Raw genomic sequence first — 48,313 nt, forward strand, 5'->3', positions numbered from 1 at the left:
CCGAGCAGCACCTCGTGGCCGGCCTCGTGCAGATGCAATGCCAAGGGCAGCATCGGGAAGGTGTGGCCGATCAGCGGCCCGCCGACGAATAGCACTCGCACCGCTGTAATTCCCTTCTCTTCATTATCGATTCACCGCTCGAGCGCGGCGGCGAGAACAGGCCAACCGGCGTCCAGTTGATCCTGCCAGTACGGCCAGCTGTGCGTTCCCGCCGGCGCGAGATCGTAGGTCGCCGGTATGCCGAGTTCTCCCAGCCGGCGTTGCAGCGCTTCGGTGCAGAGGCGAGCGCCGAATTCGATTGCGCCGCCTTCGATGATGACGTCCTGCAGATTCGGGCTCGCGGAATTCTCATGAGCGCCGGGAAGACCCGTGGCGGCATAGATGTAGAGCGATTTGCCGGTCAACTGTGAGGCGTGTGCGAGCACATCGTGGGCGAGCCACTCCGGGTCCGCGGCCGGGCCCCACATATTGTCCGGATCGGAGCCGTCGGCCGAGACGATGTAGCGCAGTTCCGCCTGCCCTGGGGAATCGGCGGAATCGAAGCATCCGCTCAGTGCGGACACGGCACGGTAGAGGTCGCCGGATCGTTCGGCGAGCATCATGGCTGCCTGCGCGCCCATGGAGACGCCGACGATCGCATTGACACCGTTGCCGTGGAATTCGGCATCCAGCAGTGGTGGCAGCTCCCTGGTCAGCAGGGTTTCCCATTCCTGACGCCCGCGCACCGGATCGTCGCGCTGCCAATCGGTGTAGAAGCTGCCCGCTCCGCCGACCGGCAGCACCACATTGACGTCCTTGTCCGCGAAGAAGTCGACCGCGCCGCCCTGTGCCGTCCAGTCGTTCTGGTCCGGCCGCGCGGAATCGATGCCTTCGAGCAGATAGACGGTGGGATGCGGGGAGCCGGCATCGGCAGGCAGGAGTAGATCGATCTGAACGATCCCGGCCATGGCGGGGGAGCGGACATAGACCTGCAGCCAGCGGCTGGTGACAGGAACGATGTGGTCGATGGTCGCGGTCTCCGTGGGCTGAGCGGAAACGCGCGGCGCGCATGCGGTCACCGAGATCAACAGGGCCAGCAGCGCAAGCCATCTCATGAGCTGTTCACACCGGAGAGTTGGAATCGCCAGACGAGCTCGCCACCGTGCCGGGCGTGGGCGCGTTTCAGGAGAGCCCGCAGTTGCGGCTCGCCTCCCAAAGCTGAAGTCTGAGTGTGATATTCGGACAGCGCCTGGAGCTTGGCAGTTTCATGTCGGGTAGTGAGCGGCAGTGCCGACATGCTCCACTGCGCGGCCTCGATCGGTAAGCAGGCCAGTGCCGTGGGGTCCGGGCCTCGCGTAAGCAGTGATATCGCGGTCATCTCGACCGCCGCACGCGAGTTCGCCCATCCGGGCGCGACCCGAAATGGGAAGGGGCGCAATCGGGAAACCGGATGTCGCCGGCGGTTTCGCTCCGACGTCGCATTGAAGTCCTCGAAGAAGAGGACTCGCGCATATTGATCGCGGATCGCGCGCAATGCGGCGACCGCCACGATCACGTGATCGACGTGATTCCCAATTCCCAAGGGGGCCAGTATGACTGTGCCGCTATTGTCCAGTGCCTCGGCGATTGCCTGCTGAACCGCCTCGGTATCGGCGCTCTGTGCGATCTCGGGTGAGGTGTGGAACAGCGAGAACGGACCATGCGGCCGTGGATCCCGAAACAGTCGCTCGTACAAGCCGAGTCGTCCTGCCCCCGCACCGAGCGCCGCCAAGGCCCGATCGTCCTCGACCACCCGCAGGGTGTAGTCCGCGAATGCCTGATGCCGGCCGCCCCGTACCTCGATGGGTCGGCTACCCGAGAAGACCGTCAAGACCTCGACCGGCTGTCCGGCCTCGACCCGCGCCGCGATCAGACCCCCGACCGACAGCACCGCATCATCGAAATGCGGTGAGACGACCACGATTCGATCCGCGGCGTCGAGCACCCGCGTCACCGCGATGGCCGCAGCTTCGGTATCCGTCATCGTCAGTACTCCTCTCTCTGAGAGAGGCGCCGAATCCACATCCTGCCGCACAGTGAGCAGTCCCACCGTACCGCGTACCCTCCCGAAAATGCCGGTACGCCATAGGAGTTGAAGTCGGCGACCGAATCAGGTCGCCTGGCGTTCCGGGCTGACACTCAGAGGTGTTGCGGTGGTGAGGCGTCGACGGTTGCGGGCGAAATGGGTGATCAGGGCGTCGGCGGAGAAGGCGCCGGCCCCCAGGACGGCGATCAGGAAGAAGGACCAGCAGAACATGGCTGCTGGTTCGCCGCCGTTCACGATGGGGAGGATGCCGTGTTTGATGTGCACGGTGAGGAAGGCGTAGGCCATCGAGCCAGAGCAGAGCAGGGCGGCGATTCGGGTGCCGAGGCCCAGGACTACGGCGGCGCCGGCCCCCAGTTCGATGATGCCTGCCCACCAGTGCGGCCAGCTGCCGAAAGCGGGGAGGTGCGCGCCGTAAGGGTGGACGGGTTTTCCGAAGAGTTCGGAGTAGCCGTGGAGGGCGAACGAGGCGCCGATCAGGATGCGGAACAGGCCGAGTACAACCGCGCCGAGGGTGGATGGCGCCGGTCCGGCCTTTGTTTCGGTGGTCAGTAGGTGCATGGCACATCTCCGAGTTCTGCGGATCCCGGGTGAGCGGAAGCCTCACCTGTCCTCTTACTACGAGGTAGCGCTGTAAATCGTTCGCTCGTGAAATTTTACGGAAATAGTCGCTTCTTCTGAACGTAACAAATACCCTCGCCATCGGATTTGCGAATTAATTCGGAATTAGTACTATCCGAGAGGTTCGCTGCGGCGGCGAGACGAGGGCTGCCGGGCTCTGTCTCGCTCAGCCTGTTCGTTGTGAGGGAGAGTCATGGCTTTCGTTGTACGGGTCGCTGCCGCGGTAGCCACGATGGGAATTTCGTCTTTTTTCGCTATGCCGGTGTCGTTTGCGCATCCGGCGCCGGTGCCGCTACCGCCGTCGCATGCGAAACCCGCTGCCACGGCTACGATGTCGTCGGTTGCAGTGGCCGAGCGCATGCTGGCCGCGATCCAGGCGGTATCGCCGGGCGCCGAGGCCGGTATCGAGGTCATGGATACCCAGAACGGGATGCTGCTCGCCGCGACCAATCAGGATCAGCAGTTCTACACCGCATCGGTGGTGAAGCTGCTGATCGCCCTGGATGTGCTCGATGATCCAGCCGCGCAATCGGATTCGACCACCACCGATGCCGTGCGGCGCATGCTGTCGGCCAGCGATGACGGTATTGCCGACCGGCTGTGGGAGTCGCACGGCGGTGCGGCGATCGTGACACGCATGTCCGATCGCATCGGCCTGTCCGGCACCTCGCCGGCCGCCGATTCCGGGCAGTGGGGCGAAACGCTCACCACCGCACGGGATGTGGTGGCTGTCTATCGCTATCTGACCTCGAGTGCGCCGGAACCGGTGCGCACGGTGGTGCTGGGCGCTCTCGGAGAAGCCAGCCAGACCGCGGCAGACGGTGTCGATCAGTACTTCGGAATTCCCAACGCGCTCTCCGATTCCCCGTGGGCCGTCAAGCAGGGCTGGATGTGGATGGCCTCCTCACTGATTCTCAACACGACCGGACTGGTCGGTTCTGACTTGCGCTACGCCGTGGTCGTCCTGAGTTCGCAACCCACGATGAGCCTGCAGACCGCCGGATCCGCCCTCACCGCCGGTGTCCAAGTGCTGCGCGACGCCTTGCCGCCACAGGTGCGGTAGCCGCCGCGCGGACGATCTTGCTGGTGGTGCGGCCAAAGCGACACGGGCAGTGCGGGTTTGCCGCAGCCGTTTCGGGCTGTGGCGGCGCGGTACGGTTGGAGGGTGACTACCGATGAGGGGGGACCTCGGGTTCGGTCGGCATCCACGCGGAGAGCGGGGGTGGCGGCCCGACTGCGGGGTGCGGTGTCTGCGGCGCACGAGGATGCGGTGCGGGCAATGACCGCAGCGCGGGGGTCCGGGCTGGCGGTGAATCGGGATCTGGTCGAGCTGATCGAGTTGCAGCGCCGGATCATTCGGATTGCCGACCAGCTCGACGACGGATCGGCGGCGGTCGAGGAGAACAGCGCACCGCCGGAGATCGAAGCCGCCGGTGACTGGCCGTGGAATTCCTTCCCCTGGGATCCGGCGCAGGCGACCGGGGTTCGCCTCCTCCGTGGCGGCGATGTCTCGCTGTCGGGCTGCGTACCGAATCTGACGGCGGTGGCGGTCGGGCTGGGCTGGGATGTACGCGCCACTGTCGGTGACGATTTCGATCTGGACGCCAGTGCCCTGGCAGTCGGCGGCGATCAACAGGTACCGACCGACCAGCACTTCGTTTTCTACAACAATCTGCGCTCACCGGACGGTGCGATAGAACACACCGGTGATCACCTGACCGGTTCGGGTGCCGGTGATGACGAGGTCATCACCGTCGACCTGGCCGACCTGCCGCCCACTGTCACCAATGTCGTTTTCTCCGTTTCGATTCACGATGCCGAGTTGCGGGGCCAGACCTTCGGGCAGGTCCGCAATGCCTACATCCGCGTGGTCGATCGCGCCACCGAGGCCGAACTGGCCCGCTACGACCTCACCGAGGACGCCGCCGGTGAGACGGCCGTGGTGTGCGGCGAGCTCTATCGTCATGGCCCGGAATGGAAGTTCCGCGCGATCGGCCGCGGCTACGTGTCCGGGCTGGCGGGAATCGCCCGCGACTACGGCATCGACGTCTGACCGCCCGGCGGACCGCCACGGCATCACCCCGAACGGTCGGTGCTTGACATTCCGGCGGCGCGAGCGCACCGTGAATTGATTAGCTATGCTAAATGTGTCGGATTACGCTCGGGAACTGGGCGACACTGGTATGCCCAGGGGTGTGATCACGATCGGGGATACGCAGGAGGGTCAACGTGGGTAGTGACACGCCGGAGGCCAAGCGCTCACAGCGCATAGCCGAATTGCTCGCCGATCAACAGATCAGTGCTGCCGTGCAGCGCGCCGAGGTGAGTGCTGCCATGCAGCAGCCCGGACAGAGCCTGGCGGAGATCATCACGACGGCTCTGGACGGATATGCCGATCGCCCTGCTCTCGGGCAGCGCGCCTATGAGATCGTCACCGACGAGGCAGGCCGGCGGACTCGGCGATGGCTACCGGAGTTCACGACGACCACCTACGGCGAGCTGTCGGCACGCATCGCGGCCGTCGCCGCCGCCTGGCAGCACGATCCGCGAAATCCCTTGCGCACCGGTGATTTCGTCTGCATTCTCGGCTTCACCAGCGCCGATTACATTGTGCTCGATCTGGTGTGCCAGACCTCGGGTCTGGTCTGTGTGCCGCTGCAGTCCAGTAGTTCGGTGGCGCAATGGAATTCGATCATCGCCGAGACCGGACCGCGGCTGCTCGCCACCAGTTCGGAGCTGCTCGCCGGCGCCGTCGACGCGGTACTGGCCGCGCAGGCGCCGCTGCAGCTGCTGGTCTTCGATCACCACAGTGATGACGACTATCACCGTGCGGCACTGGAATCCGCGCGTACGCGGCTGGCGGAGGCCAGCAGCGCCGTGCGCGTCGAGACCTTGGAAGAGCTGCTGGAGCGCGGGCGGGCATTGCCCCCTGCGGAGCCTTTTGTTCCGGGCCCGGACGAGGATCCGCTCGCGCTGCTCATCTACACCTCCGGCAGCACCGGCGCGCCGAAGGGGGCGATGTACCCCCAGCGTCTGGTGGCGACCATGTGGATCGGTGGTCCGGCCCGATCTCCTGTGCCCGCAATCAATTTCAACTACATGCCGATGAGCCATGTGGCGGGCCGAATGGCGCTGATCGGGGCGCTCGCCCGAGGCGGTACCGCCCATTTCGCGGCCGCGAGCGATCTGTCGACCCTGTTCGAAGACATTGCGCTGGTGCGGCCGACGGAGTTCTTCTTCGTACCGCGCGTGTGCGACATGGTGTTCCAGCGCTACCAGGGTGAGGTGGCCCGCCGGCTCGCCACCGGCGCGGAGCCGGAGACGACGATCCGGCAGGTGAAATCCGAACTGCGCGAGCAGTTGCTGGGCGGCCGGTTGTTCGGCGCGATCGTCGGCAGTGCGCCGATCTCCGCCGAGATGAAGACCTTCATGGAGTCCGTGCTGGAATTCGGGCTGCACGACGGTTACGGCTCGACCGAGGCCGGCGGCGGCATTCTCATGGACAATCGGATCAATCGTCCGCCGGTCATCGATTACAAGCTGGTCGATGTGCCCGATCTCGGGTACTTCCGCACCGATAAGCCGCACCCGCGCGGTGAGTTGCTGCTCAAGTCCACGGTGATGATTCCCGGGTACTACCGGCGGCCCGAGGTCACCGCCGAGATATTCGACGAGGACGGCTTCTATCGGACCGGCGATATCGTGGCCGAACTCGGGCCCGATGAGCTGGTCTACGTCGACCGTCGCAACAATGTGCTGAAGCTGTCGCAGGGTGAGTTCGTGACCGTCGCCAGGTTGGAGGCGGTGTACTCGACCAGCCCGCTGATCAAGCAGATCTACGTCTACGGCAGCAGTGAACGCGCCTACCTGCTGGCGGTGATCGTGCCGACCGAGGAGGCGCTGCGCGGCGCTCCCGCGGACTCGCTGCAATCGGCGCTGAGCGAATCGATGCAGCGGCTGGCGAAGGATGCCGAGCTTGAATCCTACGAGATTCCGCGCGCCTTCCTGATCGAGCCCGAGCCGTTCACCATGGAGAACGGAATGCTGTCGGGTATCGGAAAAGCCTTGCGGCCCAAGCTCAAGGAGCGCTACGGGGAGCGGCTCGAGCAGCTGTACGCGGACCTGGCCACCCAGCAGGCCGATGAATTGGCGGCGTTGCGGATCGATGCCGCGCAGCGCCCGGTGCTCGAGAGTGTCGGCCGCGCCGCGCGAGCGCTGCTGAGTTGTGCCGAAACCGATCTGCGGCCCGATGCGCACTTCGCTGATCTGGGCGGTGATTCGCTGTCGGCGCTGTCGTTCTCGACGCTGCTGCAGGAGATCTTCGGGGTCGAGGTGCCGGTGGGCGTCATTGTCAGCCCGGCCAACGATCTCGCCGGATTGGCGAAATATATTGAGCAGGAGCGGAATTCGGTCGTTCGCCGTCCCACGCCCGCCTCGGTGCACGGGGCGGGTCCACGGATCAGGGCCGCCGATCTGACCCTGGACAAATTCATCGATGCCGCGACACTTGCTGCCGCCACCGATATTCCGGGTGTGGTCGAGCAGCCGCGCACGGTGTTGCTGACCGGCGCCAATGGCTATCTCGGCCGCTTCCTGTGCCTGGAATGGCTGCAGCGCATGGATGATTCGGACGGCACTCTCATCTGTGTCGTCCGTGGCAGTACCGCCGAGGCGGCGCGCAAACGGCTGGATGTGGCCTTCGACACCGGTGATCCGGAACTGCTGCGCACCTACCGGGAACTGGCCGACCGGCGTCTACAGGTACTCGCTGGAGACATCGGCGATGCGAATCTCGGTCTGAGCGAGGCTGATTGGCGGCAGCTGGCCGAGACGGTCGACCTGATCGTGCATCCGGCCGCGCTCGTCAATCATGTGCTGCCGTACGACCAATTGTTCGGACCCAATGTGGTCGGCACCGCCGAGGTTATCCGGCTGGCGCTCACCACCCGATTGAAGCCGGTCACCTACCTGTCGACCGTCGGGGTGGCCGACCAGGTGGACCCGGAGTTCTTCGACGAGGACGGCGATATTCGCGAGATCAGCGCGGAACGTATTGTCGGCGACGGTTATGCGAACGGTTACGGCAATAGCAAGTGGGCGGGCGAGGTACTGCTGCGCGAGGCCAACGACCTGTGTGGATTGCCGGTCGCGGTCTTCCGTTCGGACATGATCCTGGCGCACAGCACCTTCGTGGGCCAGTTCAACCTGACGGACATGTTCAGCCGCCTGCTGCTGAGCGTGCTCGCCACCGGTATCGCCCCGAAGTCGTTCTACCGCACCGACAGTGCCGGTAATCGGCGGCGGGCCCACTACGACGGCCTGCCTGCCGACTTCACCGCCGAGGCGATCACCACGCTCGGGGCGCGTGCCACCGAAGGGTTCCGCACCTTCGATGTCTTCAATCCGCACGATGACGGGATTTCGCTCGACGAGTTCGTGGACTGGCTGATCGAGGACGGCCATCCCATCGAACGGTTCGACGACTACGACGCCTGGGTCGCTCGCTTCGAGACGGCACTGCGGGCACTGCCCGAGCAGCAGCGGCAGAATTCGGTGCTGCCGCTCCTGCACGCCTACCGGTACCCGGGGGTCCCGATTCCCGGATCGGTCCTGCCCGCCAAGCGATTCCAGGCCGCCGTGCAGGAGGCCGAAATCGGGACCGATCACGACATCCCGCACCTGGGACGGGAACTCATTCGCAAATACGTGACGGATCTCCGATTGCGCGGGCTGTTGTAAACGGCGAACGTTGGTGCCGGTACGAGCCGATATAGGCAGTCTCTGAACCGAATCAGGAATGGCAGGGTAACGCGCAATGGAGCTGGGTCAACCGAGCCGCACCGCAATGGCAACCGCGTACGCGCGCGCCTATCACCAGATCGCCGATGAGCCAAGGGTATTCACCGACCCGCTGGCCCTGCGCATTCTGGGCGTGGACGAGGCCGAACTGATCGAACGGAATACGGCGGCGCTCGAAGCCGCCGGCGGTGATCCCAGCTGGCCGCGCCGGCGGCGGAGCTTCCTGGCCGGGCGGGCACGCTTCGCCGAGGAAACGGTGCGCGCCGCCGTCGCGGCCGGCACGCGGCAGGTCGTGATTCTCGGTGCGGGCCTGGATACCTTCGCCTACCGCAATCCGTTCCCCGAATTGCGGGTGTACGAGGTCGACCATCCGGATACCCAGGAATGGAAGCGTCATCGGCTGGCGGAGTCGGGCATCGCCGTGCCCGATTCCCTCGCCTTCGTCCCCATCGATTTCGAAACGAGCACGCTGGCAGCGGGTTTGGCCGAGGCCGGGTTCCCGCGTGACGAGCCCGCGGTCTTCGTCTGGCTCGGCGTGGTCATGTATCTGACCAGCGACGCCATTGTCGGCACGCTGAAATACATCGCGCAGCAGGCGCCGCCGACCCAGGTGGTGTTCGACTACCTCGTTCCGGCAACAACTTCCGAGGAGGCGACCTACCTCAAGGTCCGCGCCGACCGAGTGGGCGCGGTCGGCGAGCCGTTCCTGAGCTACTTCACCGCGGACGAGATGGCGGCGGTGGTGGCCGACGCCGGATTCACCGGGGTCGAGAATCAGACCGCGACCGAGGTGATCGCCGGATACCTCGGGACCGCACCGCAGCCGAGCTCCGGCAACACACCCCGAATACTGCGCGCGACAAACTGACGCGATGCCATGCGGCAGTCGAACTGCCGCATGGCAATTGCGCGAGGCGTCAGACGCGGGCGCGCACGAACTTGTAGATGACCAGCAAGACGACCGCGCCGACGATCGCCCCTAGAAAAGTGTGCTGCACCGGCGCATGGACGCTGAACTTGTGCGGCGCGAAGACCAGACTCCCCAGGGTCCCGCCCACATAGCCACCGACGATGCCCAGCAGGATGGTCCCGATCCACCCGAAATTTTCCTTGCCCGGGACGAGGAGGCGGGCGATGGCACCGGCGATGAGACCGATAACGATCATGACGATAATGCCCATGTCGTACTCCTTGCCTAGCTGATGTCGCTTATTCGACGGTAGCAGGGCAAGACGGACATCAGTGCGTGTCGCATTACATCAGCGTGCCCGGAACACGAACATCTTTGCCGCTGGACCGACTCGGGGCGGAGGCGCCGGAAGTCGCCCATCCTGCCCGTTCGCTACTTGGCGGTGCGGACCTTTTCCACGGCGTCGGTGAAGAGTTTTTCGAAGGTGGCTTGGTCGGGGGTGCCGGAGAGGGCGGCGGCTCGGACGCCGACTGTCATGCCGCGCAGGGTGGCCCAGCCCTGGTAGGAGGTGCGGGTTCGGGGGGTGGTGTCCGAGATCGTGCTGGTGCTGGTGGCGCGGTAGGCCAGGGTGTCGATGCCGGAGAGGGTGTCGGGGGTGGGGAGGTGCTCCATTTTGACCACGGTGTCGATGTGCTGGCCGTTCACCGTGCTGGCGGAGGTGAGGGCGGCGCACTTTTCGTTGGCGGCGGCCATGGTTCGGGTGTCGGCGACCTTGTTCGCGACGAATTCCACGTAGACGGTCATATCTTCGGTGGTGGCGGCCGCCAGGGATGAATTGCTGATCAGGTCATTGCTGAGGGCGGCCAGATCGACCTGCGGCTGTTTGCAATCCGCGGGGGTGACGGTGGATTTGGCCATGGCGTCACCGAGATCGGAGACGCTGGTGCGGAGCTTGTCCGGCGGCAGGTCCAGCGGTTTGGTGTCCGCGGGGAATTCCGCGCCCGACAGCACCAATTGATCGCGCGTGGTGCTCGGCGCCGGATCGGCGGAGGTTGCCTTCGTATCGCTGGTGCTGCCACCGCATCCGGCGCTCAGCAGTACCGCGCACACCGCGGTCGAGATCCATGCTCCCTTGGTCATCACGCGGCACAGCATGCCAGGAAGTCGCTGGCAACTGGGGAGATACGGGATCTGTCGCCGTGGTGGCCCGAATATTCGAGCCACCACAGTGTGCGCAGGATCAGACGTGGACCGGCAATGCCGCCAGATCGTTCTGGGTGAGCACCGGCAGATTGCCGATCTCCTGTTCCGGCACAGCGAGTTTCAGGCCGGGGAAGCGGTCGAACAGTGCGGGCAGGCCGATGGAGGCCTCCAGACGGGCGAGCGCCGCGCCCGGGCAGATGTGCGGGCCGTAACCGAAGGAGATATTGCGGCTCGAGGTCGGACGGCTGACATCGAATTCGTCGGCATCCTCGCCGTGGATGGCGGTGTCGCGGCCGATCGCCCGGTAGGACATGACCACACCCTCGCCCCGCTCGATCACGGTGTCGCCCACGGTGATGTCTTCGGTGGCGAAGCGCATGAGCAGATGCGTGACCGGGCCGTCGTAGCGCAGGGTCTCCTCGATGGCCTGCTTCCACTCGATATCGCCGCCGCGCACCGTCTCCAGCTGTTCGGGGCGAGAAAGCAAGGCGCGCACCGCATTCACGATGAGGCTCACGGTGGTCTCGTGCCCGGCGGCGACCAGCGCCTTGAGATTGCCGACCACCTCCTCCTCGGTGAGCGGATCGCCGCCCGCGTCGGCCAGGATGAGCGCACTGGTGAGATCGTCACCCGGTGCGGCGGTCTTGCGGCGCACCATTTCGGTGAAATAGACGTCCAGCTCGTCGATCACGCGCAGTCGCTCGTCCTGCGGCGTCATCATCGAGAAGAACTTCTTGTACCGGTCCAGCAGCATGGCCTGATCGGCCGGCGGTACACCCATGAGCTCACTGATCACCCGCATGGGCAGCGGGTACGCGAAGACCTGCTTGAGATCCACGACCGCGCCCTCCTGCGCCGCAGCCTCCAGATCATCGAGCAGTTCGGCGGTCAGCGCTTCGATGAACGGCCGCAACGCTTCCAGGCGGCGCGCGGTCAGCGCCTGCGTGGTCTTGATGCGCAGCCGGCGGTGCTCGGCCCCGTCCACGGTGAACATGGAGCGCCCGGCATCGATCATGCCGATGAGCGGCCACTGCCGCGTCACCACACCCGAGGTCCACAGCCCCCAGGCACTGATGTCCTTGACGAGCCGGCTGTCGGTGAGCAGCTGGCGGGCCAGCGAATGATCGGTGACGGTCCACGCGGGGACGCCGAGCAGTTCGATACGGGTGAGCGGCCCGGCGGCGCGCAGGGTGGCGGTCTCGCCGGCCAGGTCGCCGACCATGGGATCGATCGCCATGGCGTGTGGACATGCTGAACTCACTGGAAACCTCCGACTGCGCGAACTGGTGTGAAAACAACTGGTAGAGAAGTCATTCCGTGCATGAACGGCGAAGGTCGCCGCACCAGGTGCTGCGCGGGCACTGCGAGATCCAGATCGGGCAGCCGGTCCAGCAGCACCTCGATACCGGTTCTGGAAATGATTTCGGCAATATGCTGCGCCGGGAACGGGCAGCGGTATTCACCGTGGCTGAAGGCGAAGTGCGCATTGTTGCCGGTGTGCACCGCATCCGAGACATGCTGGCGCACATGCGGATCGGTATTGGCAGCGGCCAGACCCAGCAGCAGCAGGTCGCCGGCGCGAATGGCCTTGTCGCCCAGGCGGGTATCGCGGGCCGCCCACCGTCCGGCGAGGATCGACGTGGGGCCCTCCTCCCACAGCACCTCGTTCATGGCCTGGCTGATACTGCGCCGGCCGCCGCCCAGCGCCGCGGCGAAGCGATCGTCTGTGAGCATGAGCCGCAACGAGTTTCCGAGCCAATCGCAGGTCGGCAGGTGACCGGCGGCGGTGATCGCCATGAGGTCGTTGACGTACTCCTCATCGGTGAACGGCGTGGGATAGGCCAGCATGCGCGAGACGAGATCGTCGCCCGGTGTGGCCCTCTTCATGGCCACCAACCGCTGCATATGCCCCATGAACTGCAGGTGCGCGCCCTGGGCGTCGGCGCCGCCGTCGGCCATCACCTTCATGCTCCACGCCAGATGCGGCCCCTCCTCGTTCGGAAGTCCCAGCAGCGCCGCCAGCGCGAGCACCGGCAGCGGTTCGGCGAATTCGGCGACCAGATCGGCGGTACCGCGACCACAGAATCCGTCGATCAGCCGATCCGCCAAATCCTCACAGATGCGCCGCAATTCGAACGGATCCACCGATTCGAGCGCGGGCTCGACCATGGCCAGATGCCTGCGGTGCTCGGCCCCGGCGGTGAAATAGATGGACGGCATGGGCTGCCCGACCATGGGCAGCAGCGGCCAGTCCTCCGGAATATTGCCCCACTGATTCCACAGGCTCACATCGCGCGGGAACAGCTCCGGACTATTGGTGACCTGATGCATCTCGCGATAACCGATGACCAGCCAGGCGGGCACGCCGCCGGGCAGTTCCACGGCCACCACGGCACCGTGTTCCCGCCGCATATCGTTGTAGAGGTGATGCGGGTCGGAGTGGAACCGGGGGCCGCCCAGCTGCACTGCTCCCGGCTGGACCGGGCAGTACCCTCGATCGGGCGAGGTCATCAGACGTTCTCCGGGGTGTAGAGGTATTCGACCAGCGTGATCAGCACTTCCTTGCACGAATCACGATGTCGGGCATCACAATCGATGAGCGGCACGTGTGGATCGAGATCCAGCGCGTCGCGTACCTCCTCGGGCCGGTAGCCCTCGCCGAAGTTGTTGCACGCCACGATGAACGGGGTGCGCTGATGCTCGAGCCGGTCGATGGCGTACCAGGAGTCGGCGATTCGGCGCTGATCCACCAGCACGATGGCGCCCAGCGCGCCGGTGAACAGCCGGTCCCACAGGAACCAGAAACGCTCCTGGCCGGGTGCGCCGAACAGGTACAGCACATGCTCGGCGTCGATGGTGATGCGGCCGAAGTCGAAGGCCACGGTGGTGGTCGATTTGCCTGGCGAACCCGCCAGATCGTCGACGCCCACGCTGACCTGGGTCATGGTGGCCTCGGTATCGAGCGGCCGAATCTCACTGACAGCGCGCACCATTGTCGTCTTGCCGACGCCGAAACCGCCGACGATGACGATCTTGAGGCCTTGGCTGGCCGAGGCGTGCAGGGGTGCGTCGGCGCGGGCCGGACGGGGGTCAAAGGTTGCGGAGTCCAACGAGCACCTTCTCCAGGGTGGTGGTGTCGGGCAGCGAATGCCATTGCGCGGCCGGGTTGTGCCGCGGATGCCGCACGGTGATCCTTCCCGCGAGCAGCAGATCCGACAGCAGAATGGTGGCGATGCCGACCGGTAATCGCAGCTCCGCCGCGATCTCCACGACGGCGGTCGGCGCCCGGCAGATCTCGAGGATGGCCGCATGCTCCGATTGCATGCCCGGCGCCGGATCACACTCGCTGACAACAAGAGTCACGAGATCGAAGGCGTCGGAGTCCGGGCTGCTGCGGCCGCCGGTCAGCGTATAGAGCCGGTCCGGATCCTCGTCTGGCCTGGTCACGACACGCTCGCTCCTCGTGGCGCCACGGCATCACGGACCGGCGCGCCAGGGGTATCGCGGGCGCGCGGGGCAGCGGCGAGATGCTCGCCCAACTGCTCCACCAGCTCGCGCATATTGTGGCCGACCAGCCCGGCATCGGCGTCCTCCGCGGCGACCACCGCGATATGCGCGCCCACCCCGGCCTCCACGATGAACAGAATGCCGCCGTAGAACTCGGTCATGGACTGGCGCACACCCCCGCGGCCGTCACCGAATTCCACGGAGGCGCCGTGCGAAAGGCTTTGAATGCCTGCGGCGATCGCGGCCAGCTGATCGGCGCTGTCGTTCCCCAGTTCCGGGGTATGGCAGATCTTCAGGCCGTCACCCGACAGCAGCAGGGCGTGCCTGGCGCGCGGGGTGCGGGTGAGCAGTTGTTCCAGCAGCCAGCCCAGCTGCGATGCGGACAGTGTCATTTATCGGTCTCCAAGGCGGACGGGGAAGGGGTTGCGGTACTTGCGTTCTCCCGCCCGTTCACCGCGCGCTGGAAAGCGCCCAGCGCGGACGGCGACACCGGTCGGGAATGCGCGGAACCCGTGGGATCGTTCAGTGCGGCCAGGCCTTCGGGATGCACGGCCGCCAGCGTTTGACCGCGCCGGCGCCTGGGTAGCCCGGAAACGGTGGATGCCGAAGCGTCCTCGGCTACTTCGGCCGCCTCGATCGGCCGGTCCGCCAAAACCGAAGTGCTGCCCGAGAACCCGGCCGTGCTCTCCGGAAACGTGAGGGCGTTGACGGCGCTCGCGGTGGTGACGCCGAAAAGCGCGGAATCGGCGTCGGCCAGAAAGGAATCGATGCGCCGCATGCCGGGGCTCGTGCGAGGTCCGGCCGAATCGCCGCCGGTGTATCCGGATGCCGTGCTCGGGCGGCCCGATTCCAGGCTGGTGAACGCGGGCGGGAGGTACGTCGAATCCGCCTGCGTGAGTGCGGGTCCCGCTGCGGGGTGAGTGGGACCTGAACTGGTGAACATCGGGGGCGTGCTGGGGCGGGCCGCATCCCCGCTGGTGAGCGCGGTGGCCGGGCGGCCCGGTTCCAGACTGGTCAGCGCACCGGGGCGCGTCGGCTCGCCTCGGATGAGGGCGGGTGCGCTGCCGGTGTGGCCGGAGGCGGTCGCGCCCGGGTTCTGGACGGGGAGCGGGATGGCGGCGACCGAGCCGGGGGTGCGGTCGAGGCGGGTAGTCAGTTCGCGGGGGACGACTACGACTACAGCGGTGCCGCCGATGGCGGAGGGGCGGTAGGAGACGGTGAGGTCGTGTTTGCGAGCCAGGTAGCCGACGACGGCCAGGCCGAGACGGGTACCGGACAGTGAGGAGAGGTCGGAGCCGGCGAGGTTGTAGCGCGAGCTGCTGCCGCGCTGGGCGGGGTTGGCGCCGGTGGATCGCGGGTTGCCGCCCTGACCGGAGACGGTGAGTTCGGCTCGGCGCAAGGCGGATTCGCTCATCACCAGGCCGCTGTCCTCGATGGTGATCACCACGCCCGCAGGGACCTCGGCGGCGTAGACGTGCACCTCGGTGGTGGGCGGGGAGAAATTGCAGGCATTGTCGAGCAGTTCGGCCAGCGCGTGCATGATGCCCTCGGCGGCGTGCCCGGCAATGGCGATCTCGGCGACGGCCCGCAGCCGTACCCGCTGATAGCCCGCCACCCGGCCCATCGCACCGCGCAGAATCGATTCCATGGCAATGGGTTTGGCCCAGCGCCGCCCGGATCGTGAACCACTGAGCACCGCGATGCTGTCGGCCAGCCGGCCCGCCTGCGCAGTGCGGTGATCCAGTTCCAGCAGATCCGCGAGGACCTTCGGATCACCGTGCCGGTGTTCCATTTCCCGCAGTTCCGCCAGCATGCTGGTGCTCATGGCCTGCATGCGCCCCGCCGCACCGGCGAAGGCCGCCATGGCCGCCGCGCGCCGGTTATCGCTCTCCTTGGTCTCGCGCGCCTGTTCGGCGCCGGCCTCGGTGATCGATTGAATACGGCGGTGGCCGTCCGCAAGTCGGGCCTCGGCCTCGGCGATCACGGCCGCGGTGCGGGCTTCCGCCTGTTCGGCGCGCAGCTCGGCGAGCTGCCGTGCCCGCCCGATCTGGGCCCGGTAGTACACCGCGGCGGTAATCGCGGCGCACAGCAGTATCGCTACAACGCTCGCGCTGATCGCCACCGCGATCCGAATATCGCCGGGTGCGGCGAAGACCGCGCCGCAGACCGCCGCCGCGGTCAATCCGGCGCAGGCCGATAGCGTCGCGAATGGCAGCCGCGCACCCCGAACAGTATTCGGCTCGCCGCCTGGGGGATTCGATGACTCCGACAAGCTCTGCACTTCCGCACTCACGTTCACCGCGGCAGACACCGCGGTGGGATCGAGCACGCCCGCAGCTTCGCACACGTGAAATGTGCCGACCGACAAGCGGATTCGGATCTAGCGGACGAGCATAGGCGGCCCGGAAGGATGGCGCTACCTGAGAGCGAGCGGCCTGGCAAAGCTCAGTCCCGATAGTTGGGACGAACTTCCAGCGGCGGCAATGCGCTGTACAGCAGGGGTTCTCGGTGGGCTGGAGGCGATGCCGCTACGGCAGGCGCCGCCGTCTCACTCTTGGTCCGCTACTTCTCAGTAGTAGTGGCGTGCCGGGTGCGGGCACTGGCTATCAGCGAGCCGATCGCGAAGGCGAAAACCGGGAGACTGCCGAGCACGGCCCAGGAGTCACCCAGCCGAACATCGGGCAGCAGCAACACAACTCCCCGGATGATGCCGACGGTCACCCCGAGCACGCCGCCCAGCATGAATACCGCCATGGGCAGGCGGAGCCGGGCGGGGAGGGCGCGAAAAGTAATGCAGGCGGCCGCGAAAATAGCAGCGCCGCCTATGGTTACGGCTCCGGCGATGATCCACTTGTGTGCGGTGAGCACCCACTCGGGCGCGTCGAACGGGTCGTAGGTGGCCAGTAGGACGACCTCGACGGCAACCAGCACGGCATAGGCCGCTTTGATCAGTCCGGAACGCCCCCATGCCTGGGCGACCGCAATGGCGAGCAGCACCCCGGCCGCGACGAGTGAGACGTCGGCGATCAGCCCGGGCAGTCGCTCCAATTGTGTTGCCGAAGTGGTGAGATCGTCGCCCCACCGGTTGATGCCGGGCGCGCGCAGCAGCGCCCATACGGCCAGCAGTGCCAATCCGAGCGTCAATGGCCGGGATACGGGATTCGCCCAGCGCGGCGTCCGTACCGCCGCCGCGGCAGCGGCGAGCAGCGCGGCCAGAATCGGAACTGCGTTGTTCACTGGAACAGCCTTGCGCCGGCTTCGCCGCGCGACGGTTTACGCCGCGGCGAGTCGTTCTCCTCTTTGTCCCGGCGCAATAACTCGGTGAGCAATTGCCGGGTGCTCGCCTGCCGGATAGCGCTACCGGACCCGGCCCGCTGTGCCTCGGCTTCGGTGATGATGCCGGCCACCACCTGCACCTCGACCGGATTGGCGCTGTAGGCGCGCGCGATCTCGATCAGCGTCTCCACCGGAGGCGTCGCCATTGTGAGATGCCGGGCGAGCGTGGCCTGCGGGATGCCCGTCACCACGGCCATCGCCCGGGTGCTGTCGCCCCCTGTCAGCTCCTCGACCCACTGCTTCAACGGCTCATGCACGGTGCCATTGTCGCATGCGGTTGCCTCGAGTTCGGGACACGTGCCAAGGGGTCAGGACACGTGCCGGGGTCGGCTAGCGACTGCCGGTGCGCACGCCGTCGCGGATTTGATAGACGCGGGAGGTGGTGATGTCACCGGCGGCCTTGGCGATGAGGAAAACTCGTGCGCCTGCGACCGTCGCTTCCTTGATCTTGTTGCGCCAGAGGTCGTCTGCCGTCTGCGCCGCCTGTTTGGCGGCCTCTCGGGCATCGGTGGCCGCGCGGACCTGTTCGAGGTACTGCTGCGTGGTCATCTCGGATTCCTTCCGCGGGTGCCGGGGTTCGCCGCAACGGTAGGCGAATCGATGAGTCGTAGTCAAGACTGCTTGCCCCGAAAATGACTCACTCTCGATGCTGGAGGCAGCAGAATCCGAGGTCAGTGGCTTGGCAAACGTCATTGTTGTGCCGAGCACACCGAACCCTTCGGCCGCGCGTATGTGGTTCGTCGTGCGTCAGATGTAGTTCGCTCTGCGCATAATGCGAATGTTCCGACTTGACCTCAACCTTTGTCGAGGTCGGAGGCTGGTGGTCGAGCGAAACAACCAGAGAGGCAAAGCGATGCGAGTGGTCGAAGCGAAGGCATTCGGTGGACCCGAGGTGCTGGCGGTGAACGAAGTGCCCGATCCGGTGGCCGGTGCGGGTGAGGTCGTGGTCGCGGTGGCCGCGGCGGACGTGATGTTCCTGGACACCCTGCTGCGCAATGGCTGGGCCAAGGACTTCTTCCCCGTCGAACCGCCGTTCATCCCCGGCGGCGCGGTCGCGGGCGTGGTGGAGTCGGTCGGGCCGGACGTCGATCCCGAGTGGATCGGGAAGCGGGTGGCCACGCCGACCGCCGCCAGCGGGATCGGCGGCGGCACGCCGACCGGCGGTTACGCCGAGAAGGCCCTCGCCGAGGTGGGCACCCTGGCGGTGGTGCCCGAGGAATTGAGCATGGAACAGGCGGTGGCCCTTGTGCACGACGGCCGCACCGTCATGGCCGTGACCGATCGGGCCGCCATTGCGCCGGGCGAGTGGGTGCTGATCACCGCCGCCGCAGGAGGTTTGGGCACACTGCTGATCCAGCTGGCGCGATCGGCGGGTGCGCGGGTCGTCGCGGCAGCGCGCGGTGAGGCGAAACTCGCACTGGCGCAACGACTCGGCGCCACCGAGGTGGTCGACTACTCGCAGCCCGGCTGGATCGATCAGGTGCGTGAACTCACCGGCGGCGTGCAGGTGGTGCTCGACGGTGCGGGCGGCGAGATCGGCGCGGCCACACTGGCAGCCACCACTGCCGGCGGCCGGATCATCGGATACGGCAATGCCGCCGGAGGATTCGCGCTGATCGATGCCGAACAGGCGGCGGCACAGGGTATTGCCGTCGTCGGGCTGTTCGACATCACCACCGGTGACGTCGATTGGAATGCGCTGCACGAGCGGGCGCACGCCGAGGTGGCCGCCGGGCGGCTCGAAGTGGTCATCGGGCAGAGCTTCCCGCTGGCCGAGGCCGCCGCCGCGCACGCCGCCATCGAGGCCCGCACTGCGTCGGGCCGCACCATCCTCACGGTCTGACGGCTCCGGCTCCGGTCGGCGTGTCGGGGCTGTTCTCCCAGCTCCCGCCCGGATCGGCGGGCAAGCTGGGAGCCGGGCGGGGCTCGACCCGGAGGTAGCTGTGGGCTATTGGACAGGGCTGATCGGCGTGGTTGCGGCGGGTATGTGCCTCTGCGTCGTGCCCACTGCGGCGGCCGAGCCGAGCGTGCCTGTACCGGCGCCCGTCCAGACTCCCTCCCGCACTGCGATCTCCGTGCGCTCGGTGGTGCCCGGATTGGCGTGGGGCACGGCCAATGAGTCGGAGAGCGTCAGCGCGCTGTCTCTCGCCAAGCTGTACCTGATCGATTACGCGCTGCGCCACGGCGACGCGTCCGCAGACGATAAAGACCTGGGGGAGCGCATGATTCGCTACTCCGATAATGCCGCCGCGGATGCCATCGCCGCGAAATATCCGCATGCCATCGATGAGATCGCCGCCGAGTACGGGCTCACCGCGACGCGCGGCACCGCCGAGTGGGGCACCTCCTCGACGAGCACCGCCGACGTGTCCGAATTCCTGGTGGCCAAACTGCGCTCGGATCCGGACAGCCCCATCCTGACCTGGATGCGAGGGCCCGGCGAGGTCGCCGCGGACGGCACCAGGCAGGACTGGGGCACCGCTCGCCTGCCCCGGGTGCAGGGCACCAAGTGGGGTTGGTCGGATACGGGGGTGCCGGAGGTGTCGTCGGCCTCGTTCGGCCCGGGCTTCGCCGTCACCGCCCATACCTACGGCACGCCCGAGCAGCAGACCGAGGATGTGCTCGGGGCGGTGAACGCGATGCTCGACGGGATGCCGGCGCCGGGGCGTGAGCTGTTGCACGCAATCCCGGGCTTGCGGCTGGATAGTTTTAGTTTCACAATCGTTGTGTGATTACAACTGTCGGGGAACTCAGCAAGCAGCGTAAGACGCTGATCTTGGTCACCTGTTGTCTCAGCCTGCTGATCTCTTCGATGGACGCGACCATCGTGAATGTCGCCATCCCCACCATTCGGGACGATCTCGGCGCCGGGCTCAACCGGCTGCAGTGGATCGTGGACGTCTACACCCTGACCCTGGCCAGCCTGCTCATGCTGTCGGGCGCGGCCGCCGACCGCTTCGGCCGTAAGCGGATCTTCCGGATCGGACTCATCACCTTCGCCGTGGGCTCACTGCTGTGCAGCCTGGCGCCCAGCATCGATTTCCTCATCGGCGCACGATTTCTGCAGGCCGTCGGCGGTTCCATGCTGAACCCGGTCGCCATGTCGATCATCACCACCGTCTTCACCGGGCGCATGGAACGTGCTCGCGCCGTGGGTGTCTGGGGCGCCGTGGTCGGCATTTCGACGGCCCTGGGCCCGCTGGTCGGCGGGGTGCTCATCGATTCGCTGGGCTGGCAGTCGGTGTTCTGGGTCAATCTGCCGATCGTCGCGGTCGCGCTCGTGCTGACCACGCTCTTCGTGCCGGAATCGAAGTCGGCCAAGTACCGCGGAATGGATTGGGCCGGACAGGCTTTGGCCATCACCATTATGTTCACGCTGGTGTTCGGCCTGATCGAGAAGAAGCCGATCATCTTCGTACTGACCGCCGCGGCGCTCATCGGCTTCATCTGGCACGAGTCCCGGCACCCCTCACCCTTTATCGATCTGCGCTTCTTCCGCAGCTTCCCGTTCACCTCCGCCACCGTCATCGCGGTTGCCGCCTTCGCGGCGCTGGGTGCTTTCCTCTTCGATGTCTCGCTGTATCTGCAAGGGATACGGGGCTTTTCGGCCGTGCACACCGGTCTGCTGTATCTGCCGATGGCGCTGGGCATGCTCGTCTTCTCGCCGCTGTCGGGCCGGCTGGTCGGCCGGTACGGCACCCGGCCCTCGCTGCTGGCGGCCGGCGTGTTCATGACCGTCGCCGCGGTCGGCCTGACCCGGCTCGCGCCGGATACCCCGGTGTGGCAGCTGATCATTATGTTCGCGCTGTTCGGCATCGGTTTCGGCATGGTCAACGCACCCATCACCACGGCCGCGGTGAGCGGTATGCCGCTCGATCGCGCCGGCGCGGCGGCCGCGGTGGCCTCCACCAGTCGTCAGGTCGGTGTGAGCCTCGGTGTGGCACTGTGTGGCGCGCTCACCGGTTCGGGGCTGTGGTGGACGATCGCCATGTTCGCCGTCACCATCCCCATGCTGGGAGTCGCCGCGAACACCTCGTGGGCATACCGGACCCGTGATCGCGTCGCTCCGCTGCTCGAACAGAAGGTCCCCGCTCATGCCGGATGACACCCCCACCCCGGACCAGGTGTGGCGACAGATCACCCATCTGGTGATGGACAGCCGCGACGCCTACCGGCGTTCCGCCATGGAGCGAACCGGCCTGCCGTTCAGCCGAATTCGGGTGCTGCGGCGTCTGGCGGCCGGTCCGATGTCCGTCAAACAGGTCGCGTACGCCGCCACTCTGGACGCGCCCGCGGCCACGGTGGCGGTGAACGATCTGGAGGAACGCGGCCTGGTCGTGCGCGAGATCGATCCGACCAATCGGCGCTGCAAACTGGTGTCGCTCACCCGAGCCGGGCAGGAGGCGGTCGCGGAGATACTCGCCACGCCCGATCCCGCGCCGCCGCCCCTCGCCACCCTCACCCCGGCCGAACTGCGCACACTCGCCGATCTGCTGCACAAGCTCGAAGAGTGACTTAACTGTGGGCCATCCGGGCCGTAGGGTGGGCCGGGTGCGCAACCGACACTGGAAATCGACGGCGGCCATCTGCGGTGCACTACTGATCGCGGCGGGGGGAACCGGGTCCGCGGCCGTGCCGACCCCGGTGCAGCATCGGCCGGCAATGGATCTGCCTGCGCTGCCGGGATTCCCGGTCGCCGGCCGGATCGTGGTCATCGATCCCGGCCACAATGGCGGTGGCGGTGCGCATCCCGATGAGATCAATGCCCAGGTTCCGGACGGGCGCGGCGGCATGAAATCCTGCAATACCACCGGCACCAATGCCAATGATGGGTACAGCGAGCACGAATTCAACTGGGATGTGGCGCAGCAGGTGCGGGATCTGCTGACCGCGCGCGGCATTCAGGTGGTCATGAGCCGCGACAACGACACCGGCTGGGGTCCGTGTGTTGATGAGCGCGGCACGCTCGGCAATCGGGTCGGTGCGGCGGCGGTCCTTTCCATTCACGCCGATGGCGCTCCCGAGGGTGACCACGGGTTCCATGTGGCCTACTCCTCGCCCGCGGTCAACGATTCGCAGGGCGATCCGTCGATCCGGCTGGCCACCGCGCTGCGCGACGGTTTGGACGGCAAGGGCTTCACCGAATCCAACTATGTCGGCTCCCATGGTCTGGACCCGCGCGCGGACCTCGCGGGGCTGAATTTCTCCACAGTCCCGGCTGCCCTGGTCGAATGCGGCAATATGCGCGATTCGGGCGATGTCGCAATGCTCGAATCCCCGGACGGGCGTGCCCGATTGGCCGCTTCCCTCACCGACGCGATCATGGGGTACCTCGGCTAGATCCGGGCTAGCACAACGGTCTCGGCGACTCACGGCGCGGGGTGTAAAGATGCCCGGTTTGCCGTGAGTACATTGACCAGGTCATTGCAGACTCCGGGAAACCGGACACTTGAGTTCCGGGGAGGACTCTGTTGACCACGACCGACGTACAGCCACGCTCGCGATTCGCGGCCTGGCTGCTCGAGGACGCGGGGGAGCAGCACTCCCAGCTACCCGGGCCCATGACAAAACGCCCGCCCAAGGAACATCAGCATTCATGGTGGAAGGTGATGTGCCTGACCGGCGTCGACTACTTCTCGACGCTCGGGTATCAGCCCGGTATCGCGGCGCTGGCCGCAGGCGTGCTCTCGCCGCTGGCCACCCTGGTGCTGGTGGCGCTCACATTGCTCGGCGCGCTGCCGGTGTATCGGCGGGTGGCGAAGGAGAGTCCGCACGGCGGCGGCTCCATCGCCATGCTCGCCAATTTCCTGCCCAACTGGTGGGGCAAGATCCTGATTCTGGTGCTGCTGGGCTTCGCGGCCACCGACTTCACCATCACCATGACGCTGTCTGCGGCCGACGGCGCGGCGCATATTGTCGAGAACCCGAACGTTCCGGGCTTCCTGCACGACCAGAACATGATCATCACGCTGGTGCTGCTGGCGCTGCTGGCGGCGGTGTTCCTGAAGGGCTTCAGTGAGGCCATCAGCATCGCGGTCGTGCTCGTCGGGGTGTACCTCGCGCTGAACGTGGTGGTCGCGGTGGTCGGCATCGTCAAGGTGGCCGAGAACGGGTCCATGGTCACCGACTGGACCCATGCGCTCACCGCGCAGCACGGCAGTCCGATAGCCATGATCGGCGTCGCGCTGCTGGTGTTTCCGAAACTGGCACTTGGTCTTTCGGGATTCGAGACCGGTGTGGCGGTGATGCCGCAGATCAAGGGCTGCCCGGAGGACACCGAGGAATTCCCCCGCATGCGCATTGTCGGTGCGCGCAAACTGCTGACCACGGCCGCGTTCATCATGAGCGGCTTCCTCATCATCACCAGTTTCATCACCACCATCCTGATTCCGGAGGATGCGTTCAAGGACGGCGGACCGGCCAATGGCCGTGCGCTCGCGTACCTGGCGCATCAGTATCTGGGCAATGGTTTCGGCACGGTCTACGACATCAGCACCATTGCCATCCTGTGGTTCGCCGGCGCCTCGGCCATGGCCGGCCTGCTGAATCTGGTGCCGCGCTATCTGCCGCGCTTCGGCATGGCGCCGGAGTGGGCGCGCCAGATTCGGCCGCTGGTGCTGGTTTTCGCGGGGGTCTCGTTCGGTATCACCTGGTATTTCAATGCCAGTGTCGACGCGCAGGGCGCGGCCTATGCGACCGGTGTGCTGGTGCTCATCACCTCGGCGGCGGTCGCGGTGACGCTGTCGGCGGCGCGGAAGAAGCAGCGGTCGCGGGTCTTCGCCTTCGGTGTGGTGTCGGCGATCTTCGTCTACACCACCATCGACAATGTGATCGAGAAGCCGGAGGGCGCGCAACTGGCCCTGCTGTTCATTCTGGCGATTCTTGTGGTGTCGTTCGCTTCCCGATTCCGCCGGGCCTTCGAACTGCGTGCCGTGCACGTGACCTTCGACGAGAAGGCCGCGCAGATGATCGACGATCTGGCCGCGCGCGGCGAGGTCCGCATCGTCACGCACGATATCGATAATCGGCAGCCGGAGGAGTACGCGGAGAAGGAAGCCGATCAGCGGCGCGAAAGCCATATCCCCGCGGAGGAGCCGATTCTCTTCCTCGAGGTCATCGTCCGGGACCCGTCCGAGTTCAGCACCGAATTGCTGGTCACCGAGGTGGATGTGGACCAGTACCACATCCTTTCGGTCGAGGCCGCGGCCGTGCCGAACTGTATTGCCGCCATCCTGCTGGCCATTCGCGATCGCACCGGGGCGCCCCCGCACGTGTATTTCGAATGGACCGAGGGCAATCCGCTGACCAACCTGATGCGGTTCATGTTCTTCGGTGAGGGCGAGGTCGCTCCGGTGACCCGCGAAATCCTGCGCCGGGCCGTGCCCCGCAGGTCGCAGCGGCCGCACGTGCACGTCGACAGCTGACCTTCCGAAACCGTCCGGCCCCGCTGACGCACTGCGCAGCGGGGCCGTTCTCGTGCTGTCACCGGTTTAGATGTAACCGTGGGTTTCATGTACGCGTAGAATATTGCTACGCTCACGAAGCAATAGGTGACTGTGGGTCCGCTCACCCGGGTCTCCGACAACGCTGTCAAGAACTCGACACCAGGAGTATCGATGAAGCTACTTCCGAAACTGGGCCGCCGACCGGTGACCGAACCCGGTGAGGTAGCCCTGCACGCCCGGAACGTGCACTTCGACTGGTCCAATACCGCCCCGGTGTGGATGACCGCCGAACCGATCGCCTCCCATGTACTGAACGCGCTGAGCATGATGCTGCCCGAGGGTGAGCGCATGTTCCTCGTGACCTACGGGGAAGCCCTCGAACTGGTTCGGGACGAGAAGCTGCGCGAGGCCATGATCGGCTTCATCGGCCAGGAATCCATGCACGCCGAGAGCCATAACGGCGCGCTCGAAGAGGTCCTCGCCACGCACGGCATCGATGTGGAACCGTTTGTGCGACAGGCGGAATACCTGTTCCGCAAGACTCTCGGCCACCGTGAGATGGGGTCCGCGGCCGCTCAGCAGCAGGTGCTGGTGGAGCGGCTCGGCGTCATCGCCACCCTCGAGCACTTCTTCGCCTTCCTCGGCGACTGGGTGCTCAATGCCGATCTGGAGAAGTTCGACGCCGACCCGCAGATGCTGGACCTGTTCCGCTGGCATGGGGCCGAAGAGGTCGAACACCGCATGGTCGCGCACGATGTGGCCGAGTACTTCGGGGTCGGGTATCTGCGGCGCGGTGCGCTCATGCTGATCGTCTTCCCGATCTTCATCGCACTGCTGCTGCGCGGCACCAAGTATCTGGTGCATCAGGACCCGTCGCTGCCCAATCACCGGTATCCGGTGCTGGTCGCCCGGATCTTCGCCTCCATGTGGCGGGGTGCGGTACCCGGCATTCCGTCGCTGCTGATCAGTGCGCTGTCCACCTTCAAGCCCGGGTACACCCCCGAGCCCGTGGGTTCCAGCGCGCAGGCCATCGCTTACCTCGCGCAGTCGCCGGCTGCCCGAGCCATGGCCTCGTGAGCGGGAGCCGACCGGTTCCCGCGCAGCCGCCGCTCGACCTGTACGGGAAGGGGCGCTCCGACCGCGCCACCCGTGTGCTCGATGCCATCGCGGAGACCCGGCTGCGCTGGACCACCCTGGTGAACCGGCACGAACCGCCCGCCCGCGTCGATGATCGGCGGCTGCCGCTGGTGCTGGTCCAGCGCCGGGTGGAAGCGCACGACACCGATGTCATCAGCCTGATGTTCACCGCGGCCGACGGGCGGGCGCTGCCCGAATGGCGGCCGGGTGCGCACCTGGATCTCGAACTGCCGTCGGGGCGGGTGCGGCAGTACTCGCTGTGCGGTGATCCGGCGGACCGGCATGCCTATCGAATCGCGGTGCGCCGCATACCGAACGGCGGCGGCGGATCGCTCGAGGTGCACGATTCGCTGACCGTGGGAACACCGGTCACGGTGCGGGGGCCGCGCAATGCGTTCCCCTTCGTACTGCCGGGGTACGGATCCTCCGCCGCGCGAGTGCATTTCGTGGCGGGCGGTATCGGCATCACCCCGATCCTGCCGATGGTGCGCATGGCGCACCGGCTCGGCGTGGACTGGACCATGGTGTACGCCGGGCGCAGTCGCGACACCATTCCGTTCCTGTCGGAGGTCGAATCCTTCGGGCATCGGGTCACCATCCGTACCGATGACGAGCACGGAATACCTACCGCGGCCGATCTACTGGCCGGGGTCGGGACCGATACCTCCGTCTACTGCTGTGGGCCGGTCGTCATGACGCAGGCCATTGCCGACTCGGTGCGCGAAATGCCGGGCGTGGAACTGTATTCCGAGCGCTTTTCGCCGCCGCCGGTGGTGAACGGCACCGCCTTCCGGGTGGAGCTGGCTCGTACCGGCGAGGTCATCGACATTCCCGCTGACAAGTCGGTGCTCGAAGAGGTCCTGAAAGTTCGCCCCGACAGCCCGTATTCGTGCCGCCAAGGCTTCTGCCGCACCTGCCGGGTCAGTACGCTCGCGGGCGAGATCGACCATCGCGACACCGTGCTCACCGACGGCGAACGGACCGCCGGCGACATGCTCATCTGTGTATCCCGTTGCGCCGGCGACCGTTTGGTCCTGGACCTGTGACACCCTCCCAGGAGAAGATCGTGACCGATCAACCGACCATCATCGCCGCGGCCGAGCGCGTCGTGCGCAGTGGCGAATTCGAGATCGCCGTCTACGAATACGGTGAGCCCTCCGCGGAAACTGTTGTGCTGGTGCACGGCTGGCCCGATGACAATCACCTGTGGGATCGGGTGGTGCCGCTGCTGGCCGACCGCTTCCATGTGGTCACCTATGACACCCGCGGGCACGGTCGCTCCACGCGGACCGACCGCACCGAGGACTACCGGCTCGAGCATTTCGCCGCCGATTTCTTCGCCGTCGCCGATGCGGTGAGCCCGGATAAGCCGGTGCACATCCTGGCGCACGACTGGGGCTCGGTCGAGATGTGGGAAGCGGTGTGCGAGCCCGAAGCGGCCACGCGCGTAGCGTCTTTCACCTCGGTGTCCGGGCCGAACCTGGACCACATGGGCGCCTGGGTGCGTGCCGATCTCTCGCGGGGTAAGGTGTGGGGTCCCTTCACCCAGCTGCTGTCCTCGGCCTACACCGGGCTGTTCATGACGCCCGGGCTGCCGAAGGTGGTGCTGCGCCCGCTCGGCACCGAGAAGGTGTGGTCGCGGTTCGTCGGTCTCATGAATGACACCTCGCCCGAGAACATCAAATTCGGGCCCGAGTTCCGGCGCGACTTCTTCGACGGTATGCGCATCTACCGGGCGAATATCGTGCAGCGCATGACCGGTCCGCGTGATCGTCGCACCGAGGTTCCGGTGCAGCTCATCATCGCTCGTCGTGATGTGGCGGTGCGGCCGGCCGGTTATGCCGATACCAAGGAGTACGCACCCAACCTGTACCGGCGCGAGGTCGGCGGCGGGCACTGGCTGCCGTTCTCGCATCCCGAGCTGCTGGCGACCTCCACCGCCGAACTCATCGACTCGCTGCGCACCGGGGATACCCCGCGCACGCTGCGGCGCGCCGAAGTCGGCCGGGAGCAGCGGAAATTCGAGGATCAGCTGCTGGTCATCACCGGCGGCGGCAGTGGCATCGGCCGCGAGACTGCGCTCGCCTTCGCGCGGGGCGGTGCGGAGGTGGTGCTGTCGGATATCAACCTCGACTCCGCCAAGGAGACGGTGGAACTCATTGCCCGCGAAGGCGGTACGGCACACGCCTACCAGCTGGACGTATCCTCCGCGGAGGCCGTCGATGAGCACGCTGCCACGGTGATCGCCGCGCACGGTGTGCCGGACATCCTCATCAACAATGCGGGGATCGGTCAGGCGGGGGACTTCTTCGACACTCCCGCAGCCGAATTCGATCGGGTGCTGAATATCAATCTGTACGGCGTGGTCAACGGCTGCCGGGCGTTCGGCAAGGCCATGTCCGAGCGTGGGCTCGGCGGTCACATCGTGAATCTCTCCAGCATGGCCGCATACACTCCGCAGCGTGGTTTCTCGGCGTACTCCACCAGCAAGTCGGCTGTGTTCATGTTCTCCGACTGCCTGCGCGCCGAACTGGCGGGCAAGAACATCGGCGTGCACACCATCTGCCCCGGCATCGTGCACACGAATATTGTTGCCACCACTCGCTTCTCGGGTGTTTCCGCCGCGGAGGAGGCGGCCAAGCAGGAGCGCTTCGACAAGCTCTACGCGGCGCGCCGCTACGGGCCGGAGAAGGTCGCGACGCAGATCGTCAAGGCGGTCGAACAGGGACGTGACATCGTGCCGGTGACGCCCGAGGCGTGGTTGCAGTACCGCTTCAACCGCTTCGCGCCGACCGTTGCCCGCTTCTTCGCGGCGCGGGTGAAGCTGACGTAGCCGCGCGTCCTCGGAATAAGCATGTGCCCCCTGCGAATATCCGCAGGGGGCACACTCATTTCAATCCTTGCCCGCGAATGTGCACCGGGGTGATGGCGGCTAAGGGTATCGCTGCCGTGGCCGCGCGGTCGTCGCTGTGGTGGCGCGGGTGTTTTCGTACCCAGCGGATATGTGGTTCACACCGGCCGCTGTTCCCCGAATTCCGGGGTCTGTCGGGGCGGTCCGCGTGCCAGTAGCTTTCGGCTATAGCACGACTACTGCCGTTCGGCAGGGGAGGGGCGAGAGCTGATGACCGGGATAGTGGTGATGGGCGCGTTCTTGATCGCGGTACTGGCGTTGTTCATCGGGATGGATCGCCGAGCAGGGCGGCGAAGGAACCGAAGGCGTTGGGGCAGTGGTTCTTACGGGAGTTCGGATGGTTCTTCCAATTCCGGCGGTTACTACGGGGGATCCGGCGGCGGGCACAGCCACGGTGGGCACGGGTGCGGCGGGGGCCATAGCGGGTGTGGCGGCGGTAGTGGCTGCGGTGGCGGCGGGTGTGGTGGCGGCAGTGGTTGCGGTGGTGGCGGGGGCTGCGGCGGTGGTGGCGGTGGCGGCAACTGAGCCGTTCAGCCGCTGGTTATCTGTGCCTGCTCGATGGCGGCCACCCGCTCGGCTGGGATGCCCCACGGGTTATCCACTCCCGCAACCGTATCCAGGTCCCACAGCACGCACCGCTCACCCGGGCGCGCCACCATGGACCAGGCCACCACTGTGCGCCCGAGTTGATCCGCCATCGGGTCCGCGTTCATTCCGCGGGAACCCTCACCCTCCGGGAAATGGTGCAGGAATCGCCCGTACGCCGCGTCGCAGAACCGCGCATACCGCAGGGTGCAGAGGATGAGCCCGTGCCAGGCTTCGTCCACCGCATGCGAGGGCATACCGATCACCTGATCGTCCCGCATGGCGGCTCCGCAGCAGCGCAACCATTGCCGCAGACCGGTTTCCACGAGTTCCCGGGGCTGCCACGGACTGGTCTTGTAAACGGCCTCGGGGAGTTCCAGGGCGTCCACGACGTGGTTCAGCTCATCGAGCCGGGGACGCCGGAAGCGTTGCAGCACCATGATTCACGGTACGACAGTGGGTTCCTCGCCCGCATGCCGCTGTTCTCCGCGGGTTGCGCGCAGGCTGGTGAAGGTGACCGTCGCCAGCACCACCACGATGAACACCAGCGAAGTGGCGGTCGGGATCTGGGGCACGCCGCTCCAGATGCCGTGCGCCCAGTGCAGCACCAGCTTCACGCCGATGAAGGCGAGAATGGCGGCCAGGCCGTAGGCCAGGTGCACCAGTCGCGACAGCGCGGCGTGCAGCACGAAATACAGTGCGCGCAAACCGAGTAGCGCGAAGGCGTTGGTGGCGAACACCAGGAACGGGTCACCGGTGACGCCGTAGACCGCGGGGACGGAGTCGACGGCGAAGACCAGGTCGGTGGCCATGACCGCGGCCACCACCAGGGCGAGCGGGGTGAGCGCCCGGCGACCGGCCTGCCGGACGGTCATGCGGGTGCCCTGGTAGTCGTCGGTGACCGGCATGAACCGGCGCATCAGCTTGACCGACTTCATCGACGACACGTCGACTTCCTGCTCGTGCCCACCCGCCGCATCGGCCAGCAGCTTCACGGCGGTGACCAGCAGGATCAGGCCGAACAGCAGGAACGCCCAGTCGAGCGTGGCCAGGGCCGCCGCGCCCAATGCGATGAAGATGCCGCGCAGCACCAGCGCACCGGCGATGCCGTACAGCAGCACTCGCTGTGCCAGCGCCGCCGGGACCGCGAAGGCCGACAGCAGCAGCATGAAGACGAACAGGTTGTCGACCGACAGCGACTTCTCCAGCAGATATCCGGTGAAGAATTCCATGCCGGTGGTCGAGCCGTGGCCGGTCCACAGGAAGATGCCGAAGGCGATCGGCAGGGCGATATAGAAGACGGTCCAGCCGATGGCCTCACGCATGGACACTTCGTGCGGGCGGCGGGTGATCGCGAAGTCCAGTACCAGCAGGGCCAGTACGACGGCGATGGTGCCGCCCCACAGCCATGGTGTGCCGATGGTGTGGATGGCGGCGGGACTGGCAAAGAGCGTTAGTTCAGGACTCATAGGGACCTCCTCGGGCAGGAAAAACCGCCTGAGGTCTCCTTCACCCGTGTCCTCGGGCAACCACCCGGGGATCGCGATGGCGCGATCCGTATTGACCGGAATGATTCTTGGGAAGTACTCCCCTCGCCGCAGAGGATAGCCGACCCTTAACTCACGTGTCCAACTTGCCGCGCCGTGTGCGTCGTCACCCGGCGCGGCAAGTTGGGCCTAGCGCGGGCTGAGAACCACCACCGAGATCGGTCGTGACGTCTTCTTTTGATACTCCGCGTACCGGCCCCCATTGACCTTGTCGACCAGCGCGAATCGCCGCTCGTAGTCCGCATCGTCGGGATAGGTGGGTCGAGCGGTGACCTGGATCTTGGTGGTGCCGACCTGGATCGCGACCTCCGGCGCGGCCTTCACATTCGCCAGCCAGCCCGGGGGCTTCGAGGAGCCGCCATTGGATGCGGTCACCAGGTAGTCCTTGCCGTCCTTGGCATAGGTCAGCGCCGATGTCCGCGGCTGACCGGTCTTGCGGCCGACCGTCCGCAGCAGCAGCGTCGGATTGCCGAACAGCAGCCGGTGCCCGACAAGCCCGCCGGTGTTCTCGTAAAGCCACTGGTGGCCGCGCAGCACATTCCCGAACAGATTCGCCATTTGTCCTCCTGCTCTCGTGTTAACGACAGCCTATGCGGTTCACGATCTGATCATGAAGCCGCCGATACGGTGGCCTGGCCCGCGCTGCCGGGAGCTCGAAATCCGCTCGAACACAACAGGATCGAACAAATGAACACTGCCCTGGTGGCCTCTCCGATCAAAAGCCGCAACCCCGTGCTGGTGTGGCTCGTCTGGCCACTCATCACCCTCGGGATCTACTTCCTGGTCTGGTACTACAAGATCCACAAGGAGATGGCAGAACTCCGCCGCGACCCCGATGCCCCCGTGGCCGGCCCGCTCCTGGTCATGATCTTCCTGTCCTGGACCGGTATCGCCGCCATCATCAGCTTCTGGCGCACCGGCACCCGCATCAAGGAATCCCAACAGGCAGCAGGCCTCGAAGGCACCTGCAACCCGATCCTCGGCTTCCTCCTCAACTTCGTCTTCGGCCTCGGCATCCTCTACTACCAGCTCGAGCTCAACAAGATCGCCGACCGCTTCGACCGATAACCGAAACCCGCCCTGCCCCGCCCGATTCGGGCCGAGGCACCGCAACGAAAGACCCCCGGCGCCATCCCCGCCGGGGGTCTTCCGCCCCCCAACCTACGACACCGTGGAAACCCGCGGGCCCAACTAGGCATCCTCCCATTCCTCGCGGTAGCATCGCGAGGCCCGCAGCACTCCGCAGCGGTCAAGGGGCGGTAGCTCAGTCGGTTAGAGCGGTGGACTCATAATCCATTGGTCGCGGGTTCGAGCCCCGCCCGCCCCACTTATGAACCTGGGCAGGATGGCAGACCATGGCATCTGCGAAAATTGTTGCATAGGTGGACATTTGATCTGAGCGAGGCCTGTGCGCCGGGTGCTCAGCTTTGAACGTCGGGGGTGGCGGGGGGTGCGGGCTGGGGGACTAGGCGGCGCAGGCCCTTGCGGTCGTAGTAACGGGTCATGGCGAAGCCGAAGACCAGGGCGAGGATCAGCCCGATCGCAATCATGATCCAGGCGTGGGTGAGTCCGGCGTCGCCGCGAGCGTCGAAGTAGAGGATGGATCGGACGCCGCCGGCGAGCTGGTGCATGGGTTCGAACCGGGACAGGAAGCGGTAGAAGCCTGGGACTGCCTGCAGGGGGATGGTCAGGCCCGAAGAAGGCAGACCCATGACCACGAAGACGACCATGGCGACCAGTTGGCCGATTCCGCCGAACGCGGCGTAGATGGCCAGCGCTCCGAGCGCTACGGCCAGTGCCGCGCAGTAGGAGAAGATCCACAGCAGCGGCAGGTGGGAAGCATCGATGCCGAGGATGCCGATCGTGGAGACCATGAGCAGGGTGACGGTGACCGCGGTAAGCGCGGCGGTCATGGCCATCTTCAGCAGCAGGGTTCGGGTGCGGTTGATCGGGACGGTCGGCCGACGGCGGTGCCAGGGGCCGATCTCGGTGTCGGCGTAGCCGAGTCCGGAGTCGACGCCGCTTTGAATGACGTTGGCGGCCAAGAAGCTCATCATGACGATCACGAGGGCGTAGTAGAAGGCGGTCAGGCCCAGGCCGCTGTGCTGGCCGAGGGGGTGTCCGGGCTGGATCGTGATGTGAACCGGGTCCGCGAGCAGGAGTTTGGCGGCGGCATCGGCGTCGGGGCCGGCAGCTGCGGCCAGTTGGGATCCAAGCGTCATGGACGCCTGCTGGGCGGCCTGGGTGCTGATGGTCTGAGCGAAGGAGGATCCGAGGCTGCCTGTGCCGGGGTTGGTGAGCACCGTCAGTGTGGGGCGCGCGGTCGCCGTGTTCGTGACCAGAGCGGCGACGGAGTTGGTGAAGTCGGCCGGGATGGACAACTCGCCGTAGACCTTGCCCGAGTCCATTTGGTCCTGCGCCTGGGCCTGGGTCAGGACACGCCAGTCGACCGCGTGAGATGTGCCGGCGGTGAGGGACTGGGTGATCTGGGTGCCCAGGTTCTGCTGCTGGCCCGGCAGGGGTTGACCCTGGTCCGCATTGACGACGGCGATCGGCAATCGGTCCAGGTTGCCCATGGGATTGACCACGCCGCCCATATAAACCAGGGACAACACGACGGTGAGCAGGGTGCTGAGAAGGGTGGGCATAAGCCAGAGCTTGGGGACGCGCAGCAGGGCCTTGACGGGCACCTGAGGATTGGTGGCGGTCATGAGGCAGTATTGATCATTATTGATCACATTCGCGCTCGCCACCCCGTTTCCAACTCAACTGCCGCAATCGCTGGGGTCCACGCCCCCGGCGCGATTGGTCAGACACGCTGCTGACGCCGGCGGTCGACCACCGCGCCGCGGCGCGGTTGTCGGCGAGAATTCTTCGACCGTAGGGGTTAGTCGGTCGATCTGGTTGTGGAGGGGGCCGCGAAGGATTGGCGGTCGCCTGTCCAGGCTTCGGGGGAGACCAATTTTTCCAGGTCTTCGAGGGTGGCCGGGGTTAGTTCTACTGTTGCGGCGGCGGCGTTTTCGAGGATTCGGGCGGAGCGGCGGGTGCCGGGGATGGGGACTACGTCGGAGCCCTGGGCCAGGAGCCAGGCTAGGGCTAGTTGGCCGGCTGTGATGTTCAGGCGGGTGGCTAGGTCCTGGAGTGCGGCTACCTGGGAGAGATTGTTTTCGAGGTGGTCGCCTTGGAACCTGGGGTCGTTTCGGCGGAAGTCGCTGGTGGCCACGGTGGTTGAGTCCAGTGTGGCGGTGAGCAGGCCGCGGCCCAGAGGGCTGTAGGGGACCAGGCCGATGCCGAGTTTGCGGGCGGTGGGGACGATGTCGCGTTCGGGCTCTCGCCACAGCATCGACCATTCGAATTGCACTGCGGCGATGGGGTGCACCGCGGCGGCTTCGGTCAGCTGTTCCGGGGTTGCTTCGGAGATGCCCAGGTGGCGGACCTTGCCGGCGTGGACCAATTCGGCCATGGCGCCGACGGTTTCGGCTATCGGTACCTCGGGGTCGATGCGGTGGAGGTAGTAGAGGTCGATGACGTCGCGGTCGAGCCGCTGCAGTGATGCGTCGCAGTATTCGCGAACGTGTGCGGGGTTGCCGTCCAGGTGGACGCCGGAATCTGTGCGGATGATGCCGAATTTGGTTGCTACTCGGACCTGTTCGCCGGCGTCCCGCAATGCGCGGGCCAGGAGACGCTCGTTGGGGCCGCCGCCGTAGCTCATTGCGGTGTCGAAAAGGGTGACACCGGCATCGATTGCGGTGTGGATGGCGGCAATCGACTCGTCGTCGTCGGTCGCGCCGTAACCCTGGGAGAACCCCATGCATCCCAAACCGATTGCGGAAGTGGTCAATTCGCTGCCGAGCTGGTGCTGCTGCATGCCCCCATCGTGCTGACGGGGCAGGGATCGCGCAAATAGGAATTCCGATGGGTCTCATCGGCGCTCCTATGGGAGTGGTGGCGCGATTACCTGGTGGCGGCGAGGTGTTCGCCGTAGAAGAGCATGAGACCGACGCCGGCGGCAATGCCGCCGAGCAGCCAGAAGCGGATGATCACGGCGGTTTCCGGCCAGGCGCTCAGTTCGAAATGGTGGTGGAAGGGCGCCATTTTGAAGAGGCGGGTGCGGTTGGCTTTGAAGACGGCGATCTGCAGGGCTACGGAGAGGATTTCCGCTACGAAGAGGGCCCCGATGACCGTCATGAGGAGTTCGGTCCGGGTGGTGATGGAGATGCCGGCGATGAGGCCACCGAGGGCGAGGGAACCGGTGTCGCCCATGAAGATCTTGGCGGGGGCGGCGTTCCACCAGAGGAAGCCGATGCAGGCGGCGGCGCCCGAGGCGCAGACCAGGGACAGATCCAGCGGGTCGCGCACGGTGTAGCAGCCGAGGCCGGGCTTGATCGAGCAGGCGTTGGTGTACTGCCAGATGGTGACGATGACATACGCGCCCAGGGCCAGCGCCATGGATCCGGCGGCCAGGCCGTCGAGGCCGTCGGTGATATTGACCGCGTTCGACCAGGCGATCACGAGGAAGACCACGAGCACCAGAAAGACGATGATGCCGAAGGAGAGGAACGGGTAGTCGCGGACGTAGGACAGGTGCCGGCTCGCCGGGGTCAGGCCCGAATTGCTGGGGAAACGCAGCGCCAGGATCCCGAAGACGATGGCCGCGGTCAGCTGCCCGAGGTATTTGCCCTTGGCAGTCAGGCCCAGATTGCGGTGTTTGTACAGCTTGATGAAGTCGTCGAGGAAACCGACCACACCGAGGGCAGTCGCCAAACCGAGGACGAGGAGTCCGGAGGCCGTCAAACCCTCTGAGTCATAGCGCATTCCGATCAGATGCGAGCCCAGATAACCGGCCCACATGCCGATGATGATGGCAATGCCGCCCATCGTCGGCGTGCCGCGCTTGGCCTGATGACTGGCCGGACCATCCGACCGGATCTCCTGCCCGACATTCCTTTTCGCGAACAGCTTGATCAGCAGCGGTGTCAGTGTGATCGACACCGCCAATGCGATCATGACCGCGAAAAAGATCTGCCTCATCTACCCACCTCGTGCCGCGAACAGTTGAGCTGACGCTATCCGCAGCCCCCGGAGCGGTTCACAGGTGGGTTCGGCTCCGCGGTCGGCGCCTGTCAGAGGACGGCCTGCGTTTGGGTGACCTTGGCGACGAGTTTGCCCGCATCATCACGAATCTCGGTCTCGATGACGATGAAGCTGCGCCCGGCGTGCAGCGGCCGCGCGGTGGCGGTGGCATAACCCGAGCGGACACCGCGCAGGAAATTGGTCTTGGACTCCACGGTGGTGGTGCCCTGCTTGCCCTCCGGCAGATTCAGGAAGGCGCAGACCGCGCCGGTGGAATCCGCGAGCGCCATCAGCACGCCGCCGTGCATGCCGCCGCCGAGGGTGCACAGTGATTCGTCCCAGGCCAGGCGGCTGCGGACCTGCTCCGGTCCGTGCTCGAGCACCTCGATGCCGAGGCGATCGGCGAACGGCATGGTGCTGAAGAGTTGGGTTCCGAGCGGATCCAGTGCGGTGTCGGTCATGGGTTCGACTCTGCCGCATGAGGTGCCGCGTCGCGATTACCTCGGGGGTAATGCCGGGGCGGAGACCGGTGGCTCGGGTTAGGAGGCCGCTGATACCGCACCATACGAAGGTCCGACGCGGCGAGTATCGGGATGGTCAGCGGTTCTGCGAGACTCGCCGGGTGCGGGTAGATGTGCTGGGGCCGGTTCAGGCGTCGACGGATACGGGAGCGTCGATCGAGATCGGCGGGGTCAGAGTGCGCATGCTGCTGGCCCGGCTCGCGCTCGAAGCGGGCGGGACGGTATCGGTGGCGACGCTGATCGACGGGCTGTGGGGCGAGGAGCCGCCCGCCGACGCACCGGGTGCGTTGCAGGCCCTGGTATCGCGGCTGCGGCGGGCCCTGCGCGAAGCGGGCACGGTGGAGCTCACGGCCGGTGGGTATCGGCTGCCGGGAGTCGAAGTGGATTCCGAGCGGTTCGAGCATTTGATCAAGCGCGGGCGGCGGGAGTTCGCGGCCGGGCGGGCGGAGGCCGCGGCCGCGCTGCTCGCCGAGGCGCTGCGATTGTGGCGCGGACCGGTGCTCGGGGATGTGCAGGATGCGCCGTTCGTGCAGGTTGTCGCCGCCCGGCTGGACGACCTGCGGGCCGCGGCCGTCGAGGACCGATTCGCGGCCGAACTCCAGTTGGGGCGCTACGCCGACATTCTCGCGGATCTGGAGGTGGCCGGTGCCGAACATCCGCTGAGCGAGCGGCTGGCGGCGCTGCGCATGCGGGCGCTGGCCGCGGCCGGGCGGCAGTCCGATGCGCTGGCGGTGTACGAGGACATGCGGGAGCGGCTGGGCGATGAGCTCGGCATCGATCCGTCTGCGGAATTGCGGGACACCCATCTCGCGCTTTTGCGTGGCGAGCTCGAAAGCCCTGCTGTGCGAAGGGAACCCGTCGGCAGCACGCTCCCTGCGCGGCTGACGAGCTTTGTCGGTCGTGACAGTGAGCTGGAAGGGCTCGCGAAGCTGCTCGCTACTTCCCGGCTGGTCACTATTGTCGGGCCGGGTGGGGCCGGAAAGACCAGGCTCTCGCTGGAAGCCATGTCCCGATATCACGGTGGCCCAGTGTTTTTCGTGCCTCTTGCCGAGATCGGTGCGCCCGACCAATTTGCCGATGCGGTTGCCAGGGCGCTCGACAATGCCGCCGACGGTCTGCCTGCGGACAAGACGGCACGGCTGGCCGAATTGCTGGATGTCGCTGCGGCAGTACTGGTTCTGGATAATTGCGAACACCTGATCGCCGCTGCTGCCGAGCTCGCCGCGCATCTCTTGGACCGACTGCCGCAGTTGCGAATACTCGCCACCAGCCGGGAACCCCTCGCGATCACCGGCGAGGCGCTGTGTCACCTCGGCCCGCTCGACATCCCGGCCGAGGCGACGGAACCGGCTGTGGCGCAGCGCTCTCCGGCGGTGCAACTGTTCCTCGACCGGGCCGCCGCCGTCCGTCCGGGCTTCATTCTCGATGAGCACACCACCTCGCCCGTCGTGGAGATCTGCCGCAAGCTCGACGGTGTCCCACTGGCCCTCGAGCTCGCCGCCGCCAAGCTCCGATCCATGAGCGTCGACCAGATCGCCCGCCGCCTCGACGACCGCTTCCGCCTGCTCACCTCGGGCAGTCGCACCGCGCTGCCCCGCCAGCGCACCTTGCTCGCCCTGGTCGAATGGAGCTGGGATCTCCTCGAAGACCCCGAACGCGTACTTGCCCGCAGACTTTCGCTGTTCCCCGGTGGCGCGACAGTCGAAGCGCTGGAAGCGATCTGCGCCGACAAGGAGCTCCCCGCCGACGACATCCTCTACGTCCTGGGCGCACTGGTGGAGAAGTCTCTCGTGGAATCCTCCGGCGGCGAAAAGCCCCGCTACCGCATGCTGGAAACCATCCGCGCCTACGCCGCCGACCAACTCGCCGACTCCTCCGACAATCCGGCCCCAGCCTTCGCCCACTACTACCTGACCCTCGCCGAACAGCAGGAACCCCTCCTGCGCACCGGCGAACAACTCAGCGCCATAGCCGTTTTCGACGCCGAACACGCGAATATGGCCGCCGCCCTGCGCACCGCCTCTGTCGGCCCGATTGCCGCGCCGGCGGCCTTTGAGATCGATCGGGCTGAGGTAGATCCCGGCCAAAAGCCTGCCGGGATGACGAACGGTACGGCCGAAATCGCCGGGGGTTCTTCCGTTCACGCGATTGGAGCCGTCGGACCGGACTCTGCTGCGCAGATTTCCTCGGCTGACGGCTCCCCTGCGACGCGGCGTGGCACTATCGCTTCGAGCGGTCGTCCAGGTGAGGCAACTTCTGAGCAGGCGGAGCTCGTTGCTCGGTTTGCTCGGGCCATGTTCTGGTACTGGGGGATTCGGGGGATGAGCAGTCAGTTCGAGAGTGCTATCGCCGGGGTGCTGCGGTTCGGGGAGGCGTTGCCGCTGGATGTGCGGGCCGCGTTCGGGGTTATTCAGTTGATGGCCGGGGCTCCGGGGGCTGAATCCGGTTCTGTGCGTGGGTTGGTCGATGACTGTGTGCGCACGGGGGCGCTGGCATTTCATCCGGGATTGCCGCTGTGGACTTCGCTGGTCGCGTTTCAGGTCGGGGAGGAGGAGGTGGGGGAGCGGCTGCTCGCCGAAGCGCTGGAGTCGCCGGATCCGTGGTTGCGGGCGAGTGCGCATTTGGCACGGGATCTGGCGCTCACCGGACGGGGGGAGTTGCTCGCGGGAGCAGTGGAGCGGCGGGAAGCGCTGCGTGACTTCGAGATTGCGGGGGATCGCTGGGGCTTGGGGATGGCGTTACTCGCCGTAGGGCGGGATCATTCGCTGCGGGGCGCGCACCAGGAGGCAATGGCGGCGTTCGGGCGGGCCGTGGTCATCGCCTCGGAGCTCGGCATGGAGGACGACGTCTTCACCGCGCGCACCGAACTGGCACGTGAGCGCATGCGCAGCGGTGATCTGGCGGAGGCCGAACGCGATGTTCAGGTGGCGCAGCGGCAGGCCGAGGAACTGGGCTACTCCCGTATGGCCGCGGTCATGGGCTTCAGCCTGGCTGAATTGCACCGGCGCGCAGGCGATATCGCGCAGGCCGACCGAGATCTGGAGCAGCTGGAGCAACGCATTCGACGGCTGCCGTTCCCGGAGGGCCTGGCCGCGAACCGAATCGCGGTCGCCCGCATGGCCAACCGGCTCGCAGCGGGTTCCGCCGCGCAGGCCCGGGCCCTGCTGCCGGAAATCATCGAAAGCTCATTCGTCAATGGAGATGTCGCGGCCGTCACCCAGGCCGTGGCACACACAACGGAACTGCTGGCGAAACTGCTACTGCTGGAGAACGATCCGTCGTCCGCGGCCACCGCACTGGGCATGACAGCGGTCATCCGAGGCGTATTCGACGACGGCGAGCCGGAATTGCAGACGCTCATCACCGAACTGGTCGATCGCCTCGGCGAGCAGGATTTCCGTGCGGCATACCTCCAAGGGTCCGACCTCCCCCGAGAACAAGCCCTCAACCAACTCCGATCCGAAACCACCCCCCGCCCCTGACCCCCTCCGTGAGGTCCGGTTCGGATCGATACCCCGCCCCGCGCCGAAATGTCCTGCCACCCCGCGCGCAAATTGTCCTGCCGCGCACGGAATTGACAGCAATTCCGTGCGCGGCCGGACCACATGCGCGCAGCTGCTCGATGGCGGGTTCGCACCCTCCGACGTCAAACGCCGAGAGGGCTCTCATGGTGGGGAGTTTCGGCGTGTCCCCACCGTGAGAGCCCTCTCGGTGATCGCTAGGCGCGGGTGAAGAGGCGGCCGGCGAGGTCCAGGCCGGTGATGGCGCCGGAGGTGTTGCGGCTGAAGTAGCCTCGCTGGCCCTTGAAGGAGCCGTCGGTGATGATGTACTCGTCGGTGTCGCCGGGCAGCATGCCGAAGGGGAATGCGGGATGGTCCTGCGGGAGTTCGGTTTCCGAGGCGGCGCGGATTTCCGGGCGGATGCGGCATTCCAGGGACAGGCCCTCGGAGTCGGCGAGGACGGTCATGGTCATGGCGTCGATCTCGTAGGTGCCGACCAGCTCCTGGGCGCGGGATTCGTTGTAGGCCAACGGCTCCGGATCCTTGTCGATCACGCCGAGGTAGTGCTCCAGCGCCCAGCGCACAATGGCCTGGTTGGACGGAATGCCGTCGGGGCTGGCATTGGACATGATCGAGATGGCGAAGTTCCGTTCGGGCACCAGCAGCAGCTCGGAGAACTGACCGAAGGCTGATCCGCCGTGCCCGACGGTGCGCACACCGTCGACATCGCGCAGGAACCAGCACAGGCCGAGGGCGTCGCCGAGGGTGCTTGCCTTCATCTCGATGGTCGGCTGCTTCATGAGGTCGAGCAGCTCGGCGGGCAGCACGGTCTCGCCGTTCACGGCGGCACCGTCACCGAGATGGAAACGGGCCCAGCGCAATTGCTCCACGACCGAGGAGGAGATGCCGCCGCCGGGGTTATTGGCGCGATTCCCGTTCCAGGACCGCTGCACCGACAGTTCGCCGTCCTCACCGCGCTCGTGTCCGGCCGCGAACCGCCGCGTCATGATCTCGTTGCGCGAGTAGCTGCTGGTGGTCATGTCCAGCGGGCGCAGGACGCGCGTGGTGACGGCCTGTTCGAAGGTCTGGCCGGTGATCTTCTCGATGACCCGGCCGAGCAGATTGAAGCCTGCCTGGCTGTAGGAGGACCGCACGCCCGGGGCGGCGACAAGCGGGATCTCGGCCAGCTGTGCCACGAACTCGGCCAGCGCGTCGTCCCCCTCGCCGGTGTCGTTGATGAGGTTCCAATCCAGCCCGGCGGAGTGGTTGAGCAGCTGCTTCACCGTAATCGTGGCCGCAACCTCCGCATTGGTGAGCCGCAGCTCCGGCACGTACTTCTGGACCGGTGCGTCCAGGTCGAGCTTGCCCTCGGCGACCAGTTGCATGAGCACGGTGGCGGTGAAGCTCTTGCTGATCGAGCCGATGGTGAACAGCGTGTCCGGGTCGACGGGCAGCGGGTTCTCGATGCTGGTCACGCCGTGCGAGGCGAAGATCTCGCGGCCGTCGACCCAGATGCCGACGGTGACGCCGGGAATTCCGAATTCGGTCGCGGTGGCCTCGACGATCTCCGACAGGGCGATATCCGACGACAGTGCGTTGTTCGACATTGCAGTACCTCTCCTGTGCTCGGTGTGCGGCTCTCGTTTTCGGCCGCTCATCCGGTCTGAAATCAGAGTGCCGAGCGCCGCTGACAGCGGGCCGACAGTGCACCGACAGCGCGGACGGGCCCGCTGACAACACCGATCGGCGGGGGTGTCCGCACTGGTCAGAGGCTTCTCTCAGGCCCCCATTAGGAGGGAGATAGCAAACACTCAGTGAACTAGGGCAGTGTGAAAACCTGCCGATCAGAATTAGTCATCTACTGAGGAGATAACCGGCGTGCGATTGTCGAAGACCTGGGGCAGCGTGGTTCTCGCGTTGACCGCAACCGTCCTGCTACCAGTCGCCGCGGGTTCCGCTTCCGCAGCATCCGGAACTGCCCTGCGCGCCGGCGGCACCTCCACGGATGGCTCGCACATCGCCTCCAGTGAGTCTCCCGACGCACGAACGGTGAAGCTGCAGGTCTACTCGGCCGCCATGGACAAGAACATCGAGGTCGATGTGCAGCGCCCGGCCGACACCTCCGCGCCGAGCCCGGTGCTCTACCTGCTCAACGGCGCGGGTGGCGGCACGGACTCCGCCACCTGGCAGCGGCAGACCGACGCGCTGAGCTTCCTCTCGGACAAGAACGTCAATGTGGTGCAGCCGGTCGGCGGCGGATTCAGCTACTACACCGACTGGCGCGACGCGGATCCCACACTGGGCGTGAACAAGTGGAAGACCTTCCTTACCGAGGAACTACCCCCGCTCGTCGACCAGGCGCTGAATACCAACGGCCGCAATGCGATTGCCGGACTTTCCATGGCGGGCACCTCGGTGCTGCAGTTGGGGATCGCCGCACCGGGGCTCTACCAGTCGGTGGCCTCCTACAGCGGCTGCGCGCAGATCAGTGATCCGGTGGGCTACAACGCCGTGAATCTGGTTGTCGCGGCCGGCGGTGGCAATACCGTGAATATGTATGGCCCCAAGGGTGATCCGATGTGGGCGGCCAACGATCCCTATGTGCATGCCGACCAACTGCGCGGCATGAATCTCTACATCTCCAGCGGCTCCGGCCTGCCCGGGCCGTGGGACACCTTGAACGGTCCGCACACCCTGCCCGGAGTCGGCGGAGTGGTGAATCAGACCACCCTCGGCGGTGCGCTGGAGGCTGCCACCAACTACTGCTCGCACAATCTGCAAGCCAAGCTGGGACAGCTGGGCATTCCCGCCACCTTCAACTTCACGCCGACCGGCACCCACTCCTGGGGCTACTGGCAGGATGACCTGAAGAATTCGTGGCCGGTGCTCGCGGCCGGACTCGGATTGCCCGCCAACTGAATTCGGGGCCAGTCGCGCGGCTACGGTCGGTGGGGATGCCGACCGCAGCCGCGCTTTTTCATCGAATCTATTTGGTGAGTGCGAAACTCGGGTAGCCGTTGTCGCGTTCCTCGTCGCAGAAGCGGCGGTAATTGCCGAAACCACCGATGTAGGGCATGAATACGCGCTTCTTGCCCTCGATGTTCGCGCCCATGTACCAGGAATTGGCCTTGACGAACAGCGTGCCCTCGGCGACCTCCATGAGGTGATCGGTCCACTTGGCCGCGGCCTCCTCGCGGGCCTCGACCTGCCGAATGCCCTGCACGCGGCAGTATTCGATGAGTGCGAGCACCCAATCGAGCTGCTGCTCGGAGTGCAGCACCATATTCGCCATCACCGACGGGGTGCCGACGCTGTTGATACTGAACATGTTCGGGAAACCGTGGATACCGAAGCCCAGGTAGGTGACCGGGCCGTCGGCCCAGGTATCGCGCAGCTGCGAATCGCGCGCACCCTGGATATCGATGCGCAGTAGCGCACCGGTCATGGCGTCGAATCCGGTTGCGTAGACCAGGGTGTCGATCTCGATGAACTTGTCCGCGGTGCGGATACCGGTGGGGGTGATCTCCTCGATGGGCTCGCGGCGCAGGTTCACCAGCGAGACATTCGGGCGGTTGAACATCTCGTAATAGCCGGAGTCCGTGCAGATGCGCTTGGTGCCGATCGGATGATCGGTGGCGATCAGATCGTCGGCCACCGCCGGATCGTCGATCTTGGCGCGGATCTTCGCCACGGCGAAATCACGCACCAGATCATTGGCGGCCATATCGCTGTTCTGATCGGGGAAAACCTTGTTGAACAGCACGCCGCCGCCACTCCAGCGGTCCTCCATGGCGTCCTCGCGCTCCTGCGCGCTCAACTCCAGCGCCTTGGTCTGCAGGCTGGGGTGCGGGGTGGCGGCGGGGGCGTAGTAGGACTTCGCGCGCCGCTGCGGGTAGGTGGCGCGGATCTGCTCCTGCTCCTGCTCGGTCCACGGCCGGTTCGGTACGGGCACACTGAAATTGGGGGAGCGCTGGAAGACGGTCAGCGCCTCGGCCTGCCGGGCGATGATCGGCGAGACCTGAATGCCGGAGGAACCGGTGCCGATCACACCGACCCGCTTGCCGTCCAGGCTCGCGCCCTCCTCGGGCCAGCGGGCGGTGAAAAGCTCCTCGCCCGCAAAGGTTTCCACGCCCGGGATATTCGGCTTGATCGGCGCGGACAGGCAGCCGGTGGCGAAAACCACGAAGCGGGAGCGGAATTCGTCACCACCGGCGGAACGCACGGTCCAGATCGACGTTTCGTCATCGAAGCGCGCGGCGGTCACCGATTGGTTGAAGCGGTAGCGCTGCCGCAGTTCGAACCGGTCCGCCACGTGATTGATGTACGCCAGGATCTCCGGTTGCGCCGCGAAACGCTCGGTCCACGTCCAGCTCTGCTGCAGGTCCTCGTCGAACGAGTACGAGTAGTCCACGCTCTCCACATCGCAGCGTGCGCCCGGGTAGCGGTTCCAGAACCAGGTGCCGCCGACATCCTCGCCGGCCTCCAGGCCGAGCACGTTCAGACCGGCCCGGGCCGCCTGATGGACGCCGTAGAGTCCGGCGAATCCGGCGCCGATGATGATCACATCGTATTGACTGGCCTGCTCGGCGCTGGCAAACATGCGTGCCCTCTCGACTCGTCCAAAACTATTTCGAATAGGCATATCGTCGGGCCGACAGCGGCTGGTCGCGAGACCTCGTCCCACTGACCAGGAGCCACGGGCCGGCGATCAAAGCCGCGGTGAGCGGGCGCTGCCGACGAACTGCCGCTCCGACGGGCGGTTATTCGCCAGATAGATCGGGCAGCGTCGGCTCGATCGGCACCTCCGACAGCGTGAGCTGACGCGGGCAGGCAGCGTGGGGCGGGGAGTACGACGTTGGCTCAATGGTCACTGCCGGCGGAGCGGGCGGCACTGACCGGACGGGGACAGCGTGCATCGCGGATCAGGGTCAGCTGAGCGCAGCGTGAATTGCGGTTCAGTGCAGCCAGAGTCGCCGGTGTTCTCCGGCGCGGCGTGCGGGCTATTCGTGTGTGGGTTCGCCGGTGACGACGTGATCGGCGTGATTGAGGCCCTCGCGGATCAGGCGGGACAGGTGCCCGTCACGAATGCGGTAGATGATGCGGCGGCCGTCGCGGCGGGTATCGACCAGGCCGGTGAAGCGGAGTTTGGCCAGGTGCTGGCTGACTGCCGTGCGGGAGGCGCCGCAGGCCTCGGTGAGGGCGGTGACGTCGGCTTCGGCGTTCGCGAGAATCCAGAGGATGTGCAGGCGGGTCGGGTCCGAGAGCATGCGGAAGGTCGCGGTGGCGGCATCGAGCCGAGCCTGATCCGGTTCGACGGGGTGGGCGAGGCTGGAGCGCTCGGCGGGCGACGCGGGCAATGCCTGTGCGTCGCGCTTGCTCGCCATCGCTCACCTTCCCGCCGCTACCGCCTCGCTGTCCGCGGGTGCGGACGCGGGCCACACGCGGACAGCCGTCGTAGCAGCCAGTGTAGCGATCACCGCCAGCACCACCGCCGTGATCGGCAGGCCCGCCAGCGCGCCGAGGGTGCCCGCGATGGGGTAGGTGAGGAGGTAGCAGGCATGTGACAGCGAGAATTGTGCGGTGAAAACGGCTGCGCGGGAATCGGAATCCGACTGGGCGCGCAACAGCCGCGCCGACGGCGTATTGATCATGGAGGTGCCCGCGCCCAGCACCGCCCAGGTCACCGCCAGTGCGCAGCCGCCGACGACCGAACCGAGCAGTGGGATCACGGCCGCTGCGAGCAACCCGGCGGGCAGGATGCGGCATCCGGTCACCATGACCCGGCGATCCAGGACATCCGCGAGCACGCGCGGCAAGGTCAGCGCCACCACCATGGAGCCGAATCCGAAGCAGCCCAGGGCGAGTGCTACTCCGGTGTTCGAGCCGTCGAGCCGATCTCGCACGTACACAACGGTATTCACGACGACCAGCGAAGTCGCCGCGGCCACTGCGAGATTCATGGCCAGCAGTCCGCGCAGGACAGGGCGGTCCAGCATGAGCCGGGCGCCGCTGGTGATCCGCTCCCACAGCGGTTCGGGCCGGGCGGAGGTGAGCCGGGGGAGCCGTGTGGTGAGCACCAGCACGGCCGAGACCGCGAAACCTGCGGCGGTACCGACGAATAGGAGGTGGTAGCTGATGACCGTCAGCGCGGCGGCCGCCAGAATCGGGCTCAGCAGCGATTCCAGGTCGTAGGCGAGGCGGGACAGCGACAGGGCTCGCGTGTAGTGCTCTTCCTCCGGCAGTAGCGCGGGGATCACCGATTGGAAGGCCGGGGTGAACGTCGCCGACGCCGATTGCAGCAGCGCGATGAGCACGTAGATCTGCCAGATCTGCGTCACCCACGGCAGCATGAGCGCGATCGCGACGCGCGTCACATCCGCGGACACCAGCAGTGTGGTGCGCGGGACGCGCTCGGTGAGTGCCGAAATCACCGGCGCCACAGCCACATACGCCACCATTTTGACCGCCAGTGCGGTGCCGAGCACAGCGCCCGCATGGGCTCCCGCCAAGTCGTATGCCAGCAGGCCCAGTGCCACCGTGAGCAGGCCGGTGCCGATCAGTGCGACCACCTGGGCGGTGAACAGTCGCCGGAACTGGGTATGACGTAGGACGTCGAGCACGATCCCACTATATGACAATAGGTGCGCAGATGTGCACATGTTGTCGGTTATCCGCCAGTGGGCGGCTATTCTCGCCCCATGGTGAGGAACTTCGCGGTCTGCTATTTGGCCGCGGTTTCGACACTGCTCATTTCGGGCTGCTCATCGCACCAGGGCGACGCGCCCGCACCCACGGTCGAGTCGACCACGCCGGCGCCGGAGACCACACCCGCCCCGCCGACAGAAGCGCCGCCCGAACCCGCCTCGGAGCTGCCGCCCTGCGGCGATATCGGCACCACCGCAATGCCTTCCGACTGCCAACTGCAATCCCGCGATCCCCTCGGAGTCACCTTCGAAGTCCGGCACACCGGCAGCCCGGCACACCTCGTCACCACCGTCACCCTGCTCGACCCCGGCGGCGCGGTCGTGCAGACGCTGGTCGAACCCGAGGCCAATGCCCCAGGCGCGGTAGCGAAACTGCGCGACCTCGACGGCAACGGCCGCGACGAACTCGTCATCCCGATCTTCCTGGCCACCGCCAATATGCGCTACGCCATCTACCACGCCAGCGGGAACTCCCTCGAATACCACCGCGCCGGCGAACTGGCCGGAATCGGCATAGACACCTCGGCCACCGGATACGTCGTAGTCTCGGCCCGCACCGAATACGCCAGCTGGGACGTGGAATTCTGGAAATTCGCCGCCGACGACCTCACCCCGATAGTCACCGCCCAGGTCCGCCCCATCGACGACGGCACCGGCAAAGTAGCCGGAACCACCTGCGCGGTAATAGATTCCGGCGGCCTCGAAACCACCGGCCTCACCCCAGCCCAGGCCGACACCCAATTCTGCGCCGAACCGGCGGTCGCCCGAGTCCGCCGGAACTAACCGCCACCCCGGAACTGGCTGCCACCCCGGAACTGGCTGCCACTCCGGAACTGGCTGCCACCCCGGAACTGGCTGCCACCCGGAACTGGTGTCGTACCGGTGGTGGCTGCCGCACTATTGCTTGCTGCGCGGACGTGACTGTTGCTTCGGAGTGACCGTCGCGGGAGCTGACTGCGAAGACATGATTGACAGCTGCGGTATGACCGACTGATACGTCGGAACTGGTTGTTGTGGCTGGTGATCCGCACCCTGGTACATGAATTCGGGGGATTCTCCGGGGGATTCCGGATACCGCGGACGGTGCTGCCCGCCGAAGATTGAGTCAGGTCGCCGATCCGGCTATCTGGCCCACAGCACTCCGGATCGGCACCGCCTCGCCATCGACGTCGAGGCGGAGCGCAGCGTCGCGCACCGACTGGCGAACTTGCACCCGTCCCGCCCCGACCATCCCGGACGTACTGTCCCCTCAACCATCCCGGACGTACCGCCCCCGACCGTCCCCCCTCGGACGTACCGCCCCCGACCGTCCCCCCCTCGGACGTACCGCCCCCCGACCGTCCCCCCCGGACGTACCGCCCCCCCGACCGTCCCCCCCGGACGTACCGCCCCCCGGACGTACCGCCCCCCGGACGTACCGCCCCCCGGACGTACCGCCCCCCGGACGTACCG

At 66.3% G+C, this 48,313-nt stretch carries 42 protein-coding genes and 1 tRNA gene; 18 read left to right on the plus strand and 25 right to left on the minus strand.

The window, feature by feature from the left end; translation table 11 throughout:
* Window positions 1–131: 131 nt before the first annotated feature.
* The 3 genes from JWN03_RS26325 to JWN03_RS26335 form a co-directional block, all read right to left on the minus strand.
* Entirely contained in the window at window positions 132–1,094 is a 963-nt protein-coding gene (locus tag JWN03_RS26325) for an alpha/beta hydrolase (protein WP_297620479.1), read from the minus strand.
* Window positions 1,091–2,002, minus strand: coding sequence for a PIG-L family deacetylase (locus tag JWN03_RS26330; protein WP_297620482.1), 912 nt, complete (start codon window positions 2,000–2,002; stop codon window positions 1,091–1,093). Before JWN03_RS26330 ends, JWN03_RS26325 begins: the two co-directional genes overlap by 4 nt.
* A 126-nt stretch (window positions 2,003–2,128) precedes the next feature.
* On the minus strand, window positions 2,129–2,623 hold the full coding sequence (locus JWN03_RS26335) for a DoxX family protein (RefSeq protein WP_297620485.1): 495 nt from the start codon (window positions 2,621–2,623) through the stop codon (window positions 2,129–2,131).
* A gap of 391 nt (window positions 2,624–3,014) precedes the next feature.
* Here JWN03_RS26335 and JWN03_RS26340 point away from each other — a divergent pair, with 391 nt between their 5' ends.
* The 4 genes from JWN03_RS26340 (at window position 3,015) to JWN03_RS26355 (ending at window position 9,350) form a co-directional block, all read left to right on the plus strand.
* Window positions 3,015–3,746, plus strand: coding sequence for a hypothetical protein (locus JWN03_RS26340; protein WP_297620488.1), 732 nt, complete (start codon window positions 3,015–3,017; stop codon window positions 3,744–3,746).
* 357 nt (window positions 3,747–4,103) lie between these two features.
* Entirely contained in the window at window positions 4,104–4,736 is a 633-nt protein-coding gene (locus JWN03_RS26345) for a TerD family protein (protein WP_297620598.1), read from the plus strand.
* A gap of 176 nt (window positions 4,737–4,912) precedes the next feature.
* Window positions 4,913–8,422 (plus strand): carboxylic acid reductase, encoded by a 3,510-nt coding sequence (gene car / locus JWN03_RS26350; protein ID WP_297620490.1) that lies wholly within the window; start codon window positions 4,913–4,915, stop codon window positions 8,420–8,422.
* Between the two features lie 76 nt (window positions 8,423–8,498).
* Window positions 8,499–9,350 carry a class I SAM-dependent methyltransferase gene (locus JWN03_RS26355; protein ID WP_297620493.1) on the plus strand — a complete coding sequence of 284 codons (852 nt, stop codon included), beginning with the start codon at window positions 8,499–8,501 and terminating at the stop codon, window positions 9,348–9,350.
* 49 nt (window positions 9,351–9,399) lie between these two features.
* Here the strand turns inward: JWN03_RS26355 and JWN03_RS26360 are convergent, their stop codons facing one another.
* The 11 genes from JWN03_RS26360 to JWN03_RS26410 form a co-directional block, all read right to left on the minus strand.
* Complete coding sequence (locus tag JWN03_RS26360) at window positions 9,400–9,663, minus strand: GlsB/YeaQ/YmgE family stress response membrane protein (protein WP_297620495.1); 264 nt, start codon at window positions 9,661–9,663, stop codon at window positions 9,400–9,402.
* A gap of 161 nt (window positions 9,664–9,824) precedes the next feature.
* Entirely contained in the window at window positions 9,825–10,535 is a 711-nt protein-coding gene (locus JWN03_RS26365; RefSeq protein ID WP_297620498.1) for a hypothetical protein, read from the minus strand.
* Between the two features lie 97 nt (window positions 10,536–10,632).
* Window positions 10,633–11,832, minus strand: a complete 1,200-nt coding sequence (locus tag JWN03_RS26370; RefSeq protein ID WP_297620501.1) for a cytochrome P450 family protein — start codon at window positions 11,830–11,832, stop codon at window positions 10,633–10,635.
* 20 nt (window positions 11,833–11,852) lie between these two features.
* Window positions 11,853–13,106, minus strand: coding sequence for a cytochrome P450 (locus JWN03_RS26375; protein WP_297620505.1), 1,254 nt, complete (start codon window positions 13,104–13,106; stop codon window positions 11,853–11,855).
* Entirely contained in the window at window positions 13,106–13,705 is a 600-nt protein-coding gene (locus tag JWN03_RS26380; protein WP_441343060.1) for a GTP-binding protein, read from the minus strand. The genes JWN03_RS26375 and JWN03_RS26380 overlap by 1 nt, the downstream gene beginning before the upstream one ends.
* On the minus strand, window positions 13,686–14,042 hold the full coding sequence (locus JWN03_RS26385) for a DUF742 domain-containing protein (RefSeq protein ID WP_297620509.1): 357 nt from the start codon (window positions 14,040–14,042) through the stop codon (window positions 13,686–13,688). Before JWN03_RS26385 ends, JWN03_RS26380 begins: the two co-directional genes overlap by 20 nt.
* On the minus strand, window positions 14,039–14,494 hold the full coding sequence (locus tag JWN03_RS26390; RefSeq protein WP_297620512.1) for a roadblock/LC7 domain-containing protein: 456 nt from the start codon (window positions 14,492–14,494) through the stop codon (window positions 14,039–14,041). The genes JWN03_RS26385 and JWN03_RS26390 overlap by 4 nt, the downstream gene beginning before the upstream one ends.
* Window positions 14,491–16,431 (minus strand): ATP-binding protein, encoded by a 1,941-nt coding sequence (locus JWN03_RS26395; RefSeq protein WP_297620515.1) that lies wholly within the window; start codon window positions 16,429–16,431, stop codon window positions 14,491–14,493. Before JWN03_RS26395 ends, JWN03_RS26390 begins: the two co-directional genes overlap by 4 nt.
* Window positions 16,432–16,664: 233 nt before the next feature.
* Window positions 16,665–17,339, minus strand: coding sequence for a hypothetical protein (locus JWN03_RS26400; RefSeq protein WP_297620518.1), 675 nt, complete (start codon window positions 17,337–17,339; stop codon window positions 16,665–16,667).
* Window positions 17,336–17,695: a hypothetical protein gene (locus JWN03_RS26405; protein WP_297620521.1), complete on the minus strand. Its 360-nt coding sequence runs from the start codon at window positions 17,693–17,695 to the stop codon at window positions 17,336–17,338. Before JWN03_RS26405 ends, JWN03_RS26400 begins: the two co-directional genes overlap by 4 nt.
* 73 nt (window positions 17,696–17,768) lie before the next feature.
* Complete coding sequence (locus tag JWN03_RS26410; protein WP_297620524.1) at window positions 17,769–17,987, minus strand: hypothetical protein; 219 nt, start codon at window positions 17,985–17,987, stop codon at window positions 17,769–17,771.
* 304 nt (window positions 17,988–18,291) lie between these two features.
* Between JWN03_RS26410 and JWN03_RS26415 the strand changes: the two genes are divergently transcribed.
* The 9 genes from JWN03_RS26415 to JWN03_RS26455 all read left to right on the plus strand — a co-directional run bounded on the left by JWN03_RS26415 (window position 18,292) and on the right by JWN03_RS26455 (window position 28,853).
* A complete protein-coding gene (locus JWN03_RS26415) occupies window positions 18,292–19,281 on the plus strand; it encodes a zinc-binding dehydrogenase (protein WP_297620527.1) in 990 nt (329 codons plus the stop codon).
* Window positions 19,282–19,381: 100 nt separating this feature from the next.
* On the plus strand, window positions 19,382–20,170 hold the full coding sequence (locus tag JWN03_RS26420; protein WP_297620530.1) for a serine hydrolase: 789 nt from the start codon (window positions 19,382–19,384) through the stop codon (window positions 20,168–20,170).
* A complete protein-coding gene (locus JWN03_RS26425) occupies window positions 20,167–21,543 on the plus strand; it encodes an MFS transporter (RefSeq protein WP_297620533.1) in 1,377 nt (458 codons plus the stop codon). Before JWN03_RS26420 ends, JWN03_RS26425 begins: the two co-directional genes overlap by 4 nt.
* On the plus strand, window positions 21,533–21,952 hold the full coding sequence (locus tag JWN03_RS26430) for a MarR family winged helix-turn-helix transcriptional regulator (RefSeq protein ID WP_297620536.1): 420 nt from the start codon (window positions 21,533–21,535) through the stop codon (window positions 21,950–21,952). Before JWN03_RS26425 ends, JWN03_RS26430 begins: the two co-directional genes overlap by 11 nt.
* Window positions 21,953–21,989: 37 nt before the next feature.
* Window positions 21,990–22,778, plus strand: coding sequence for an N-acetylmuramoyl-L-alanine amidase (locus JWN03_RS26435; protein ID WP_297620538.1), 789 nt, complete (start codon window positions 21,990–21,992; stop codon window positions 22,776–22,778).
* A 221-nt stretch (window positions 22,779–22,999) separates the two neighbouring features.
* Window positions 23,000–24,862, plus strand: coding sequence for an amino acid transporter (locus tag JWN03_RS26440; protein WP_297620604.1), 1,863 nt, complete (start codon window positions 23,000–23,002; stop codon window positions 24,860–24,862).
* A gap of 192 nt (window positions 24,863–25,054) precedes the next feature.
* Complete coding sequence (locus JWN03_RS26445; RefSeq protein ID WP_297620541.1) at window positions 25,055–25,960, plus strand: metal-dependent hydrolase; 906 nt, start codon at window positions 25,055–25,057, stop codon at window positions 25,958–25,960.
* Window positions 25,957–27,066, plus strand: coding sequence for a PDR/VanB family oxidoreductase (locus JWN03_RS26450; RefSeq protein ID WP_297620543.1), 1,110 nt, complete (start codon window positions 25,957–25,959; stop codon window positions 27,064–27,066). Before JWN03_RS26445 ends, JWN03_RS26450 begins: the two co-directional genes overlap by 4 nt.
* Before the next feature lie 17 nt (window positions 27,067–27,083).
* Window positions 27,084–28,853, plus strand: a complete 1,770-nt coding sequence (locus tag JWN03_RS26455) for an SDR family oxidoreductase (protein WP_441343061.1) — start codon at window positions 27,084–27,086, stop codon at window positions 28,851–28,853.
* Window positions 28,854–29,461: 608 nt separating this feature from the next.
* Here the strand turns inward: JWN03_RS26455 and JWN03_RS26460 are convergent.
* The 3 genes from JWN03_RS26460 to JWN03_RS26470 form a co-directional block, all read right to left on the minus strand.
* On the minus strand, window positions 29,462–29,956 hold the full coding sequence (locus tag JWN03_RS26460) for a hypothetical protein (RefSeq protein ID WP_297620549.1): 495 nt from the start codon (window positions 29,954–29,956) through the stop codon (window positions 29,462–29,464).
* 3 nt (window positions 29,957–29,959) lie between these two features.
* Window positions 29,960–30,985, minus strand: coding sequence for a TerC/Alx family metal homeostasis membrane protein (locus JWN03_RS26465; RefSeq protein ID WP_297620552.1), 1,026 nt, complete (start codon window positions 30,983–30,985; stop codon window positions 29,960–29,962).
* 207 nt (window positions 30,986–31,192) lie between these two features.
* Window positions 31,193–31,621 carry a nitroreductase family deazaflavin-dependent oxidoreductase gene (locus tag JWN03_RS26470; RefSeq protein ID WP_297620555.1) on the minus strand — a complete coding sequence of 143 codons (429 nt, stop codon included), beginning with the start codon at window positions 31,619–31,621 and terminating at the stop codon, window positions 31,193–31,195.
* Between the two features lie 129 nt (window positions 31,622–31,750).
* Here JWN03_RS26470 and JWN03_RS26475 point away from each other — a divergent pair, with 129 nt between their 5' ends.
* On the plus strand, window positions 31,751–32,131 hold the full coding sequence (locus JWN03_RS26475) for a DUF4234 domain-containing protein (protein WP_297620558.1): 381 nt from the start codon (window positions 31,751–31,753) through the stop codon (window positions 32,129–32,131).
* Between the two features lie 185 nt (window positions 32,132–32,316).
* Window positions 32,317–32,390, plus strand: a tRNA-Ile gene (locus JWN03_RS26480).
* A 94-nt stretch (window positions 32,391–32,484) separates the two neighbouring features.
* Here the strand turns inward: JWN03_RS26480 and JWN03_RS26485 are convergent.
* From JWN03_RS26485 to JWN03_RS26500, 4 genes are all read right to left on the minus strand, one after another.
* On the minus strand, window positions 32,485–33,816 hold the full coding sequence (locus tag JWN03_RS26485) for a YhgE/Pip domain-containing protein (protein ID WP_297620561.1): 1,332 nt from the start codon (window positions 33,814–33,816) through the stop codon (window positions 32,485–32,487).
* A gap of 134 nt (window positions 33,817–33,950) precedes the next feature.
* A complete protein-coding gene (locus JWN03_RS26490) occupies window positions 33,951–34,931 on the minus strand; it encodes an aldo/keto reductase (RefSeq protein ID WP_297620564.1) in 981 nt (326 codons plus the stop codon).
* 86 nt (window positions 34,932–35,017) lie between these two features.
* Window positions 35,018–36,094 (minus strand): phospho-N-acetylmuramoyl-pentapeptide-transferase, encoded by a 1,077-nt coding sequence (gene mraY / locus JWN03_RS26495; RefSeq protein WP_297620567.1) that lies wholly within the window; start codon window positions 36,092–36,094, stop codon window positions 35,018–35,020.
* A 92-nt stretch (window positions 36,095–36,186) separates the two neighbouring features.
* On the minus strand, window positions 36,187–36,597 hold the full coding sequence (locus JWN03_RS26500) for a PaaI family thioesterase (RefSeq protein ID WP_297620570.1): 411 nt from the start codon (window positions 36,595–36,597) through the stop codon (window positions 36,187–36,189).
* Window positions 36,598–36,758: 161 nt separating this feature from the next.
* Between JWN03_RS26500 and JWN03_RS26505 the strand changes: the two genes are divergently transcribed.
* Window positions 36,759–40,139, plus strand: a complete 3,381-nt coding sequence (locus JWN03_RS26505; protein WP_297620573.1) for a BTAD domain-containing putative transcriptional regulator — start codon at window positions 36,759–36,761, stop codon at window positions 40,137–40,139.
* A 236-nt stretch (window positions 40,140–40,375) separates the two neighbouring features.
* On the opposite strand, the gene JWN03_RS26510 is transcribed toward JWN03_RS26505, so the two are convergent.
* Window positions 40,376–41,764 (minus strand): serine hydrolase domain-containing protein, encoded by a 1,389-nt coding sequence (locus JWN03_RS26510; protein ID WP_297620576.1) that lies wholly within the window; start codon window positions 41,762–41,764, stop codon window positions 40,376–40,378.
* A 271-nt stretch (window positions 41,765–42,035) separates the two neighbouring features.
* On the opposite strand from JWN03_RS26510, the gene JWN03_RS26515 reads away from it, so the two are divergent.
* Window positions 42,036–43,076 (plus strand): alpha/beta hydrolase, encoded by a 1,041-nt coding sequence (locus JWN03_RS26515; protein WP_297620579.1) that lies wholly within the window; start codon window positions 42,036–42,038, stop codon window positions 43,074–43,076.
* Between the two features lie 67 nt (window positions 43,077–43,143).
* Here the strand turns inward: JWN03_RS26515 and JWN03_RS26520 are convergent, their stop codons facing one another.
* The 3 genes from JWN03_RS26520 to JWN03_RS26530 all read right to left on the minus strand — a co-directional run bounded on the left by JWN03_RS26520 (window position 43,144) and on the right by JWN03_RS26530 (window position 46,777).
* Window positions 43,144–44,757 (minus strand): flavin-containing monooxygenase, encoded by a 1,614-nt coding sequence (locus tag JWN03_RS26520; protein ID WP_297620583.1) that lies wholly within the window; start codon window positions 44,755–44,757, stop codon window positions 43,144–43,146.
* 400 nt (window positions 44,758–45,157) lie between these two features.
* Window positions 45,158–45,541: an ArsR/SmtB family transcription factor gene (locus JWN03_RS26525; RefSeq protein ID WP_297620587.1), complete on the minus strand. Its 384-nt coding sequence runs from the start codon at window positions 45,539–45,541 to the stop codon at window positions 45,158–45,160.
* Between the two features lie 3 nt (window positions 45,542–45,544).
* Window positions 45,545–46,777: an MFS transporter gene (locus JWN03_RS26530; RefSeq protein ID WP_297620592.1), complete on the minus strand. Its 1,233-nt coding sequence runs from the start codon at window positions 46,775–46,777 to the stop codon at window positions 45,545–45,547.
* Window positions 46,778–46,855: 78 nt separating this feature from the next.
* Here JWN03_RS26530 and JWN03_RS26535 point away from each other — a divergent pair, with 78 nt between their 5' ends.
* On the plus strand, window positions 46,856–47,644 hold the full coding sequence (locus JWN03_RS26535; protein WP_297620595.1) for a hypothetical protein: 789 nt from the start codon (window positions 46,856–46,858) through the stop codon (window positions 47,642–47,644).
* Window positions 47,645–48,313: the final 669 nt, after the last annotated feature.

The sequence above is a fragment of the Nocardia sp. genome (assembly GCF_025465275.1).
Classification (GTDB): domain Bacteria; phylum Actinomycetota; class Actinomycetes; order Mycobacteriales; family Mycobacteriaceae; genus Nocardia.

Coding starts and splice junctions, on each gene's coding strand:
- JWN03_RS26325 (WP_297620479.1), bottom strand. CDS start 1,094: ATGAGATGGCTTGCGCTGCTGGCCCTGTTGATCTCGGTGACCGCATGC.
- JWN03_RS26330 (WP_297620482.1), bottom strand. CDS start 2,002: ATGACGGATACCGAAGCTGCGGCCATCGCGGTGACGCGGGTGCTCGAC.
- JWN03_RS26335 (WP_297620485.1), bottom strand. CDS start 2,623: ATGCACCTACTGACCACCGAAACAAAGGCCGGACCGGCGCCATCCACC.
- JWN03_RS26340 (WP_297620488.1), top strand. CDS start 3,015: ATGTCGTCGGTTGCAGTGGCCGAGCGCATGCTGGCCGCGATCCAGGCG.
- JWN03_RS26355 (WP_297620493.1), top strand. CDS start 8,499: ATGGAGCTGGGTCAACCGAGCCGCACCGCAATGGCAACCGCGTACGCG.
- JWN03_RS26360 (WP_297620495.1), bottom strand. CDS start 9,663: ATGGGCATTATCGTCATGATCGTTATCGGTCTCATCGCCGGTGCCATC.
- JWN03_RS26370 (WP_297620501.1), bottom strand. CDS start 11,832: ATGGCGATCGATCCCATGGTCGGCGACCTGGCCGGCGAGACCGCCACC.
- JWN03_RS26375 (WP_297620505.1), bottom strand. CDS start 13,106: ATGACCTCGCCCGATCGAGGGTACTGCCCGGTCCAGCCGGGAGCAGTG.
- JWN03_RS26390 (WP_297620512.1), bottom strand. CDS start 14,494: ATGACACTGTCCGCATCGCAGCTGGGCTGGCTGCTGGAACAACTGCTC.
- JWN03_RS26410 (WP_297620524.1), bottom strand. CDS start 17,987: ATGACCACGCAGCAGTACCTCGAACAGGTCCGCGCGGCCACCGATGCC.
- JWN03_RS26415 (WP_297620527.1), top strand. CDS start 18,292: ATGCGAGTGGTCGAAGCGAAGGCATTCGGTGGACCCGAGGTGCTGGCG.
- JWN03_RS26430 (WP_297620536.1), top strand. CDS start 21,533: ATGCCGGATGACACCCCCACCCCGGACCAGGTGTGGCGACAGATCACC.
- JWN03_RS26440 (WP_297620604.1), top strand. CDS start 23,000: ATGACAAAACGCCCGCCCAAGGAACATCAGCATTCATGGTGGAAGGTG.
- JWN03_RS26445 (WP_297620541.1), top strand. CDS start 25,055: ATGAAGCTACTTCCGAAACTGGGCCGCCGACCGGTGACCGAACCCGGT.
- JWN03_RS26460 (WP_297620549.1), bottom strand. CDS start 29,956: ATGGTGCTGCAACGCTTCCGGCGTCCCCGGCTCGATGAGCTGAACCAC.
- JWN03_RS26465 (WP_297620552.1), bottom strand. CDS start 30,985: ATGAGTCCTGAACTAACGCTCTTTGCCAGTCCCGCCGCCATCCACACC.
- JWN03_RS26470 (WP_297620555.1), bottom strand. CDS start 31,621: ATGGCGAATCTGTTCGGGAATGTGCTGCGCGGCCACCAGTGGCTTTAC.
- JWN03_RS26475 (WP_297620558.1), top strand. CDS start 31,751: ATGAACACTGCCCTGGTGGCCTCTCCGATCAAAAGCCGCAACCCCGTG.
- JWN03_RS26490 (WP_297620564.1), bottom strand. CDS start 34,931: ATGCAGCAGCACCAGCTCGGCAGCGAATTGACCACTTCCGCAATCGGT.
- mraY (WP_297620567.1), bottom strand. CDS start 36,094: ATGAGGCAGATCTTTTTCGCGGTCATGATCGCATTGGCGGTGTCGATC.
- JWN03_RS26500 (WP_297620570.1), bottom strand. CDS start 36,597: ATGACCGACACCGCACTGGATCCGCTCGGAACCCAACTCTTCAGCACC.
- JWN03_RS26510 (WP_297620576.1), bottom strand. CDS start 41,764: ATGTCGAACAACGCACTGTCGTCGGATATCGCCCTGTCGGAGATCGTC.
- JWN03_RS26520 (WP_297620583.1), bottom strand. CDS start 44,757: ATGTTTGCCAGCGCCGAGCAGGCCAGTCAATACGATGTGATCATCATC.
- JWN03_RS26525 (WP_297620587.1), bottom strand. CDS start 45,541: ATGGCGAGCAAGCGCGACGCACAGGCATTGCCCGCGTCGCCCGCCGAG.
- JWN03_RS26535 (WP_297620595.1), top strand. CDS start 46,856: ATGGTGAGGAACTTCGCGGTCTGCTATTTGGCCGCGGTTTCGACACTG.